Annotated in this window: 45 protein-coding genes, 2 tRNA genes, 1 pseudogene and 1 CRISPR repeat array; of the genes and pseudogenes, 19 read left to right on the top strand and 29 right to left on the bottom strand. The window is 70.2% G+C overall.

What is annotated here, in order from left to right:
* Nucleotides 1-91: 91 nt before the first annotated feature.
* Nucleotides 92-1,152: direct repeats of the CRISPR family, unit length 36 nt; unit sequence CTGATTCCGGTGCTCCCAGCCGGACACCATTGAGGC.
* A gap of 316 nt (nucleotides 1,153-1,468) precedes the next feature.
* The 10 genes from ACT4N7_RS23405 to ACT4N7_RS23360 all read right to left on the bottom strand — a co-directional run bounded on the left by ACT4N7_RS23405 (nucleotide 1,469) and on the right by ACT4N7_RS23360 (nucleotide 6,671).
* Complete coding sequence (locus ACT4N7_RS23405) at nucleotides 1,469-1,861, bottom strand: DUF4192 family protein (protein ID WP_444830978.1); 393 nt, start codon at nucleotides 1,859-1,861, stop codon at nucleotides 1,469-1,471.
* A gap of 121 nt (nucleotides 1,862-1,982) precedes the next feature.
* Complete coding sequence (locus ACT4N7_RS23400) at nucleotides 1,983-2,840, bottom strand: endonuclease/exonuclease/phosphatase family protein (protein ID WP_444830977.1); 858 nt, start codon at nucleotides 2,838-2,840, stop codon at nucleotides 1,983-1,985.
* 325 nt (nucleotides 2,841-3,165) lie between these two features.
* Nucleotides 3,166-3,717: a formylglycine-generating enzyme family protein gene (locus ACT4N7_RS23395; protein ID WP_444830976.1), complete on the bottom strand. Its 552-nt coding sequence runs from the start codon at nucleotides 3,715-3,717 to the stop codon at nucleotides 3,166-3,168.
* Complete coding sequence (locus ACT4N7_RS23390) at nucleotides 3,714-4,496, bottom strand: reverse transcriptase domain-containing protein (protein ID WP_444830975.1); 783 nt, start codon at nucleotides 4,494-4,496, stop codon at nucleotides 3,714-3,716. Before ACT4N7_RS23390 ends, ACT4N7_RS23395 begins: the two co-directional genes overlap by 4 nt.
* 114 nt (nucleotides 4,497-4,610) lie before the next feature.
* Nucleotides 4,611-4,949 carry a hypothetical protein gene (locus ACT4N7_RS23385; RefSeq protein WP_444830974.1) on the bottom strand — a complete coding sequence of 113 codons (339 nt, stop codon included), beginning with the start codon at nucleotides 4,947-4,949 and terminating at the stop codon, nucleotides 4,611-4,613.
* Between the two features lie 160 nt (nucleotides 4,950-5,109).
* Nucleotides 5,110-5,292 carry a hypothetical protein gene (locus ACT4N7_RS23380; protein ID WP_444830973.1) on the bottom strand — a complete coding sequence of 61 codons (183 nt, stop codon included), beginning with the start codon at nucleotides 5,290-5,292 and terminating at the stop codon, nucleotides 5,110-5,112.
* The gene (locus ACT4N7_RS23375) at nucleotides 5,289-5,852 is read right to left on the bottom strand and encodes a helix-turn-helix domain-containing protein (RefSeq protein ID WP_444830972.1); all 564 of its coding nucleotides are present in this window, start codon (nucleotides 5,850-5,852) and stop codon (nucleotides 5,289-5,291) included. Before ACT4N7_RS23375 ends, ACT4N7_RS23380 begins: the two co-directional genes overlap by 4 nt.
* Entirely contained in the window at nucleotides 5,849-6,127 is a 279-nt protein-coding gene (locus ACT4N7_RS23370) for a hypothetical protein (protein WP_444830971.1), read from the bottom strand. Before ACT4N7_RS23370 ends, ACT4N7_RS23375 begins: the two co-directional genes overlap by 4 nt.
* A gap of 17 nt (nucleotides 6,128-6,144) precedes the next feature.
* Nucleotides 6,145-6,483, bottom strand: coding sequence for a hypothetical protein (locus ACT4N7_RS23365; protein WP_444830970.1), 339 nt, complete (start codon nucleotides 6,481-6,483; stop codon nucleotides 6,145-6,147).
* Complete coding sequence (locus ACT4N7_RS23360) at nucleotides 6,480-6,671, bottom strand: hypothetical protein (RefSeq protein ID WP_444830969.1); 192 nt, start codon at nucleotides 6,669-6,671, stop codon at nucleotides 6,480-6,482. Before ACT4N7_RS23360 ends, ACT4N7_RS23365 begins: the two co-directional genes overlap by 4 nt.
* Nucleotides 6,672-7,422: 751 nt before the next feature.
* Between ACT4N7_RS23360 and ACT4N7_RS23355 the strand changes: the two genes are divergently transcribed.
* The 4 genes from ACT4N7_RS23355 to ACT4N7_RS23340 all read left to right on the top strand — a co-directional run bounded on the left by ACT4N7_RS23355 (nucleotide 7,423) and on the right by ACT4N7_RS23340 (nucleotide 9,329).
* Nucleotides 7,423-8,292 (top strand): helix-turn-helix domain-containing protein, encoded by an 870-nt coding sequence (locus ACT4N7_RS23355; RefSeq protein WP_444830968.1) that lies wholly within the window; start codon nucleotides 7,423-7,425, stop codon nucleotides 8,290-8,292.
* A 36-nt stretch (nucleotides 8,293-8,328) separates the two neighbouring features.
* On the top strand, nucleotides 8,329-8,607 hold the full coding sequence (locus ACT4N7_RS23350; RefSeq protein ID WP_444830967.1) for a DUF397 domain-containing protein: 279 nt from the start codon (nucleotides 8,329-8,331) through the stop codon (nucleotides 8,605-8,607).
* A gap of 194 nt (nucleotides 8,608-8,801) precedes the next feature.
* Entirely contained in the window at nucleotides 8,802-9,038 is a 237-nt protein-coding gene (locus ACT4N7_RS23345; RefSeq protein ID WP_444830979.1) for a Scr1 family TA system antitoxin-like transcriptional regulator, read from the top strand.
* A gap of 9 nt (nucleotides 9,039-9,047) precedes the next feature.
* Nucleotides 9,048-9,329 carry a DUF397 domain-containing protein gene (locus tag ACT4N7_RS23340; RefSeq protein WP_444830966.1) on the top strand — a complete coding sequence of 94 codons (282 nt, stop codon included), beginning with the start codon at nucleotides 9,048-9,050 and terminating at the stop codon, nucleotides 9,327-9,329.
* 263 nt (nucleotides 9,330-9,592) lie between these two features.
* On the opposite strand, the gene ACT4N7_RS23335 is transcribed toward ACT4N7_RS23340, so the two are convergent.
* Nucleotides 9,593-10,354, bottom strand: a complete 762-nt coding sequence (locus ACT4N7_RS23335) for a thiopeptide-type bacteriocin biosynthesis protein (RefSeq protein WP_444830965.1) — start codon at nucleotides 10,352-10,354, stop codon at nucleotides 9,593-9,595.
* A gap of 78 nt (nucleotides 10,355-10,432) precedes the next feature.
* On the opposite strand from ACT4N7_RS23335, the gene ACT4N7_RS23330 reads away from it, so the two are divergent.
* Nucleotides 10,433-10,933 (top strand): hypothetical protein, encoded by a 501-nt coding sequence (locus tag ACT4N7_RS23330; protein ID WP_444830964.1) that lies wholly within the window; start codon nucleotides 10,433-10,435, stop codon nucleotides 10,931-10,933.
* A 13-nt stretch (nucleotides 10,934-10,946) separates the two neighbouring features.
* Here the strand turns inward: ACT4N7_RS23330 and ACT4N7_RS23325 are convergent, their stop codons facing one another.
* On the bottom strand, nucleotides 10,947-12,425 hold the full coding sequence (locus ACT4N7_RS23325) for a transcriptional regulator (RefSeq protein WP_444830963.1): 1,479 nt from the start codon (nucleotides 12,423-12,425) through the stop codon (nucleotides 10,947-10,949).
* A gap of 230 nt (nucleotides 12,426-12,655) precedes the next feature.
* Here ACT4N7_RS23325 and ACT4N7_RS23320 point away from each other — a divergent pair, with 230 nt between their 5' ends.
* The 8 genes from ACT4N7_RS23320 to ACT4N7_RS23285 all read left to right on the top strand — a co-directional run bounded on the left by ACT4N7_RS23320 (nucleotide 12,656) and on the right by ACT4N7_RS23285 (nucleotide 21,920).
* Entirely contained in the window at nucleotides 12,656-13,213 is a 558-nt protein-coding gene (locus ACT4N7_RS23320; RefSeq protein WP_444830962.1) for a DUF4254 domain-containing protein, read from the top strand.
* Nucleotides 13,214-13,527: 314 nt separating this feature from the next.
* A complete protein-coding gene (locus tag ACT4N7_RS23315; RefSeq protein ID WP_444830961.1) occupies nucleotides 13,528-13,809 on the top strand; it encodes a hypothetical protein in 282 nt (93 codons plus the stop codon).
* A 42-nt stretch (nucleotides 13,810-13,851) separates the two neighbouring features.
* Nucleotides 13,852-15,093, top strand: coding sequence for a methyltransferase, FxLD system (fxlM, locus tag ACT4N7_RS23310; RefSeq protein WP_444830960.1), 1,242 nt, complete (start codon nucleotides 13,852-13,854; stop codon nucleotides 15,091-15,093).
* Nucleotides 15,094-15,181: 88 nt separating this feature from the next.
* On the top strand, nucleotides 15,182-15,355 hold the full coding sequence (locus ACT4N7_RS23305; RefSeq protein ID WP_444830959.1) for an FxLD family lanthipeptide: 174 nt from the start codon (nucleotides 15,182-15,184) through the stop codon (nucleotides 15,353-15,355).
* A gap of 98 nt (nucleotides 15,356-15,453) precedes the next feature.
* Entirely contained in the window at nucleotides 15,454-18,549 is a 3,096-nt protein-coding gene (locus tag ACT4N7_RS23300; RefSeq protein WP_444830958.1) for a lantibiotic dehydratase, read from the top strand.
* Nucleotides 18,546-19,778: a lanthionine synthetase C family protein gene (locus ACT4N7_RS23295; RefSeq protein ID WP_444830957.1), complete on the top strand. Its 1,233-nt coding sequence runs from the start codon at nucleotides 18,546-18,548 to the stop codon at nucleotides 19,776-19,778. Before ACT4N7_RS23300 ends, ACT4N7_RS23295 begins: the two co-directional genes overlap by 4 nt.
* 26 nt (nucleotides 19,779-19,804) lie before the next feature.
* Nucleotides 19,805-20,629 carry a thiopeptide-type bacteriocin biosynthesis protein gene (locus tag ACT4N7_RS23290; protein ID WP_444830956.1) on the top strand — a complete coding sequence of 275 codons (825 nt, stop codon included), beginning with the start codon at nucleotides 19,805-19,807 and terminating at the stop codon, nucleotides 20,627-20,629.
* A 37-nt stretch (nucleotides 20,630-20,666) separates the two neighbouring features.
* Entirely contained in the window at nucleotides 20,667-21,920 is a 1,254-nt protein-coding gene (locus ACT4N7_RS23285; RefSeq protein WP_444830955.1) for a hypothetical protein, read from the top strand.
* Here the strand turns inward: ACT4N7_RS23285 and ACT4N7_RS23280 are convergent.
* The 7 genes and pseudogenes from ACT4N7_RS23280 to gltX all read right to left on the bottom strand — a co-directional run bounded on the left by ACT4N7_RS23280 (nucleotide 21,844) and on the right by gltX (nucleotide 29,206).
* Nucleotides 21,844-22,707: a lanthionine synthetase C family protein gene (locus ACT4N7_RS23280; protein WP_444830954.1), complete on the bottom strand. Its 864-nt coding sequence runs from the start codon at nucleotides 22,705-22,707 to the stop codon at nucleotides 21,844-21,846. The two genes, ACT4N7_RS23285 and ACT4N7_RS23280, sit on opposite strands and share 77 nt — an antisense overlap.
* A pseudogene (locus tag ACT4N7_RS23275) lies at nucleotides 22,704-25,616 on the bottom strand (thiopeptide-type bacteriocin biosynthesis protein). Before ACT4N7_RS23275 ends, ACT4N7_RS23280 begins: the two are co-directional and overlap by 4 nt.
* 390 nt (nucleotides 25,617-26,006) lie before the next feature.
* Nucleotides 26,007-26,210 (bottom strand): hypothetical protein, encoded by a 204-nt coding sequence (locus ACT4N7_RS23270; RefSeq protein WP_444830953.1) that lies wholly within the window; start codon nucleotides 26,208-26,210, stop codon nucleotides 26,007-26,009.
* 262 nt (nucleotides 26,211-26,472) lie between these two features.
* A tRNA-Glu gene (locus ACT4N7_RS23265) sits at nucleotides 26,473-26,545 on the bottom strand.
* Nucleotides 26,546-26,614: 69 nt separating this feature from the next.
* Nucleotides 26,615-26,686, bottom strand: a tRNA-Gln gene (locus ACT4N7_RS23260).
* Nucleotides 26,687-26,786: 100 nt separating this feature from the next.
* Nucleotides 26,787-27,590 carry an HAD family hydrolase gene (locus tag ACT4N7_RS23255; RefSeq protein WP_444830952.1) on the bottom strand — a complete coding sequence of 268 codons (804 nt, stop codon included), beginning with the start codon at nucleotides 27,588-27,590 and terminating at the stop codon, nucleotides 26,787-26,789.
* A 131-nt stretch (nucleotides 27,591-27,721) separates the two neighbouring features.
* Nucleotides 27,722-29,206 (bottom strand): glutamate--tRNA ligase, encoded by a 1,485-nt coding sequence (gene gltX, locus ACT4N7_RS23250; RefSeq protein ID WP_444830951.1) that lies wholly within the window; start codon nucleotides 29,204-29,206, stop codon nucleotides 27,722-27,724.
* Nucleotides 29,207-29,291: 85 nt separating this feature from the next.
* Here gltX and ACT4N7_RS23245 point away from each other — a divergent pair, with 85 nt between their 5' ends.
* On the top strand, nucleotides 29,292-30,518 hold the full coding sequence (locus ACT4N7_RS23245) for an FAD-dependent oxidoreductase (protein WP_444830950.1): 1,227 nt from the start codon (nucleotides 29,292-29,294) through the stop codon (nucleotides 30,516-30,518).
* Nucleotides 30,519-30,521: 3 nt separating this feature from the next.
* Here ACT4N7_RS23245 and ACT4N7_RS23240 read toward each other — a convergent pair whose 3' ends face one another.
* Nucleotides 30,522-30,818, bottom strand: coding sequence for a hypothetical protein (locus tag ACT4N7_RS23240; RefSeq protein WP_444830949.1), 297 nt, complete (start codon nucleotides 30,816-30,818; stop codon nucleotides 30,522-30,524).
* Between the two features lie 101 nt (nucleotides 30,819-30,919).
* Between ACT4N7_RS23240 and ACT4N7_RS23235 the strand changes: the two genes are divergently transcribed.
* Entirely contained in the window at nucleotides 30,920-31,765 is an 846-nt protein-coding gene (locus tag ACT4N7_RS23235; RefSeq protein ID WP_444830948.1) for a helix-turn-helix domain-containing protein, read from the top strand.
* Nucleotides 31,766-31,778: 13 nt separating this feature from the next.
* Nucleotides 31,779-32,033, top strand: a complete 255-nt coding sequence (locus tag ACT4N7_RS23230; RefSeq protein WP_444830947.1) for a DUF397 domain-containing protein — start codon at nucleotides 31,779-31,781, stop codon at nucleotides 32,031-32,033.
* A gap of 137 nt (nucleotides 32,034-32,170) precedes the next feature.
* Here the strand turns inward: ACT4N7_RS23230 and ACT4N7_RS23225 are convergent, their stop codons facing one another.
* The 6 genes from ACT4N7_RS23225 to ACT4N7_RS23200 all read right to left on the bottom strand — a co-directional run bounded on the left by ACT4N7_RS23225 (nucleotide 32,171) and on the right by ACT4N7_RS23200 (nucleotide 40,105).
* Entirely contained in the window at nucleotides 32,171-32,941 is a 771-nt protein-coding gene (locus ACT4N7_RS23225; protein ID WP_444830946.1) for a fumarylacetoacetate hydrolase family protein, read from the bottom strand.
* Nucleotides 32,942-32,961: 20 nt separating this feature from the next.
* Nucleotides 32,962-33,561, bottom strand: a complete 600-nt coding sequence (locus ACT4N7_RS23220) for a lipoprotein (RefSeq protein WP_444830945.1) — start codon at nucleotides 33,559-33,561, stop codon at nucleotides 32,962-32,964.
* Nucleotides 33,562-33,591: 30 nt separating this feature from the next.
* A complete protein-coding gene (gene cimA, locus ACT4N7_RS23215; RefSeq protein ID WP_444830944.1) occupies nucleotides 33,592-35,256 on the bottom strand; it encodes a citramalate synthase in 1,665 nt (554 codons plus the stop codon).
* 277 nt (nucleotides 35,257-35,533) lie between these two features.
* The gene (locus ACT4N7_RS23210) at nucleotides 35,534-36,571 is read right to left on the bottom strand and encodes a 3-isopropylmalate dehydrogenase (protein ID WP_444830943.1); all 1,038 of its coding nucleotides are present in this window, start codon (nucleotides 36,569-36,571) and stop codon (nucleotides 35,534-35,536) included.
* 217 nt (nucleotides 36,572-36,788) lie between these two features.
* A complete protein-coding gene (serA, locus tag ACT4N7_RS23205) occupies nucleotides 36,789-38,387 on the bottom strand; it encodes a phosphoglycerate dehydrogenase (RefSeq protein WP_444830942.1) in 1,599 nt (532 codons plus the stop codon).
* A 1,442-nt stretch (nucleotides 38,388-39,829) separates the two neighbouring features.
* On the bottom strand, nucleotides 39,830-40,105 hold the full coding sequence (locus ACT4N7_RS23200; RefSeq protein ID WP_444830941.1) for a DUF397 domain-containing protein: 276 nt from the start codon (nucleotides 40,103-40,105) through the stop codon (nucleotides 39,830-39,832).
* Between the two features lie 117 nt (nucleotides 40,106-40,222).
* Here ACT4N7_RS23200 and ACT4N7_RS23195 point away from each other — a divergent pair, with 117 nt between their 5' ends.
* Entirely contained in the window at nucleotides 40,223-40,939 is a 717-nt protein-coding gene (locus ACT4N7_RS23195) for a hypothetical protein (RefSeq protein WP_444830940.1), read from the top strand.
* Between the two features lie 60 nt (nucleotides 40,940-40,999).
* On the opposite strand, the gene ilvC is transcribed toward ACT4N7_RS23195, so the two are convergent.
* From ilvC to ACT4N7_RS23180, 3 genes are read right to left on the bottom strand one after another with little or no spacing between them, the layout of a single operon-like run.
* Complete coding sequence (gene ilvC, locus ACT4N7_RS23190; protein WP_444830939.1) at nucleotides 41,000-42,013, bottom strand: ketol-acid reductoisomerase; 1,014 nt, start codon at nucleotides 42,011-42,013, stop codon at nucleotides 41,000-41,002.
* 34 nt (nucleotides 42,014-42,047) lie between these two features.
* The gene (gene ilvN / locus ACT4N7_RS23185; protein ID WP_444830938.1) at nucleotides 42,048-42,554 is read right to left on the bottom strand and encodes an acetolactate synthase small subunit; all 507 of its coding nucleotides are present in this window, start codon (nucleotides 42,552-42,554) and stop codon (nucleotides 42,048-42,050) included.
* A gap of 2 nt (nucleotides 42,555-42,556) precedes the next feature.
* Nucleotides 42,557-44,407: an acetolactate synthase large subunit gene (locus tag ACT4N7_RS23180; RefSeq protein WP_444830937.1), complete on the bottom strand. Its 1,851-nt coding sequence runs from the start codon at nucleotides 44,405-44,407 to the stop codon at nucleotides 42,557-42,559.
* A 301-nt stretch (nucleotides 44,408-44,708) separates the two neighbouring features.
* Between ACT4N7_RS23180 and ACT4N7_RS23175 the strand changes: the two genes are divergently transcribed.
* Both ACT4N7_RS23175 and ilvD read left to right on the top strand, forming a co-directional pair.
* The gene (locus ACT4N7_RS23175; RefSeq protein ID WP_444830936.1) at nucleotides 44,709-45,128 is read left to right on the top strand and encodes a PH domain-containing protein; all 420 of its coding nucleotides are present in this window, start codon (nucleotides 44,709-44,711) and stop codon (nucleotides 45,126-45,128) included.
* A gap of 88 nt (nucleotides 45,129-45,216) precedes the next feature.
* Nucleotides 45,217-47,061: a dihydroxy-acid dehydratase gene (ilvD, locus tag ACT4N7_RS23170; RefSeq protein WP_444830935.1), complete on the top strand. Its 1,845-nt coding sequence runs from the start codon at nucleotides 45,217-45,219 to the stop codon at nucleotides 47,059-47,061.
* The last annotated feature ends 124 nt before the right edge of the window (nucleotides 47,062-47,185 follow it).

Below are 47,185 nucleotides of genomic sequence, written 5' to 3'. Positions count from 1 at the left end.
CCACCCGCGCCACCCCCACGACGATCACCCTCGCGGACCGCTCGCAACCTCAGGTATCCTCGCAGGTCACAGGGCCCGAAAACCCCGAGCCCTGATTCCGGTGCTCCCAGCCGGACACCATTGAGGCGAATTGGAGCGAGTACTCGTCGATCGTGTCCAACACTGATTCCGGTGCTCCCAGCCGGACACCATTGAGGCTGTCAGCCCGCCGTCGCCGTTCAGCTCCTGGATGGGCGTTCTGATTCCGGTGCTCCCAGCCGGACACCATTGAGGCGAGTACTCGTCGATCGTGTCCAACAGATCCTCGGACACCTGATTCCGGTGCTCCCAGCCGGACACCATTGAGGCCTGGTCGACTGGGATTCGGACGGTGGCCTGCTGCTGGCTGATTCCGGTGCTCCCAGCCGGACACCATTGAGGCACGTCGGACCGTCCGGGGAGTTCGTGTTCCGCGACCGGCTGATTCCGGTGCTCCCAGCCGGACACCATTGAGGCGATCACGACGACGGGCACGCCGCCCTTGGCGAGGTGCCAGCTGATTCCGGTGCTCCCAGCCGGACACCATTGAGGCCGGCATTGCGAGACGGCGAGGTGTACTCCCACCATTGCCTTCTGATTCCGGTGCTCCCAGCCGGACACCATTGAGGCTGGATCTCGGACATGGGATCTCCCTGGGTGTGACCTGATTCCGGTGCTCCCAGCCGGACACCATTGAGGCGTCCGCCGCGACGAAGAGATAGACGCTCCTGGGCTCTGATTCCGGTGCTCCCAGCCGGACACCATTGAGGCGGGCTGCTGTCGCTGGCGGCTTTACCGATGACCTGCTGATTCCGGTGCTCCCAGCCGGACACCATTGAGGCCCTGCATGCATGGGATCGGGTAGCGTGGGTGACACACTGATTCCGGTGCTCCCAGCCGGACACCATTGAGGCCGGGACATTCCCAGGTCGAGCAGTGGGTACCGGGGGCGGCTGATTCCGGTGCTCCCAGCCGGACACCATTGAGGCGCGGGCGTATCACTTCTGTTCCAACTCTATGCCAGCTGATTCCGGTGCTCCCAGCCGGACACCATTGAGGCGTTCTTTCGGAAGAGACAGTAAGACAGCCTGGCCGGCTCTGATTCCGGTGCTCCCAGCCGGACACCATTGAGGCGCCGACTTCGCCCGGAATGCGCGAGGGCCTCCGAGACTGAGGCACCTGGAGGTCGGATCCGCTCGGGCGAGTCCTGAACGCACCCCACCTCGTCGAACGACCGACGACCAATCAACGGGCGGTGGTCAAGGAACCGCATGACGGAACACATGCCAACGCGTGCTAAATGTCGGTGGCGGGTGATGTCAACGGCACTCGAAATCTGGCTCTGTCTCAGATTCGGGCGTTGTTCACCGGGACCGTGGACCACGACCCGCAGGCGCGGGCCCGCGGGGCCGTCGCGTAACGCAGCCACTGCTGTCCCGCCGCAATGGATTCAGCCCACACGGCATGATCGACGCGGACACCCCTGTGCGCCGTACTCGACTCGCAGGACATCGACGAGTGCCCTGTGCGGCAAGGGCTCCCCGCCATCGGCTGCCAGTCCGCCCACGACGAGCAGCGACACCGCCCGGGCTGCCTGGTCGCCGGCGACGGCGGCGAGGTGCCGGAAGAACGGGACTCGCTCGGACGGGTCCGGCAGGTCAGTCCGAACTACCCGACCGAGGATTTCCCGGTTCCCGTCGGCGACAAGCATCAGGGCGACGAGTGAGTCGGCGGGATGGAAACCGAGCAGGTACGGAACGGCGGCGACGACATCACCCTGGTCGGTGAGTCCGATGTGGAGTGGTGCCCCAGGCGACGGGGGCAGGTCGGGTCGGTCGGACATCGGGGATTCCTCCTGTGTGGGTGCACCGAAACGTGACGACCCACCGGGACGGGTCTCTCCCCGCCTACGACCTTCCTTCGCCATGCGCGGCCGTGTCTTGTGCCAACGGACGCGGGGTGGGTTACCAGTGGCCTGCCCGGTCGCGGTCGCTGATGTGCAGCGCTGCGAGGGTGATGACGGCGAGCACGCCGTTGTGGTTGGTGGCGGTGTCGGGGTGGGTGATGAGCCGGTAGGCGGCGATGCAGTTGAGGAAGGGGCGGGACACCCAGATCTGGTCGACGCGCTCGTGTCCTCCGGTGAACGCGAGGAGGTTGTCGTCGCTGGTCGTGTTGTGCAGAGCCTCGGCGACGTCGACGAACCCGGAGCGCTTGATTCGCCAGGCGACGCTGCGGTCGGCGATGGGGTCGAGGCCGAGTTCGGGGTCGGTGAGGATGGTGCGCTGGTTGAGGTTCCAGTCGCCCATGGCGTCGAAGTCGGGTTCGGGGCCGTGGGCGGGCGAGTAGTTGATGTCTCCGGCGATGATGGCGAGCGGGCCGTGGCGGCGGGCCCGGCAGCCGATCAGTGATGCCTCCGCGCGGGCCCAGTCGATGGCGAAGGGGTCCAGGTGCACGGAGGTGACCGCGAGGGGGTAGGGCAGCCCGAGTTCGAACGTCGCGACGCCGAACCCGTGGTGGGTCTTGTGCGCGTACTCGGTCTCCCAGCCGATGTGTGTGCCGAGGGTGGTGGGGTTGTAGAGCACGGCGGTGCGCACGCCGCTGCGTGAGGGGGCCAGGCCGGGACTCGCCAGGCCGAGGCTCGCGGCGATCGCGGCGAACTCGGTGTGGGAGTCGGGCAGCTCCGAGAGGCACACCAGGTCCGGGTGGTGGGCGCGGATGCGTTCGGCGATGACGGGCCAGGCGTCGAGGTTGTTCTTGGTGATGTTCTGGGCGAGCACGGTGATGGTGGCCGGGGTGGCCTGGTCGCCGGGGAAGGGCGCCATCGGGTGGTGTCTCCGTTCGTGGTGAGACCGGTCTCGGGTCCGAGGCCGACGCGGGTGGCGGCGCGATCTGGCTCTCCCGGCCGGCGCCGGCCGGGCCGGGGCCGCGGGAGGTCGGAGCGAGCGCGCGGGCGTGGATGGGGTCGCCACGGCCGTGGCGGTGGTGTTGTTGGCGGTGTGTGTTGCCCGGCGACAGGATCGGGCGGGGCTGGCCACCGTCTACTGTGGATCGGTTTGCGGGACCCGGTGGCGCGAGATCGGCGAGTTGTGTCCTCTTGGGACACGGCTGGGCGGTTCCACCGAGGGGTGGACGCCCGGTGTCGGGATGTCACGGTGGGCGCACTAGGCGGAATCCGATTCCCGGGGACCGCAGGTCGGGGGGTGCGGTGTTGCGGTAGGTGCATCGGGCACATACCGGTGGTGTGGCGTAGGAGCCGCCTCGGATCACCACGCCGTCGCGTATGGCGGCGTCGGCTGTCCATTCCCAGACATTGCCCGCGACGTCGAGCAGTCCTTCGGGGGTGGCCCCGTCGGGGTGGGCGTCGACCGGGGTGACGGTGTCGTGGCCGCTGCCGAGCAGGTTCGCGCGTTCGACGCTGAAGGGTTCATCGCCCCACGGCCATGGTCGCCGTTGTGGGCCGGCGGCCATCCACTGCCACTCCACCGATGTGGGCAGTCGCCCGCCCAGGAGTTCGGCGATCCGCGCGGCGTCGGCGTGGGTCACGTCGGTGACCGGCAGTCCGGGTGCGAGCGGCAGGCCGTCGTCGGGCAGGTGCCCGTAGGTGATGGGGGTTGCGGTCCACAGCAACGCGGGTACCGGTCGCGGGTAGTCGCCGATACGGCAGATGCCCGCGGGGACTTCGATCCATTCCAGACTCATCGGTTCGCCCCGATCAAGAACAGGTCCTCGACGGTGAAGTCCGCGCGGACGCTGCCGGTGGTCTCGGTGGGGTGCAGTCGCTGCGACTGCAGGGCGGCGGTGATGGCGTGGACCGCGTCCTGTGCCTCGGATTCGGTTCCGGCGAGCGCGACGTAGCTGTCGGCGAACCGAACAACCCGAAGGCCCACGATCAGCCGATCCACGTGCGACAGTCGCAGGTCGATCAGCATCGGCGCCAGGCACGACCCCGGGGCCAGCGGGGAGGCCATGGCCGCCAACGCGGTCCGCAGCCGGGCAAGGAACGCGTCGTCGTGGACGTAGTCGGCGAGCCGGCCGATGACTTCCTCGACACCGGTTCCCTCCGATACCGCCGCGACGTCGACGCGGGCTGCCCACCGCGAACCCGCTCGACGGTGGATGTCGGCTTGCCGCAACGCGGTGATCCGCGTGCGGTGCGGGCGGAACCCCGCCACCCAGTCGGGGAAGGCCGGGTCCAGCAGCGGTTCGAGCGCGTTACGCATCGCGCGGTGCACCAACCTGTCCAGGACCGGCGGCACCTGAGCGATCACCGCTTCGCCGGTGCCGCTTCGGATGCGGGTCTCGCGCAGCGGGCCGGGCCGCCAGGTGCCCCCGGCCAACTGTCGCGCCAGCATCGCCAGCAGGTGCGTCGAGTCCAGGCGCACCTGCCGCCAGGTCATGCCGTCCGCGCCCGGCACCGGTTCCCGGCGGGCGCACTGCCGAAACGCTCGGCGCAGCGCCCGCTCGGACAGCAGCGACATCAGCGACCGGTCGGGCGTCGCAGGACACTGTGGTGCGACACCGGACCGGGGCGCTGCCGGTGTGGGTGTCGTGTTCGCCGCTGGTGGTCGTGTCGTCATCACCGATCCTCGGGGTCAAGTGCCTGCAGGTGGCCACTGTGGTGGTGGTGTGGTGGCCGGTCCGCGGACCGGTCGGCCGCCGCGCTCGCGCCGCTGCCGTTCCCACTCGATCGCCAGGCGCGCCAACGTGTCCGGCTCGTCGTGGTCGGTGGGCAGCCACACCCCGGACGGGGGGTGGTCGGGATCGTCGCGGGTGCGTTCCCACCGGGCGGCCCACCCGGACGGCTCGTATCGGCGGAACATCGGCTGGTTGCGCGTGCGTCGTTGGCGGACCGCCAAAATCGCGCCGACCGCGGCCACACCGACCACGAGCACGCCGAGCAGCACCACGCCACCGACTGCCAACGCGGTCACCGATCACGCCCGACCGTCCCGGCGGCGGTGAGGGCGCGGCAGCACGCAATGGCGCCCACGGCGAAACCCGGACCCGACCGCGCCGGAGCCTGGTGCTTGGCGCGGCGGGATGGGCAGGAGGTCGGGCAGGTACAGCCCTGCGGCGGGTTCTCACCGATGGTCACTCGGTGGACCCGGGGCTCGACGTGGGCACTCTCGCCCGCGGGTCGCGGGGTGGGCCGAGGTTGCGCAGGCAATCGAGTACGCGATCCATGACGGCGATGTCGTCGCCGAACTCGCCGACCCAGGGCTGGATCTCGACGGTGGATGGTTCGGTGCGGCGGCGGTGTGGGTCGGGTGTCATGACCGGGATTCCCCTCGTGCGGCCGATGGCGGGCCCGGCGGGTGCAAGGGCCCGGTCACGGGTGTCCTCGCCGCGGACCGCGGCCGGTACTGGTGGAGTCGGCCGGCGAGGTCGGCGGGGGTGATGCCGCACAACGTGGCCAGGGCGTGGAAGGAGGCGGCGTCGAGTCGGGCGGTGCCGGTTGCGGCGGGGTTGTGATCGAGGGTGGCGCGTGCCCAGCGGCGCAGCGGGCCGAGTTCGCCGAAATCGCCCGCGTCGTGATCGCCGGGTTCGTGGCCGGCGAGGGTGCGCAGGTCGATCTCGGTGTCGCTGTGGGTGAACACGCGGGCGAGTAGTCGTGGCGCGGAGACAGCGAGGGCGTCGCAGATCTCGATCAGCCGCTGGACAGTGCATTGCTGGGTGCCGTACTCGTAACCGGCCACACTGGCCCGGCTGATATCGACGGGCAGCCGCTCGGCCAGATCCCGCAGCGTCCACCCGCGTGCTCGACGGGCCCGGCGGAGCTCGGCGCCGAGCAAACGCAGCGTCGCGGGCACGGGGTCGGGGATGGACTCGGTCACCATGTGCCCGTCTGGTCTCGGTCGTGGAATGCCGGTGGCACGGCCCGGCCCGCGACCGGCCGGCCGGGGTGGACGGGTGGGGTGCTGGGGAACACCGCGGCCACATAGGCGATGGCGCATTCGGGGCAGATCAACGCGGCAGGTCGCTGGCAGAACACCTCGGTGGTGGGCAGCCCGCACAGGCCGGCCCGGTCGTGGTCGTAGAGCAGGTGCGCGCGCCCCCGGTAGATCGAGCTGACACCCCACCGCACGCCGTCGTCCACATCGGACTCCACAGTCGTCTCCGCTCCCGCTATCGGCCGGTGGGCCGGCGACGCGACGCGGCGACACCGGGCGGGCGCGCCTCGGGTGCGGGGGTTGGCGGGCCCGCGGTGCGGGTGGTCCAGCGGCGCAGCAGCAGCTGTCCGATCTCGGTCAGCCGCACCGGTATCCACCCGTCAAACGGATCACGCTCGTCGGCCAACTCCACCAAGCGCTCCCGGCGCGCGACGACCAACGCGGTGAACGCGTCCACCGGCAACTCGACGCTGCGGTGGTGCAGCACCCCGGTACGGGTCGTGGCGACAATCTCCCCACGCCGCACCGAACGCAACGCGGGCAACAGCAACGCGGCCGGCAGTGGCGGACTCATCGCGGGCCCCCGTCCTGACTCAAGCCGTCGAGCACGGCCGCCGCGCCGCGGGCCTGGGCGGCCTGCTCCAGCGCGTCGTGCCAATCGCCCAGATCCGACAGGCGGAACACCCGGCTCGCGGGCAAACCCACCACCGCGCGGGCGACCTGCCGCCACTGATCGAGCGAGAGCCGGTCAGGACCGGGCATCATCACACCCCCCGCCACAACCAGGCACCAACAGCGGGCGGGTCCGCGCGGCCCGCGCACGGGCCACCACCGAGGCGTAGGCGGCCCGATCCGACCTGTCCCGCCGCCCACCCCGCACCAACCCGACGAGCCGAACCACAGTCATGCCCCTGCGGCGACCGTCAGCAACCACAACAACGGAACCACGCCCATCACCACCACCTCCGACGTCTGACGCCCCTGGCCGGTTCTTCCACTGTGGACAGTTCAACGAACGTGCGGTCGCCCAGCACGGTGGGGTGATCGAATCGGTGGACCACCAACCGGGCGAGCGTGACAAGCGTGACCACACCGGCCGCGACCCATTCAGTCCACATGGGACACCCTGGTTCGGTTGTCGTGGTGTACCGCCGAGGGCACAGCCGCACCACGACACGACCGCGCGTTGGCCGTGTCGTGGTGCAGCCGCCCGCCGGCGGGGGGCCGGTGGCGACGCGCACGCCCGGCGACCGCGCTGCACGCGCCACTGGTCGCCGGGCCACCACCTGCCGGCGAGTCCCCTCGCCCGGTCCTCCCGCCCCGGGCGGTGTCCGGCCAACCTACGGCGCTAAGATGGCTATGCATCCAGGTACTCCCTCCGGTGCGCGAAACTGGACGACACGAAAGAACGTAGCACTGCATATGCAGAGTTATCTTCAATCGTTCGGGTGAACCTGTTCCTGCTACGGTCCGTGACGCACCTGGCCCGACACCGACGGAGGAGGTCGACTCGATGAGCCGTGGTCCGCTGCCACCGCTGGTCTACAAGATCATTTGTGGTCGCAAGCTGGCGATCCTGCGCGACGGCGCGGGTTATTCGCAGAAGCAGGCCGCCGAGTACTACGGCTGGTCGCAGTCGAAGGTCGCCTACTTCGAGGGTGCGACCAGCTCGACGAGCCCGCCCGACCTGGACAGCCTGCTCGATCTGTACAAAGCCGACGCGGCGACCCGCGAGGACTGTCACCGCTTGGCCGTGCTGGGCAAGAAGAACCCACCCCGCCGCAAGAGCGCGTTGCGCAACCGTTTCGAGGGCGACATGCGCTCCGTAATCGACCTGGAGGGCACAGCAGCAACTCGCTCCGAACACACCAGCATGGTGATTCCCGGGCTGCTGCAGACCGAGGACTACATGCGCTACATCTTCCGCGCCTTCCGTCCTTCACTGACCCGCGACCAGATCGACCAGTACACGGAGAACCGACTGGCACGCCAAGCCGTGCTGGACAACGCCGACCAGAGCTTCTGGTTCGTCGTCCACGAGGCGGCGCTGCGCTCCCTGGAGAACGTCGACGGCGACTCGACGGTCCTGGAGGGCCAGGCCCGTCACATGATGGAGGCGCTCGACCGGCCGAACATCGAGGTGCAGGTCGCGCCGTTCCGGCACGGCTACTACCCGGGCCAGGAGGAGACCTACGTGATCTTCGGGTTCGACTCCGATCCGGCGGTCCAGGTGACGTACGTTGAGAAGTACGACGGCGGCGACCTCCTGCACGACGAGAAGAACCTAACCAGGTTCGCCACGTTCTGGGAACACCAGCGGGTCCATGCTCTGGGGCCGGAGCAGACCCGACCGTTCCTGCGTGCGCTGTCGCGGCCGTCGTAACCGCACACACTGCACGCACCGGAAGGAAGTCCACCGATGAGCGACACCGAGAGCCAGCACACCTCGGGCCACTGGATGTGGCGCAAGTCCAGCTTCAGCAACGGCGGCAACAACAATTGCGTCGAGGTCGGGCACTGGCGCAAGTCCAGCTTCAGTGAAGGCGGCAACAACGCCTGCGTCGAAGTCGCGCACTCGACGCGGGACGTGGGCGTGCGCGACAGCAAGAACAGCGACGGACCGAAGCTGGTCTTCGGTCACCCGCGGTGGCTCACCTTCGTCACCGAACTCTCGGCGACCCACACCGCCGCCAACTGATCGGCCACATTCTGGATCGGAGGTTGGGCGTCCGGGCACACCCGCCGAACGGCGATCGACCGCGATGGGGCGTGCACCTGCGCTGTCGTGATTGGTCGGGTTCGTCGTCGCGTGCCCGGACCTGCCACTCGGCGATGCCCCCCGGCCATCCGGTCTCGCCGCCCCCCTGCTGATCCCCAGCGCCCACGAGTTCTATCCCGGCCACTGTCGTCGAGCATCCCGGATTGCACGGCCAGTTTTTGATCATGGACTTCGCTACGGACCCGACGGTCGTCCATGTCGAGGACAGGACCACGGGCCTGTTTCTGGACGACGAGGACAAGGTCGCGCTCTATAGGCTGACCGCGGAGAAGCTGGCAGATCTCGCGCTGGACGAGCAGGCATCTGTGCGCCTGCTGCGGTCGATCGCGAGCGATCTGGAACGAGAGTGAGGACCGCGGATGACTGAGAACATGTTCGGGCCGTGGCGCAAGAGCAGCCGCAGCGGCAACGAGGGCAACTGCGTGGAGATCGCCTGGCGCAAGAGCAGCTACAGCATGAACGAGGGCAATTGCGTGGAAATTGCCTGGCGCAAGAGCAGCCGCAGCGGGGATGAGAGCAACTGCGTCGAACTCGCCAACATCGGCGCCGTCCGCGACAGCAAGAACCCGGCGGGCGCCACCCTGGGCGTCGACCTGGCCGACCTGCTGACCGCGGCCAAGGCCGGCCGCCTCGACCGCTGACCAAGCGCACCGCGGCCCCCGACACCTCGTCGGGGGCCGCTTTCGTATGCGGAGAAGTCACCTCGTCCACGATGGGTCTCTCGGACCCACACAACTCGCATCAACCTCCAGACCACGCTGGCCGCTGTCGGGTTGCCCTTCATCGACGTTCCTGGCTAGACCGGCTCCGATCGACGCTCACATGTCCAGGACGACCGACTTGGCGGTGTGCGCGAGCAGGGCCTGGGTTTCATGGGTCAGCCCGAGGCGGTTCCAGTGGAAGATCACGTGGTGAGCCAGGACGGCACGCACGCCTCGTCGGAGTGTTCCGGCACTGGCCAGGTGCCCAAGTGCCGTCCGGCTGTGTCGTACGCGGCAGCCCAACCGGCGATGTGGCCCAGAGATCCACCAGCCTGTAACAGCGGACTGGCCGGGCCGCCATCGACGGTCATCGGCCGCTGGAGACCAGGCAGGGCGACTCTAATCTGGTCTGCCGGGCTGGCGGTTGGTAGCGGCCTGTTGTGGGCGACGCGAGCCCAGATGTCGCCCTGTTCGTACCAGTCTTGCCCGGCGGCGCGCATCAGGTTGCTACACAGCAACATCGTCAGCTCACGCCGTCTGTCGCCACGGCTCGGACGGCGGCCGTGGTCACCGGCGAGATGGTGGAGAAGGTGGCGGCTGTCGGCGTGGAAGAGGCGGTGGGCCAGGTCCATGGCCGTGTCGCCGCCGAAGGCGTGGATCTCGGGTTCGTAGATCGTCTCGGTCGTCTCAGCGATGGTTCCGTTGGTGCGCATAGTGTTCAGCGCTTGCCGAACGGTGTGGTCTGCGGCGTGTGCTGCGTGGGGCGCGGGTCGCCAGCGCAGCCGCCAGTGCGGGTTCTTCCGGACGAACCACCAGCAGGTGATGAGGCCGGCGTCCTCGGCAGTGGACATGAGCGGGCCGAGGTGGGTGGTGCCGACGTGTTCGGCGGTGGCGTAGTCGTCGATCCGCACGGTCACCTGCGTCCAACCGGTGTCGGCGGGTCCGGTGTCGATGTCGGCGTCCATGGAGTGTCCGGTGGTGGTTCAGGCGAGCAGCAGGCAGGCGTCCCAGCGGGTGGCCGGGTTGGTGCCGGTGATCGCGGCGTGGAGGGCGAGGGCGGCTCCGGCCCGTCCGTCGAGCAGTTCGGTGCCCGCGTCGGCCAGGTCCAGGTGGGCGAGGAGCCGTTCGGTGAGCGCGGGCAGGTGTGCGGCGAGAGCGGGGTTGATGGCGTCGGCGGCGGCGCGGGCGGTGGTGTGGAGCAGGCCGGGTCCTGGGCGGCAGCTTCACCGACATCGGCGCACCACTGGACAGCAGCGACCGGATCGGCTTTCGAGGACCCGGTCGAGGCGCCCGGTGCTCATCCTGGGGTCGGTTCCAGCACCCTCGCTCTGGACTTCGTCCGTGGGGCTGCTGCCCGTCACGACATCCCGACGGCCTACCTGTTGCTGGATGACCCGGCCGAGGCGGTCACTCAGCGGCTGATCAGCGCCGAGGCCAGGATCCGGCTCGCGGGCGCCCAACTCCACTACAGCCGTTTCGCCGCTGGACTCGGTGCACATGGCCACCGCGCGTCGAGACCTGCCGTATCCCTCGCGGTGCGCTGAGTGGGGTTCACGACTACGGGTGGAGCAGGGTGGCTCGGTGCCGCCATGCGAGGTGGAGGGCGGCTGCGGCTCCTGGGGAGAGTTGGCCGAGTTCGCGCAGTCGCAGCAGGGTGTTGGCCTCGAACGGGAACGCGTGGGCGGGGACGGTGCCCTCGGCGTTGCTGTTGACCGCGTCGCCGAACAGGTCGTCGTAGAGGTCGGGGTCGATGACGGCGACGGTGAGGATGTCCCCGCAGAGGGTGAGAGCGTCGAGGGTGATACCGAGGCACCAGACGCGGATGCGGCCGTCGGCCAGGGCGCTGTCCATGGTGATGAAAGGTTCGAGTTCGTCGTAGTGGATCGGGCGTCCGCTGCCGTCGTATTCGTCGTGGCCGAGGAGTTCTTCGGCGTACTCGCGTTGGATGTTGCGCCAGAGACTGAAGTCGGCGTCGACCGCGGCGGGCACGTAGCTGGAGGGTTGGAAGATTCCCGCTGGGAGCAGGTGGGCCATGCCGCCGCCTCCGGCGACGCGTGCGCCGTCGCGTTGGTGCAGAACGACTCTGGGTGAGTCGCCGCCGCGGATGGTGAGTGTGCCGATGGCGCCCATCATCGGCCTGCGGGACAGGTCTGCGGGGTCGCCGATGAGTTTGCGGAATGCCAGCCGTCGCCAGGACGCCTTGCCGGCAAGTGAGTCTTGGTCGGTGGAGCCGAGGTGGTGCAGGGCGGTTTCGTGGGCGAGGGCTTCGTTGATGTCGATGGAGTCGAAGAACCCCATCTGCCCGAACTGCATCCGCAGGGTCGGGTCGGCCCAGTCCATGCCGAGCAGCCGGAAACAGAGCCGGTTCTCGAACAGCCTCGGCGCGGCGAGGTCCCGCACGGCGTGGTGGTAGCGGCGGTAGCGGGCTTCGGTCGACGCGAGCGGCCGGATGGCGGCGGTTTCCCGCTCGTCTCCGACGATGACCGGCTCGGGCGCGCTGGTGTCCAGTTCGAGCGCGAGGCCGCCGAGCGGGACCGGCTGGTCGGGGATCCATGAGGGGTGGGCGATGACGCCGGTGGCTTCCAGACCCTGTACCTGGTGGTCGGGGTAGAGCTGCTGGGCGAGCACGGCCAGGCCGTGACGGTGGGCGTTGAGCCCGGTCCGAACGTGGCGCCACTGGCGCTGATCAGCCTCGACACGCGGTTCGAGGCGGCCGGGCACGGCGACCAGGGTGAGCAGCTCCTCCGAGCCCCTGGCGGGACCGGGGACGGCCCGGCGCACGCGGCGGAACCCGAGTTCATCGACGGCGACGTCGAAGTACTCGGCCAGCAGCCGACGGTAGAACGGTTGGGGCAGGCCGACTTCGCCGCGTTCCCAGCGGCCGACGGTCTTCTTGGTGATCTGTGGGTGCTTCGCGTGTTTGCGGGCCGCGAGGTCGTTGAGTTCCTGAGCGAGGTCCTGCTGGGCGAGCCCGGCGTCTTCCCGGAGCTGGATCAGGGCCGCATTGGGAATGCGGGCGTCGACACGCTGCGCCATGCGCACACGGTAGACGCTCAACCACGCTCAGTCCCGGAATGTCCCCTGAATGTCCCCTCTCTGGGTTCAGGGTGGGTTCCGGGCGTGGTCGTTTCCGATGGTGCGGGCTGGTGGACTCAGACCATCGCATTTTCACCAGCGTGACGGGCCGCGACCGGTGTCGAGGCCCCGCTCCATAAGAGCACAAAACCGCATCACACACCGAACACGGGACACAGGAGGTCGGCGGCGTGACTACCGCGATCGGGGACAAGGTCGCTGCGGAACCCCTCGACGACCATCCGACACCGCCCAAAGCGAACGTCGTGGTGCGGGCGTTCACCAGCACCCCGGCCGAACACCCGGTGCTCACCCCGGCCGCCGGGCTGGCCACCCACCACTGGCTGCGGGCCGAGGCCCAGCACCTGACCTGCGACCCGCACGCCGACGAACACGTGGTGGCCGCCGCGACCCGCGCGATCAACGCCGCCGACGCCGCCCGCGCGGTGCTGATCGACCGCATCGACGTCTGGGCAGCCACCGATCTGACCGAGCACCGCATCGGGCGCCTGCACACCGAAACCCTCGGGCAGCTCGTGGACCGGGTGGCGTGCGCGTGGATGCGCTGGCACCTGCTCGACAACGCCGACAACGACGCCGGAGCGGTCGCCCGCGCACAGATTCACCTGGCCTGGCACCAACTCGGCGAACTGGCCACCGCCTACGACGACCTCCTCGCCGACCTGCGCACCGGCAGCCGGTGTCTGCCCCGCTACCAAACCCTGGCCGGGCCGGCGGCCGCGACGTGAACGCGCCCGATCGGGTTGCGAGGCATCGTGGCCGTCATCGTTGGTCGCGCAAGACAGCCCGGTCGGCCGCCTGGCGAAGGCGATCGACGACATGAGCGCGCACCTGCCTCCCCCGCGCGAACCCGGGCCGGTCCGCTGTGCTCCACCCAATCCCGGCCCTGCGCCAGATTCTCCGACGCCGCACACCGCACGACGCCGGGATCGTCGTGGACGTGCTGGTACCCCAGGATCTGCATCCACGCCTGTGGCCGCCGACCCCGAGCCCACTCACGGCCGCACTCGCACGCCCGGCTCACCGAGGAGCCCCACGATGGATGAGATCCTGGCCGGCGACGGCGACCCGCGCTGCCTTGGCGGACACCGAGATCATCAGGCTGACCTTGGCGTGGCGAACGCTGCTGGCCGAGCACCGGCCCAACGAGCACGGCCGCTGCCCGCAGTGCTCGGGGTGGCTGCGCCCCCGCCAACATCCCTGCTCGGTCTGGACCACCGCCCACCAACACCTCATCACTGCCGAGGCGACCACAACCCAGGTGACACGCAGGCACGCACCCTCCGCCGGGAGACCGAGCGTGGCCGGTGTGAGCACCTTCTGATCCGGACGATCTCAACCCAAGGAGAGCTGGAAGAGTGATCGTATGAACACACTCCGAGATGACGGTGTCGACCGCGGCACCCCAGACACCGCCGAGTCCGCGCATGCCGATGCGCTCCGCTCGGCGATGGTCGGCGAACTGCGCGACATCGGAGTGATCCGCACCGACCGCGTCGCCGACGCCGTCGGTGCGGTTCCCCGGCACCTGTTCGCACCGGGCGAACCACTGGAGCGGGCCTACGCCACCGTGACCACGCTGCACACCAAGCGGGACGTGCTCGGCGTGGCCACCAGCATGGTGTCCGCGTCCGATATTCAGGCAATGATGTTGGAACAGGCCGAGATTGGGCCTGGTATGCGGGTTCTGGAGATCGGATCGGGCGGCTACAACGCGGCGTTGATCGCCGAACTTGTCGGCGAGGCCGGGGAGGTGACCTCGGTTGACATCGATCCCGACATTGTCGACCGCGCTCGGCGCTACCTCACCGCCGCAGGGTACGACAAGGTCGAGGTGGTGTTGGCCGACGCCGCGCACGGTGTCGCCGATCGCGCCCCGTTCCACCGGATCATCGTGACCACGGGCGCGTGGGACATCCCCGCGACCTGGGTCAACCAGCTCACCGAGCGCGGACGCATCGTTGTTCCGCTGCGGCTACGCGGCCTGACCCGGTCGATCGCGTTCGACCGCGACGGGGATCGTCTGGTGAGCCAGAGCTACCGGCTGTGCGGGTTCGTCCCGATGCAGGGCGAGGGCGCCCACACCGAGTACATGGTGGCGCTGGACGGGGATGAGGTCGGTATCCGGGTCGACCGTGACCAGGACATCGACGCCGACCGGCTGCGGGAGGCGTTGCACGCCCCGCGCGTGCAACGGTGGTCGGGTGTGGTGTTCGACCAGGTCGACGGGATGGACTTCTTCGTCGGCACCACGGCGCCGGTCTTCGGTCTGCTCACGGCGACCAAGGGGCCGATCGAGCGCGGTCTGGTCGGTCCGGCGGCGATCCGGGGTGTGCCGACCACGGTGCGGGGCGGCAGCTTCGCTTACCGGACCAAGCGTCGGATCGAGGGTACCGACGAGTTCGAGACCGGGGTGCTGGCACACGGTCCGGACGCCGACGCTCTCGCGCAGGAGTACGTCGAGTGGCTGCGCGCGTGGGACCGAGACCACCGCCACGGTTCCGGGGCGCGGATCGAGGTGTATCCGGCCGCGACCCCGGAAGCGGAGCTCGGCAAGGGGCTGGTCGTGGACAAGATCCACACCCGAGTTGTCATCTTCTGGCCCTGACCGGGTCGGGAGCTGACCCCGGGGCGACCTGTGCCGCACGGGGAACCCGGGAGTGAGAAACACCATCACCAACAACAAAGGAGGTTCTGTGACCGCACAATTGGATCACCTGGCCCCGCAGGCGGGAACGCCCGCGACGGACTCGGACTGGGATCTCGACATCACCATCGTGGAGGCGGGCGGGGTCGTCGATGACCTGCTGCGGCTGACCGACGACAACTGCGGCCAGACGTGCGAGTCGGCCTGCAACTCCTGCCCGTAGGGCGACATCGCGTCGATCATCTGATTCCGGGACAGGGTCTGTGCCCGGCGGGGCGTTCGCGCCGCCGGGCACAGGCTTTCCGTTGTGGGGAGCAAGGAATGTACCGGTTCGTCGACGCCGCCGTGGTGCGTGCGGCAGCGCAACTGCCCACGGTGCCTGCCCAATGGCCGGACCTGACCGACACCAGCGCCGAGGGCATCACCAGGTGGCGGCTGTGGCTGCGCCAGGTGTGGACGCCCGCCGAGTTCGCGGCGGCCGTCGAGGTCGCCAGCCCCGTCCTGGCCCGCCGCGTGCAGGAGATCTGCGACGGCAAGCCCCGCCCTGACCGGGAGATCCGCCGCGCGGTGCTCTCGACCGCCCGGTATCTGCTGCGTTGCGGCGGCCGGGTGACACTGTTCGGGCTGTTCGCCGGAGTAGCGCCGGTCGCCTTCGGCACCCCGGTGGTGGCGCGCGTCGGCGACGAGCACCGGGTGGCCACGCGAGTCGACACGACCTGGCTCACCACTGTGATCACCCGACTGGAGAACGACCCCGAACTACGGCGGCGTTTGTCGGTCGTGGTGAACAACGTCGCGTTCGTCCGCGACGGGAAACTCGTGATCAGCTACCGGCAAGCCGAGGGGGGCGCCGACAGCACGCCCACGGAGGTGTCGGTCCGCTACCTCGACGCGTTCGGCACCATCATCGCCGCCGCGCGGACCCCGGTCGTGCTGGGCGACCTGGCGAACACCCTGTCGTCGGAATATCCGACCACGTCGGCATCGGTGATCGACCGGGTGCTGGCCGATCTGGTCACGCACGGCATCCTGATCACCAGCCTGCGCTCGCCCACGACCTCGACCGACCCGCTGGCCCACCTCATCGAGGCCCTGGCCGCGGCGGACGTCGACACTGCGGCCGGACCGAGGGACCTGCTGGCCACGCTGCGCGGCATCCACGCCGACCTGAGCACCCACGACCAGGCGACCGCGTTCGCGCTCGACCACAAGCTCCGCGACTCGACGTCAACGACGATGGCGGCGACCGCACGCAGCGACCGCCCTGTCGCGCTCGACCTGCGCTTGGACGCCGACGTGGTGTTGCCGGAGATCGTCGCTCGGGAAACGGAGGCCGCCGCCGCGGTGCTGGTCCGATTGACCCCCGAACCGTTCGGTTCGCCGAGTTGGCAGAGCTACCACGGGCGATTCCTCGAACGATTTGGAGTCGACGGCCTTGTCCCGGTGATCGAGCTGGTCAACGCGGACACCGGCCTGGGCTATCCCGCCGGATACCGGGATTCCCGCCTGCCCCCGCCCGCCGAGCGCCCCCTGTCCGACCGCGACACCGCGCTTCTCGCCCTGGTTCAGAACGCGGTGATGCGTGGGCACCAGGAGATCGTGCTCGACGAGGCGCTGATCGCGGAACTGGCGGTCGACGACCTCGCCTGCGCCACCGTGCAACCGCACACCCAACTCCGGGTCCGTGTTCACGCGTCCACCCTCGACGCCCTTCACCATGGCGACTTCGAGCTGGCTGTCACCGGGGTGTCCCGCGCGGCAGGCGTCTCGGCCGGACGGTTCCTCGACCTGTTCCATCCGGCCGACCGCGACCGGATCTCGAAGGCATACCAAGGACTTCCCACCATCACCGAGGACGCGCTGCTGGTGCAGGCGTCGGCGGCGCCGCTGTATCCGCGCGCCGAGAACGTGGCCCGCAACCCCGCGGTGCTGCCGAATGTGCTCTCCCTCGCCGAACACCCGGCCCAGCACCCGGGCACACAGCAGGTCCTGCTCGGCGACCTCGCGGTTACCGCTGATGCGCGGCGGCTATACCTGGTGTCGCGCTCGCGGAGGCGCGCGGTGGAACCGGTGCTGTTCAGCGCCGTGGAGTTCGCCAAGCAGAGCCACCCGCTGCTGCGGTTCCTGTGCGAGGTCAGCACCGCCCGCACCGCGGCATGCACCGCGTTCTCCTGGGGAGCAGCAGCCCGACTGCCGTTCCTGCCCCGGCTGCGCTACCGGCGCACCATCCTGTCCCCGGCCCGCTGGCTACTCACCTCCACCGACCTGCCCGGCCCCGATGCCTCGCGGCGGGACTGGGCGGACAGTCTGGGCAACTGGCAGCGCAGCTACCGGGTGCCGGACGAGGTCTACGTCGGCGAGAGCGATCGCCGCCTGCGCCTGGACCTGGCCGAACCTGCCCACCAGCACCTGCTGCGCGCCGAACTCGACCGCGCCGGGCAGGTCCCGGTGCGCGAAGCACCCGATGCCGGCGCGTTCGACTGGATCGACGGACGCGCCCACGAAATCGTCATCCCACTCGCCGCCACCACTGAACCCGTCCCACGGCGGGAGTGGCCGCGCCAGGTGATCAGCAGGGAGCACGGGCACCTCCCCGCCGCCGGGGGCTGGCTCTACGTGAAGCTCTACGGGCACCCGGATCGGCACAACACCATCCTCACCAGCCACCTGCCCGCCCTGCTGTCCACACTGGACGACCAGTCGCTGTGTTGGTTTCTGCGCTACCACGACCCGGACCCGCATCTGCGGCTGCGGATTCAGATCGACCCTGGCAGCGACTTCGGGCATGTCGCCACCAGGGTCGGCGCCTGGACGGCCGGACTCCGCGAGAAGGGCCTGATCGGGCAGGTCCACTGGGACACCTACTACCCGGAAACCGGGCGCTTCGGCCACGGCGCGGCCATGACCGCGGCGGAGACCGTGTTCGCCGCCGACTCCGCCGCCGCCATCGCCCAACTCGCCGCAGCCAGTCACCCTGACGGCCCACATCAGGACGCGCTCGTCGCCGCGAGCATGGTCGACCTCGCCATCGGCGTCACCGGCGACGTCGGTGCGGGGCTGGCATGGTTGATCGACCACGTTCGAGTGCCCTCCGTCCCCGCCCCCGCTCGTCAGGTGCACGACGAGGCGATCCGGCTGGCCAACCCACACGAGCAGGCCGCCCTGCGGGCGCTGCCCGGGGGAGACCGCGTCGCGGCCACCTGGACGCGACGCCGTACGGCGTTGACCGTCTACCGGGCCGCGCTCACCGCGCACGGCATCGCCGCGGACACCGTCCTGGCGGACCTGTTGCACCTGCACCACGTGCGCATGGCCGGGGTCTCCCCGGATCACGAACGCGTCTGCGGGCGCCTGGCCCGCACCGCGGCCCTGAGCTGGACCAGGCGAATCACCAGTCGAACCGAGGCAGCCTCATGAGCCACCCCAACCCACAGGCACTCGCCGCCGCCACTGCCATCGCCACACAGTTGGCCGACCCCGACACCGTCTATGGGATGGGCGGCGTCGGCCGCCGCCGACCTCAGTCACTGGCCGGTGGCGCGGCGGGCATCGCGCTGCTGCACATCGAACGCGCCCGCACCGGCCACGGCGACCCGGCCACCGCGCACGCCTGGCTCACCGTCGCCGCACGCGACGCCCTGAGCGCCGGGGGCAACGCCAGCCTGTACTTCGGGACACCTGCCCTGGCGTTCGTCACCCACGCGGCCGCAGCGCGGCCTGGCCAGTACGCGCGGGCGCTGGCCGACCTCGACACCAGCGTCATCGCGCTGACCCGCCGCCGACTCGACACCGCCCACGCCCGCATCGAGCACGGTGAGCGGCCCGCCCTGGCCGAGTTCGACCTCATCCGCGGCCTCGCCGGGCTCGGCGCGCATCACCTGCGACGCCACCCCGAGCACGAGATCACCAGGGCTGTCCTGGCCTATCTCGTGCGGCTGACCGAACCACCCCTCGGCCGCACCGACGGCCTGCCTGGCTGGTGGACCGACGTCTCCCCCAACGGAGCGCCATCGCCCGACTTCCCCGGCGGGCACAGCAACCAAGGGATGTCTCACGGCATATGCGGCCCGCTCACCGTGCTCGCCCTCGGACTTCAGCGCGGGATCACGGTGAACGGCCAGATGGAGGCCATCGGGCGAATATGCACTTGGCTGGACACCTGGGCGCAGGACCGTCCGGGCGGCCGGTGGTGGCCGGGATACATCACCCTCGACCAGGCTCTCCAGGGACACATCGAGCAGTCCAACCAGCGGGCCTCCTGGTGCTACGGCACTCCCGGTGTGGCCCGAGCCCAGCAACTCGCCGGCCTCGCCACCAGCGACACCACCCGACAACACGGCGCCGAGGCGGCGATGCTCGCCTGCCTACGCGACCCGGCCCAACTCGACCGCCTCACCGACCCCGGTCTCTGCCACGGCACCTCCGGGATGCTCCAGACCGCGTGCCGCATGGCCGCCGACGCCCCCACACCGGATCTCGCGGGCGAACTCCCGAACCTGACCGCCCGGTTGCTCACCCAGCTCAGCACGGCCCCGGACGACCCGGAACTCCTCGACGGCCGCACCGGCATCGCCCTGGCCCTGCACACCGCCGCAACCGGCGCCGTCCCGCTCACGAGTTGGGACGCCTTCCTGCTCATGGCCTGAAGCGACCCGATCGTATCGAGAAGAGAGTGACCGTGAACCCGTTGTGGCGGCAGGTGTTCATCCACTTCGACCCCTGGGGCACCGCCGAACGCGTCGCGGCCACCGGCCTCGCCCCGGTGCTGTCCGACGCCGAGTCAACCGGGCTGATCACAGCCTGGTTCTTCGTCCGGAAGTCCCCCTGCTGGCGGGTCCGGTTCCAGACCGCGGACGAGGCCACCGCGCTGGAGGCGACAACCGTCATCCACCAGCGACTCGACGCCCTGCAGCAGGCCGGGCATATCGCGCGGTGGGTCGAGACGATCTACGAACCCGAGACGTACGCGTTCGGCGGCATCGAGGCGATGGACACCGCCCACACCCTGTTCCACCAGGACAGCCGCCACATCCTCAACCACCTCACCAGCGACCACGTGGCCGCACAGCCCGGCGGCGGTGACAAGCGTCGCGAACTGTCGATCCTGCTGTGTTCGGCCCTGCTGCGCGGTGCCGGGCAGGACTGGCACGAACAAGGCGACGTCTGGGCCCGCGTCGGCGAGCACCGGTCCCTGCCACCGGACACCCCGGCGGATCGCCTCCGCGCGATGGAACCGGGCCTGCGGCGGCTGATGAGTGTGGACACCGCGACCCTGATCAGCGACGGCGGGTCGCTGGCCTTCCTCGCCGACTGGGACGCCGCGTTCACCAGCGCGGGCACAACCCTCGGAGGCCTGGCCCGCAACGGGATCCTGCGGCGGGGGCTGCGCGCGGTGCTCGCCCAGCACGTGATCTTCGCGTGGAACCGCATCGGACTTCCCCACGCCACCCAGAGCCTGCTCGCACACACCGCGAAAGCCGTCGTCCTCGACCAGTAGACCAGCAGCACGACGATCAAGGGGGAGGAACAGCGCCGTGGACGCACCCGGTCACGAGGTTCCGCGCGGGCGGGTCGCGGAGTGGTTTCCGCTCGTGCCCCGCCCACGGCCACCCTGCCGCGACCTCGCGCAGCGCGTCAACGAGATTCGCGACCTGGCGCACGCGGCATCCCACGGCACACACGAGGACCGCATCGGCTCGGCCGCCGAAGCGCACAACAAGGCCGCGCTCATCCTCAGCGACTGCGACCTGCCCGACCTCGCCCACCAGTTGTGTTGGCGGCAGTTCGACATCTTCAACGCTGCCAGACCGTTGACAGCCAGGACCGGGAAATTCGCCCTGCAACCAATTGTCAATCTGGGCAGGCTCCTCATCCGCACCGGCCACGGTGGCCGCGCCTACCAGGTCTTCCGCACCATCTACGACGCGATGCGAACCCCCGGCACCACGACGATCGACGGCAGGACCATCGACATCAGCGGTTTCGTCGAGGGCGACGAGCAGCGCCGGGAACTGCGCAAGTTCCTGTGGGCGGTGCTCCTGGCCGACGGCACCAGGGCACTCACCACCACAGGCCGATGGGACGACGCGCTGCGGCACGTCGAACAGCACAAGGGCATCGGCACAAGGATGCTCGACGGCCGCCAGGTCGCGGTCCTTGCCCGCTGCGCCACCGGCGACGTCGACGGCGCCATCGACCTCCTCGACTCCAGCGCCACGCCCGAACCCTGGGAGAAAGCCGTCGCCGCGTACCTGCGCCTGCGCACCGACCACCGACCAACCGGCTCCGCCGTCGCCGCGATGGTGAACCACTACCTCCAACTCGACCCGGCACCACAGCACGCGGTGTTCCGCACCCGACTCGGGCTGTGCGTACTCGACCTCGCCAGCGCCGACAACAGCAGTGAAGCACCGGCCATCGCCACCAGAGTCATGCGGGAGACAGTCGACTCCGATGACGCCTACCTGGCCTGGGATGTGCTGTCCCACAACATATCCCGCCTGGTGCTGACCGAAGCCCACCGGCGCACGCTTGCCGCGACCCTCAAGTCATCCAGACTCCGCCACGCAACCATGCCAACCAACCTCATCGACGACCTCAACGAGGCTGTCACGACCAGCGAGGCGCACCTCACGCAGATGCTCGAATCGCCAAGGGCGACCACGGAACCCCGTGGCGGCGCGAGGTGCACCGGAAACGCGGCGGAGCCTTCTAGGTGCCGTAGCACCAGGACGGCTGCCCCGGCCCGGTGCCGCTGGGGTGTCCGCGGTCGATGTCGTCGGGGGTGATGATGCGGGGCCACCACGGCCCGGCCTCGCCGTGTTGTGTCCAGGTGTCGAGCCAGGTTTGGATGCGGTTGATCGCGTCGGTGTGCCCGGCGACGGCCAGGCCGTTGAGCTTGGCCATAGCGAGCAGGGCCAGCGGTCCGGCGATGCCGTGGGCGAGACCGAAGTTGCCGTGGCCTTTCGGATAGTTCGGGGATGGGCGGCCGGTGGGGGCCAGGCCGGTCCACCAGCCGGGTAACTCGCCGCTGGTGGGGAGGGGTTCGGTGAGCCGGACGAGATAGTCCAGGACGGCAACGGTGACCTCGTGGTCCAGGTCGACGTGCAGGTGGTAGGCGCCGAGGCCGGTGAGGCCGCGGATCAGGTCGAACTCGGCGAGGGCGGGGCGTTCGCGGCGGTCGATGCGCGCGTGCGCCTGGTCCAGGCGGGCGCGGGTCAGTGCGGTGGTGGCCGCATGGAGGTTGGTGCGGGCCCGTTGGTAGGTGTCGGTGCCGTGGGCGGCGACATGGATGGCGTGGGCCAGTGCGGGGACGCCGTAGAACAGGCTGGATTGTGGTCCGGCGTCGACGCCGTCGGCGGTCGCGGCGGTGAGCCAGGCGTGTGCGGTGGCGGGGTCGCCGTGGCCGGTGCGGGCGCGTTCGGCGTGGAGCAGGGCGATGCCTGCGGCGCCGTTGGCCAGCGACTGGGGCACCGGCCGATGCTGGTTGCGCTCGGTGGACACCGTGGCCGGGTCGGCAAGATCCCGCACGAACTGGTCGACGATGTCCTCAGTGGCTCGCAGTCGAGTGGTCATCGGGTTCCTCGGGTTCGGGCGGTCCAGCTCAGGGCGGCGGCGCGGGTGAGGCGGTGGCAGACGCGTTCGGTGTCGGGGTTGATTCCGTTGGCGCGTAGGCAATGCAGGTGCAGCAGCGACCCAAGCACCGTCTCCGGGGCGATCCCGGCCGCGGTGAGGGCGTCCCGGTAGGCGGCCAGCGTGGCGCGTCGGGCCTGCCAGGCGCTGGTCAGCCCGGTGCTGCCGGGCAGGGCGCGGATCGCGGCCCAGTCGTCGGTGGGGTCGGCGAGGCGGGTGGCCTGGGTGTGGACGGGCCGGTCAGGTGCCGGTGCGGGTTCGGTGGTGATGTGGTCGGACAGCCAGCGCATCCCGGCGGCGGTGTCGCCGAGGAGGGACACGGCGATGTCGACCAGACTCGCGGCGGTCAGCGCGGACGGGTCAGCCCCGTTCACCAGAGTCCGGTGTTCGCGCTGGGCGAGGGCGGCCGTGGAGTCGGCGGCGAAGACCCTCTCGGCGACGGCCATGGCGGCGTCCGGGCCGAAGCGGCCGGTCTCGGGCTGGTAGGTGTCCAGTTGCAGGATGCTGATCAGGCCGAGCCCGCGCAGACCGGCGGCCTACTCCCCGACCCTGCGGGCGGCCGGGCCGAAGTCGTCGGCGTGGGCCAGCGGCAGCCGCAGCCGCAGATGGTGGTCGGGGTCGCGGTAGGGCAGGAACCACCACGACGGCATGGTGTCCCATGTGGACAGCAGGTCGGGGAGGTGGCCGAGGACGGCAGTGTGCCGGTCGGGGTGGGCGTAGAGCTTGGCGAATAGCCACTGCCCCGCGCCAGGCAGGTGCCCGTGGTCCCGCTTGACCGGGTGCACCAGTGTGGTGCGCGCGGGCGAGGGCGCGCTTGTGGTGGCGAGCGGGACGACGATCTCGTGGGCGTAGCCGCCGATCCAGCCGAGCGCGCCGGTGTCGGGGGCTTCGTGGAGGGTGGCGCGGCCTCGCCGGTCGATGTGGTCGCGCAGGAGCCGCAGGTGGGCGGGTTCGGTGAGGTCAAGGGGCAGGCGCTGGTCGGTACTGCCGAGGAACACCCTGTCCGGGATCATCGCACGCTCGCGCCAGCATGCGACGCCGTCGACCCAGGCAGGCCAGGCCGCGTCCGGGCCGGAAAGTTCGGCGGCGGTGACGATCCAGCGGGCTGGGGCCAGAATCGCGCGGCCGTGGCGCAGGCGAGGCAGAAACGGCATGCGGGTCGCGGCCGGTCCCCAGGCGAACGCGGTGCAGACCGCGGTCCTGGCGGTCGGGAGTTCGGCGAGGAACCGGGCGAGCGGGTGGGTGAGGTTGGTGAACTCGACCGCGCTGAACAGTGCGGGCTCGACCGGGCGCTGCCGTGACTGTGACCACAGGACCAGACAGTGCGGCTCGCCGATCACGGCAAGGTCGTCCAGATACAGCCGCAGGTCCGCGGGTGCGTGGTGTTCGCTGATCGGCAGCGTGTGCGGCAGCAGGGCGGGGTGGCGGGCGACGTTCTCGGTCGCCGCGAATAGCGGCGGGCAGGACAACTGGGCGCTTAGCGCCTCGGCTCTGACGGTGGGGAGTCCGGCGTAGACGCCGGTCATGCGCCGCTGGTCTGCTGGGTCGAGCAGGTTCAGGACGCGGCCGGTGGTGGCCCCGGCCCCGCGGAACACCCCGGCGACGACCAGGGTGAACTCGCCTCGGTCGATAGCGGCCGGGGTGGCCGCGTGCAGGCGGAACGCCAACTCGGTGTGCGGCTGCATTGTCGCCGTCGCCCGCCCCTCGGTCTCCAGGTCGGCCAGCAGGGCCTCGTCGAGGGTGACCTCGAAGGTGCGGGCCAGCGCGGCCTGCTGTGCCACGGCGATCAGACGGGTGTCCCGCTCGGCCAGTCCGGTGGTGGGGCGCTGCAGCAGGGAGTCCCTGTATCCGGCAGGGAAACCGAGTCCGGTGTCCGGGTTGACGAGGTCCAGGACGGGGATCGCGGCGCCGACACCGTGGCGCTCCAGGAAGCGAGAGTGGTAGTCGCGCCAGATCGGTGAACCGAGCGGGTGCGGGGTCAGCCGGGACAACGCGGCGGCCGCCCGTTCGGCCTCCCTCACGACCACCGGGGCCAAGGTCAGGTCCAGGTCGCAACGCAGGTCGACCATCAACGGCCGGTCGACCGCCGCGACCGCCGTCATCGCGGCAGTCACGGTCTCGCGCTCACCAGTCGCAGAAGCGGCAGTGTGGCGTTCGAGCAGGGCGGCGACCGCGCGCAGGTCGCGCACGATCGCCCCGGCCTGCGGGAATTGGTCGGCGCCGACCATGTCGAGTTGATCGAGCAGGTGAGCCAGCGGGTCGGGGGCGGTCATGGGCGGGCGCAGGCTGCTGATCAGCACCCCTTCGGCGATCAGGTGCGCCAGCATCCGGTCGATCGCCGGGCGCGGCGTTCCGGGGAACTCGGCGGACAGCTTGTCGACCAGGTCCGCGACCGGGACCGGCGCTCGGGCGGCGTCGAGGATGAGGGCGATCGCCGGGGTGTGGCGCAGGGACACCCCGGCAGGCTGGGTGCCGGTTGTGGTTCCGGGCGCTTGGCGCAACCCAGTGATCAGGCGTCCGTCGCGCTGCCAGCACACGATGGTGACCGCGACAGACAGGCGCTGCCGCAGCGTGTCGCACGCCTCCAGCCGGGTGATCACAGCGGTGAGCCACCCGCCATCGACCCGCGCGACCGCGATCGTGTCCGGGTCCAACGCGATGTCGCGCCGTTGGTGGGTCTTGGTGTCCTTCTCCCAGACCGACCGCCCGTCCTGCGCCAGGGCCTGGCGAATGGTCAGCGTCCACTCGCGCCCGTGTTCCGGGCAGTCGTGGGGCCGGTCGGCCTTGTGCAGAACGCGCACGTGTTTCCACCGAAAGGCCAATACCTCGCCCCGCCTGGCGTCGGTGGTCATGGCCAGCCAGATCAGCGCGCCGAATCCCTGCCGCCACGCCTCCAGCACGATCCGGGCCGCCTCCTGCGATGACGGTGGGTCCGGGTCCGCGGGCGGCTTGGCCGTCGCGAGGGGATTGACCGTGATCCACTCCCATTCCCTGGCCGACTCGAACGCGGCGCTCATCAGGTAGTGAATCTTGCGGATCGTCCACGCGGCCAACGGTCTGCACACATGTTTCTCGCACCTGCCGGCACACCGATGTGCCCGGCTCGTGCAATGCTTCACCGCGGGCGGACCGCTGCAGTGGTCGCGGCAGCGCCGAAGCTCCGCGTAGAAGTCGGCCAATGCCTTGCTCTTGAACTCGCCGCCCTTGAGATGGCCGATGAACGGCTCGATGTGTTTGCGGGCTTAGCCCTCCAACGTGGCCTTGTTCCGCAATCCCATCTCGGCCACCTTCAGGTGCTCGCCGATCAGCACCATGACAGTGGCGTTGGTCTTGGGCTGCCGATCCTCGGCCACCAGCCGCAGGAACTTGCCGCGTACTTCCTCCGCGCGCTCGGCGGCAGCCGGACCAGCGGGCACCTCGGTCCGGTAGAGATCCCGGCCGGTCAACACATCCACCCGGGAGTAGACCCGAACCCGCAACGACCCACTCGGCAGTGTCGGAATGTTCCCCGTGGACGCGAGCGCCCAGGAGGGTTCCCCCCTGCTCCCCCCATGGAACCACGGTACGCCGGGTCCACCATGGCACGAACCATGTCACGCGTCCTCTCCCCTGATCGGCCGGGAGAGGATGTCGAGTATGAGCGGGGACCGACGAAAATGGCGGCCTACCAGCGGATGTGCATCCGCGTAATAGACCGCCACCTGCTTGTAGCCCCGACGGGATTCGAACCCGCGCTACCGCCTTGAGAGGGCGGCGTCCTAGGCCTCTAGACGACGGGGCCAGGAACTTCGTTGTGTTCAGTTATCTTTCTTGACAGAGAGCCTATCAGGCGTCCGATGGACTCTCTGCGCTGGGGTACCAGGACTCGAACCTAGACTAACTGAACCAGAATCAGTCGTGCTGCCAATTACACCATACCCCAATGGCAATGGAGATCAGGCGGTCCAGAACTGGCCGAACCGGCTGTGTCTCTCGCCGGGGAAGATGTTAGACCACACCCCCGCCAGGGGAGAAATCGGCCCCTACGCGCGCGGTGCTGGCACGCCGGACGCGCTGGTCAAGGTCGGTGTGCGGAACTCGGAGACCAGGAGTTCTGGCAGGTCGGCGAGGGTTTCCAGGACGTGCACATCGGCGGGTGCGACATCGTCCGCGCCGGTCCGGTCCAGCCAGACACCGTGCAGGCCCGCGTCGCGGGCGCCGACGGCGTCGAGGTCGAGGCGGTCGCCGATGTGCAGGGTGTGCGCCGGTGTGACATCGAGCTCGGCGCAGGCCGCGTGGAAGATCACCGGGTCGGGCTTGGCCGCGCCCAGTTCACCTGCGCTGACCACGGAGTCGAAGAATCGGGACAGGCCCAGGCCGGCGAGCCGGGCGCGCTGGTGGGGGCCGGAGGCGTTGGTCACCGCGGCGATCTTGAAACCGGCCGCGCGCAGCCAGTCCAGGCACGGCAGGGCGTCGGCGAACAGGCGCCAGGCGCCGGTCATCCGCGCCAGCCTGCGATCTTCCAGCACGGCAACGGCCTCGTCGTCGAGCAGGGTGCCGAGGTCGGCGAGGAACGCCTTGGTGCGGGCGTGGCGCATGGTGTCGTGGTCGAGTTCACCGGACACAGCGCGCGCGCTGTACTCGTCGGTGACCCGCTGCCAGGCGGGCCACAGGTCGTCGCGGCCGATCAATTCGGCGAGGGCCATTCGGGCGGAGCCGGTGAAATCGATCACGGTGTCGTCGACGTCGAGGCAGACCGCGTGAATTGTCGGCGGCCGGTGGACCTCGGTCAGCTCCGCGCCTGCGGGCGGGACGGGTAAGCCAATTGGCGCGAGCATTGAAGTCATCCAGCGAGGCTAGGTCGCCGACGGGGCCCGCCGATTCGTCTGGCTAGGTGAACTTCGGCTTCTGACACGGTCAAGCACGAACAATCCGCGACAAGGCCGAATAAGGCTTATCGCGGATTGCCGTGCAGCCGTTACGCCAGTGCGCCGCGCAGCCTGCCGAGGGTGCGGTCGCGACCGAGCAGCTCCATCGACTCGTAGAGCGGCGGGGACACCGTGCGACCGGACACGGCCACGCGGACCGGGGCGAAAGCCTTGCGCGGCTTGAGGCCGAGGCCGTCGATCAGCGCGGCCTTGAGCGCCGCCTCGATCGCGGGCGTCGTCCACTCCGGCAGTGCGGTGAGCGCCTCGATGCTGGCGTCGAGGACCGGCTTGGCGTCGGGACCCAGCGCCTTGGCGGCGGACTCCTCCTCCGGGGCGAACTCGTCCTCGGCGACGAACAGGAAGCGCACCATCGCGGCGGCGTCGGACAGCACGATCAGCCGCTCCCGCACCAACGGCGCGATCGCGTCCAACGTGGCTAGTTGCGCGGCATCGGGCTCGGCCGGGAATACGCCCGCGGAAATCAGATAAGGCACGACCCGGCGCACGAATTCGGCGGTGTCCAGCGCGCGCAGGTGTTCGGCGTTGATGGCTTCGGCCTTTTTCAGGTCGAAGCGCGCGGGATTGGAGCTGACCTTGCCGATGTCGAACGCCTCGACCATCTCCGCCATGGTGAAGATGTCGCGGTCGTCGGCGATGGACCAGCCGAGCAGCGCGAGGTAGTTGAGCATTCCCTCGGGCACGAATCCGCGGTCGCGATAGGCGAAAAGGTCCGCCTGCGGGTCGCGTTTGGACAGTTTCTTGTTGCCTTCGCCGCGCACCAGTGGCATGTGCCCGAAGTGGGGGGTGAATTCCGCGACCCCGACCCGCTGCAACGCCTCGTAGAGCGCGATCTGGCGCGGCGTGGACGGCAGCAGGTCTTCCCCGCGCAGCACGTGGGTGATCCGCATGAGCGCGTCGTCGACCGGGTTGACCAGGGTGTAGAGCGGCTGACCGTTGGCGCGCACCAGAACCGGGTCGGGCACGCTGCCCGCCGGGAACGAGATGTCGCCGCGGACCAGGTCGGTGAAGCCGATCGCGCGGTCGGGCATCCGCAGCCGCAGCACCGGTTCGCGGCCCTGCGCGCGCAGTTCGGCGCGCTGGTCGGCGGTGCGGTCGCGGTCGGCGTTGTCGTAGCCGAGTTTCGGGTCCTGCCCGGCGGCCTTGCGGCGCTGCTCGACCTCTTCGTTGCTGGAGAAGGACTCGTAGAGTTCGCCCGCCTCGGTGAGCTTGCGCACCACCTCGGCGTAGCGGTCGCCGCGCAGGCTCTGCCGGTACGGGCCGAAGTCGCCGCCGACCTCGGGGCCCTCGTCCCAGTCGAGGCCGAGCCAGCGCAGCGCGTCGAGGAGTGCGGTGTAGCTCTCCTCGGAGTCGCGGGCGGCGTCGGTGTCCTCGATGCGGAAGACGAGTTTGCCGCCGCTGTGCCGGGCGAAAGCCCAGTTGAACAGGGCGGTGCGGATGAGCCCGACATGCGGGGTGCCGGTCGGTGACGGGCAGAAGCGGGCTCGGACTGGGGTACCTGCGGGTGGCGTGCTCATAGCCCGATGAGGGTATCGCCCTTGACCGCCGGGGTTCCCGGGTGCATGGTGGAGTTATTCAACTACCGTTGAAATAGGAGGGGTCATGGGCCACACCACGGTGTGCGTCGTCGGCGGCGGTCCGGCGGGGATGGTGCTGGGGCTGCTGCTGTCGCGGGCCGGGATCGAGGTCACGGTGCTGGAGAAGCACGACGACTTCCTGCGCGACTTCCGCGGCGACACCGTGCACCCGCCGACCCTCGACCTGCTCGACGACCTCGGCCTCGGCCCGGCGTTCGCCGCGCTGCCGCAGAGCCGGATCGAGCAGGTCATGGTCCCGTTCCGCGGCGGCGCGGCGCGGGTGGCCGACCTGACGTTGTTGTCGGGCCGCAACAACTTCATCGCGATGGTGCCACAGTGGGACTTCCTCGACCTGCTGGCCGACGCGGCGGCCAAGGAGCCGACGTTCAGCCTGCGGATGCGCACCGAGGCGACCGGACTGGTGCGCGAGCGCGGGCTGGTCACCGGCGTCACCTACAAGACGAAGGACGGCGAGACGGGCCGGATCGCGGCCGACCTGACCGTGGCCTGTGACGGACGCGCGTCGGTGCTGCGCGCGGCGGCCGGACTCACGCCGAAGTCCTACCCGACGCCGATGGACGTGTGGTGGTTCCGGCTGCCGCGCGCGGACGGGGATCCGCGCGGGATCGTCGGCCTGATCAGCAAAGCCCGCGCCGCGATCCTCATCGACCGCGGCGACTACTGGCAGTGCGCGACGCTCATCCGCAAGGGCTCGGATGCCGCCGCCCGCCGCACGCCGATCGGGGACATGGTGCGCAACCTGGTCGAGGTCGCCCCCTGGCTCGCCGACCGGGTCGATTCGGTGGCGTCGTGGGACGACGTGAAGGTGCTCGACGTCAAGCTGGATCGCTTGCGCCGCTGGCACATCGACGGCCTGCTGTGCCTGGGCGACGCCGCGCACGCGATGTCGCCGGTTGGCGGGGTCGGCATCAACCTCGCCGTGCAGGACGCCGTCGCCGCCGCAAGCCTGTTGGCCACACCGTTGCTGCGCGGCACTCTGTCCACAAGGGACCTCGCGGCCATACGCAGGCGGCGACTGCTGCCGACGGTCGTGGTGCAGACCATGCAACGCGTTCTGCACGCTCGTGCGCTCAAACCCGCGCTGGAGGGCCGCATCGAGATCGCGGGCGCGAGTCGCCCACCGCTGCCGCTGCGGCTGGTGTCGAGGGTTCGGTGGCTGCGGCCGATTCCGGCCCGCGTCATCGGCCGTGGTGTCCGCACCGAACGCACCCCGGACTTCGCCCGCCGCTGACTGTCACCCAGTCTCGACCGGGACGGCGTCGGGGCCGGTGAGCCAGACCAAGTGGGCATCGCCCAGTCGGTTGTGCGTGCTGAGCAACTGGTCGGCCGAACCGGAGATGAACGTCGAGCCGTCCGGGTCCCACATGATCGCTTTGGCGGGCTCGTCGAACTCCATGCCCCAGCCCAGGAACACGCCGTCGTCATCGGCGCCGAATCGGTAGCTGTAGAGCCCGTACAACGCGAACAACCTGGGCGCCGCGTGCAGCGCGGCTTCGTGCAGGGACTCCATGGTGCGCTCGTCGGACGTCATTGTGCCTCCTTGGTTGCCACCAACCTAGCGCGAAACGTTTAGCGGCACGAGTCACACGATTGAGTGATGCGGTATCGCCTCGGGTGCGAGAGGATCACCGCATGGCTGTCAGGAACGACCCCTCCGCGCTGCGCTGGCTGATCGGCGTGGAACTGGCGAACATGCGCAAACAGGCGACCCTCGCACCGCAACAGGTGCTCGACGCCACGGGCATCTCCAAGTCGAAGTTGAGCAGTATGGAGAACGGGCGCTACCAACAGCACCCAGACGACCTGGCCAAACTGCTCGCGCTCTACGGCGCCCCATCCCGCGACTTCGACCGAATCAGTTCACTCGCGGGCAGTGCCACCGGCCGAACGTGGTGGGCGCCGTGGTCGCACGTCGTGCCGGACTGGGTGAAGACATTCGTCGGTCTGGAAGGGCTGGCCGAGGCGGAGTTCGTGTTCGAGCCGATGGTGCTGCCCGGACTGCTCCAGACCGAGGACTACGCACAAGCGATCACGGAAGCGACGGGCTTCGTCCGCCGCGACCACAGCGAGCGGTTCGTCTCGTTCCGGCAGGCACGAGCGAAACGACTCACGGACGACGATCCGCCAATCCTGCGCGCGGTGATCGGCGAGGCCGCACTACGCCTCAACGTGGGCACATCCGGGGTGCGCCAGGCGCAGTACCGACACATGCTGAGCCTGGCCAAGCTTCCCAACGTCACGATTCAGGTGCTGCGCCCGGAAGACGGCCCGCATACTGCGGGAAACGGTCAATTCTACGTGCTCGACTTTGCTCAAGCCCAGTCCATCGCTTACGCCGAGCACTTGGACGGCGCGGTATACGTACAAGACCAGGACGACGTGCACACCTATAAACTGGCCGTGGAGAACCTGCAGTCGGTCGCGCTCGCACCGGCCAAGTCCCTCGCGCTGATCAGATCACTGGCTGGCGCGGGCTAGCCAGGAGGCCACCATGTCCGCCCCCGACCTGCGCACCGCCCGGTGGATCAAGAGCAGCTTCAGCACCAACAACGGAGTCTGCGTCGAACTCGCCTTCCTTGCGGCGGGCACGCGGTGGATCAAGAGCAGCCACAGCACCAACAATGGCGACTGCATCGAGCTGGCCATCGTCGCCAATCGGGTGGCGGCGCGGGACTCCAAGAACTCAGACGGGCCGGTGTTGGCCTTCCCGACGGAGTCCTTCCACACCCTGCTGCGCCGGGTCTGACCGCAGCCATCCACAAGGCGCACAACCATCCACAGGTTCAGCCGCCCCCTACCCCCACCCCCACACCACCGATAGACTGGCGCAGGGCCGATCCCCCAGTGGATGGGTGGGGGTTGTAGTTGGGGGGCGCAATCGGTTCAGCGGTTGGCGATCGGGTTGGTCAGGGTGCCGAGGCCCTCGATCGACACCGACACCGTCTGGCCCGCCGTCATCGGGGCGACGCCCGCCGGGGTGCCGGTCAGGATGACGTCGCCCGGGAGCAGGGTCATCACCCGGGAGATCCACTCCACCAGTTTCGGGATGTCGTGCAGGAGCAGTGAAGTGCGCGAATCCTGCTGCACCGCACCGTCCAAAGTGGTCTGGATGGCGAGGTCGGCCGGGTCTAGCGAGGTGTCGATCCACGGGCCCAGCGGGCAGAAGGTGTCGTGGCCCTTGGCGCGGGTCCACTGGCCATCGGCCTGTTGCTGGTCGCGCGCGGTGACGTCGTTGGCGATGGTGTAGCCGAGAATCACGTCCTTCGCCCGCGCGGCCGGGACATCGCGGCACGGCATCCCGACGACCGCGGCCAGTTCGCCCTCGAAGTCCACTCTGGACGAATCGGCGGGCAGCTTGATCACCGCGCTCGGGCCGATGATCGTGGTGGACGGCTTCATGAAGATGACCGGGTTCGCGGGCGCCTCCCCGCCCATCTCCTTGACGTGGTCGGCGTAGTTCTTGCCTACACACACGACCTTCGTCGGCAGGATCGGGGCGAGCAGCCGGGTGTCGGCCAGCGGCCAGCGGCGGCCGGTGAACGTCGGGTTGCCGAACGGGTGCTCGGCGATCTCCGCCGCGACCTGGTCGGCACCGTCGCCCTCGACGGAGACGAACGCGACGCCGTCGGGGTGGGCAATTCGAGCGATACGCACAGGCCCACCCTAAACAACGCTCACCGCTCGACCGCCGTGAGGCTCTCCTTGGCGAGCAGGTAGCCGGGCAGCACTTTCGCGTACTCGGCCGGGCTCTCCGCCCCGACCGACACGACGATCGTGCGCAGCGGCGTCGCGAGCGCGAACGCCCTGCCGCGCTGCGCGTCCGACTTCGCGTACGTCAACTCGACACCGGAACCCTTGCCCACCGGCGAGTCCCGGTACTGCGGGTCGGAGATGACGCCCTCGCCCTGCAGGAACCGCTCCAGCGCGCCGCGCGGCGAACTACCCGAGTCACTGCCGATCCAGACTCGGACCTGGCCCGCGGCAGAGGTGATCGCGCAGGCGGACTCAAGCCCGTCGCGCGGGTCGGCGGCAGGGAGCTGGGGCTGCCAGCCTTCGGCAATGTCGAAGGCGAACGGCATCGGACAGGACTGCGGCGTGCCGACGCGCCGCGCACCCACCGCGGCTCGCACGTCCGCATTCCACACATCCGGTGCGGGCGCCGCGCTGGTCGGCGGGTCGGACGAGCCACTGGCCGCCGGTGGGCCGTTGCCCGCACACGCGGTCACCGCGGCCGCCACCAGCACGATCCCGGCGAACTCCCGAATCCGACGCACCCGACGGCCTCCCTCGACGCCTGCACCGGCCTACGGTCGCAGGCCGCCGGTGGGCACCCCGGACCGGACCCGCATGGCCTTGTGCGCCAGCGCATCGCACAGGGCGAGCCAGCTCGCCTCGACGATGTTGCCGTGCACACCGACCGTGGTCCATTCGAGCTCGTGGTCCGTGGACTGCACCAACACCCTGGTGACGGCATCGGTGCCGTGTTCGGTTGCACGCGGACCGCCACCGGAAGTCAGAATCCTGACCTTGTAGTCGGTCAGCTCGACCTCGTCGAGCCACGGCAGGTGCGGCACCAGCGCCCGGCGCAGCGCCGCGTCCAGCGCGTGCACGGGGCCGTTGCCCTCCGCCGTGGCGATCACCCGTTGACCCGCGACGTGCACCTTCACCGTCGCCTCCGACACCACCTCGCCGTCGAGCCGGTGGTCGAGGATGACCCGATACGACTCCAGCTCGAACGGCGTGCGGATGTCCGCGGGCTCGGCGTCGGCGATCTCGCCGCGCAGCAACAGCTCCAGCGACGCGTCGGCCGCCTCGAACGACCAGCCGCGCGCCTCCAGCTCCTTCACCTTGCGCAGCGCGCTGTTGACCGCGTCGGGCCTGCCGGCCAGGTCCACGCCCAGCTCATGTCCCTTGAGCTCCAGGCTGGCCCGGCCGGCCATCTCGGTGACCAGCACCCGCATGCCGTTGCCGACGATCGTCGGGTCGATGTGGTTGTACAGCACCGGATCGACCTTGATCGCGCTCGCGTGCAGGCCCGCCTTGTGGGCGAAGGCCGACAACCCGACGTATGCCTTGTGGGTGTCGGGGGCGATGTTCGCGATCTCGGCAAGGGCATGGGAGACGCGGGTCAGCTCGGTCATGGCGTCGGCGGGTAGCACCGGCATGCCGAGCTTGGTCACGAGATTCCCGAGCACGGCGAACAGGTCGGCGTTGCCCGCCCGTTCGCCGTAACCGTTGGCGGTGCACTGGACGTGGCTCGCGCCCGCCTGCACCGCCGCGATGGTGTTGGCCACCGCGCAGGAAGTGTCGTCCTGACAGTGGATGCCCACCCGGAAACCGGTGCGGGCGACGACCTCGCCGACGGTGTCGGCCAGGCCGAGCGGCAACTGCCCGCCGTTGGTGTCGCAGAGGACGAGGACGTCCGCGCCCGCCTCCGCGGCGGCCCCGAGCACCCGCAGCGCGCAGTCGGGGTCGAAGGCGTACCCGTCGAAGAAGTGCTCGGCGTCGAGGAACACCCGCCTGCCCTCGGCGACGAGGAACGCCACCGTGTCGCGGACCATCTCCGCGGCCTCGGCCACGTCGGTGCGCAGCGCCAACTCGATGTGCCTGCGGTCGGACTTCGCCACCAACGTCACCACCGACGCCTGGGCGTCCAGCAGTGCCCTGACCTGCGGGTCCCGCGCCGCCGTGGTGCCCGCGCGGCGCGTCGACCCGAACGCGACCAGGACGGCATGCTTGAGCCGCAACTCACTCGCCGCGCGGGCGAAGAACTCGGTGTCCTTGGGCATCGCGCCCGGCCAGCCGCCCTCGATGAACCCCACGCCGAGCCCGTCGAGCAGCCGCGCCACGGCCAGCTTGTCGGCCACCGAGTACGAGATGCCCTCCCGCTGGGCGCCGTCGCGCAGGGTGGTGTCGTAGACGTGGAAGGAGTCGCCGAGCGGCGTGCCTGCGGGCGTCGTGCGGGTCACGGGAATGCTCCTCGTCGGGTCCGGTCGCGGCCGGGAAAGGTGCCTGGGAATACAAAAAAGACCCCCCGCTGGGCTGCGAGAGGTCTGCGCGCTGGGAGTGGGAAACAGCTACCCAGCGCGCTCATCAATAATGATCACGGCGAAAACGGCCATGCCAGGGATCGTGCCACAGTGGACTTCGGCATACCAACTCACGGACAGAACCTCCCAACTGGCGGGAAACGGCGAAGGCCACCTCCCTGTGGGGAGGTGGCCTTCGCCCTGGTTGTGCCGACCGCTAGCCCGTCTTGACGTTCGACGAGACCAGGGCCGCCAGGCGGTCCCCGACTGCGAACGTGCCGCCCGGGGACTGGTGGTCGCGGGTCGCCAGGTCGAACGCGACCGACGCCTCGATCCGCCGGGCAGGCTCCGATTCGCCGAGGTGGTCGAGCAGCAGCGCCACCGACAGCACGGCCGCCGTCGGGTCCGCCGCGCCCTGCCCAGCGATGTCCGGCGCGCTGCCGTGCACCGGCTCGAACATGCTCGGGTTGCGCCGCGTGATGTCCAGGTTGCCGCTGGCCGCGAGCCCGATGCCGCCGGTCACCGCGGCCGCGAGGTCGGTCAGGATGTCGCCGAAGAGGTTGTCGGTGACGATGACGTCGAACCGGCTCGGGTCGGTGACCATGTGGATCGTGGTGGCGTCCACGTGCTGGTAGGCGACCGTGACCTCGGGGTGCTGCAGCGACACCTCCTCGACCACGCGCGACCACAGCGAACCGGCGTGGGTGAGGACGTTCGTCTTGTGCACCAGGGTGAGGTGCCTGCGCGGCCGAGCCGACGCGCGCCTGAAGGCGTCGCGGACGACCCGCTCGACGCCGTAGGAGGTGTTGACGCTCACCTCGGTGGCGATCTCGTGCGGAGTGTCCTTTCGCAACAGTCCGCCATTGCCTGCGTAGAGCCCTTCCGTGCCCTCGCGGACCACGATCATGTCGATCTCGCCGGGCTCGCTGAGCGGACTCTTCACCCCCGGGTAGAGCCGGGCCGGGCGCAGGTTGACGTGGTGGTCGAGCTCGAACCGCAGCCGCAGCAGCAGGCCGCGCTCCAGGATGCCGCTGGGCACCGACGGGTCGCCGACCGCGCCGAGCAGGATGGCGTCGTGGCCCCGCAGTTCGCCGAGCACCGACTCCGGCAGCAGCTCCCCCGTCGCGTGCCACCTCGCCGCGCCGAGGTCGTAGCGGGTGATCTCCGCGGTCGGAGCGACCTCGCCGAGCACCTTCAGTGCCTCAGCGATGACTTCCGGCCCGATCCCGTCACCTGGGATCACCGCGAGCCGCATGCACACACCTCCCGGAGTATCGGCCCGAACTGACTAGGGCCTGGTAGACGAACGAAGGCTACCGGGAACTCGCCCGGTAGCCGCATCTCACCACCCCTCTGGGTGGTCTTGACCCCGCCTGCGGCCGCGAAAGTACCCGAACGGTGCCCGGATCGGTTGTCGACCAACCGTTCCGGGCACCATGGCCCGGCGGGAGCGCGTCCCAGTCCGTGGACGCTCAGCCGAAGTCGATCGAGCGCACGATCGCGGCGCCGACCGCCGCGCCGATGGACTCCAGCACCGACTGGTCCACCGCGCGGCCGACCCGCAGCAGCATGACCGCGTCGGTGCCCTCGGTGGTCTGGCTGATCTGCGCGGCGTCGATGTTGACCCCCGCCTCGCCGAGCAGCGTGCCGACCGTGCCCATGACGCCGGGGCGGTCCGGGTACTCCAGCAGCAGCACGTCGCCCTCGGCGCGCAGGTCGAAGTGCCTGCCGTTGACCTCGACGATCTTCTGGACCTGGGCCAGGCCGGACAGCGTGCCGCTGACGGTCATCGAGTCGCCGTCGGGGTAGACCGCGCGCAGCGTCACCAGGCTGCGGTGGTTGGCGCTTTCGGACTCCTTGGTCAGCTCGACCGTGACCCCGAGGTCCTCGGCGAGCCGCGGCGCGTTCACGAACGTCACCTGGTCCTCGACGAGGCCCGCGAAAACCCCGCGCAGCGCGGCCAGCGGCAGGATCGAGACGTCCTCAGTGGACAGTTCACCGCGGACGAGCACGGTGATCGAGGTAGGCGCCTTGCGGCTCAGCGCGGACAGCACCGTGCCCAGCTTCTGGGTGAGCGGCAGGTATGGGCGGACTTCCTCGCCGACAACGCCGCCGGAGGCCACGTTGACCGCGTCCGGCACGAACTCGCCGCGCAGGGCGAGCAGCACGGAGCGGGCCACGTCGGTGCCCGCGCGGTCCTGCGCCTCGCTGGTGGACGCGCCGAGGTGCGGGGTCACCACGATGCCGGGCACACCGAACAACGGGCTCGACGTGGTGGGCTCGGTGATGAACACGTCGACGCCCGCGCCGCGCACCTGGCCCGACCGGACCGCGTCGGCCAGCGCCTGCTCGTCGACGAGGCCGCCGCGCGCGGCGTTGACGATGATGACGCCCTTCTTGGTCTTGGCGAGCGCCTCGGCGTTGAACAGGCCCTTGGTCTCGGGGGTCTTGGGCAGGTGGACCGAGATCACGTCGGCGCGGCCGAGCAGCTCGTCGAGGTCCACCAGCTCGATGCCCAACTGCGCGGCGCGCGCGGCCGACGCGTACGGGTCGTAGGCGATGAGCGTGGTGCCGAACGCGGCGAGCCGCTGGGCGAAGAGCTGGCCGATCTTGCCGAGTCCGACCACGCCGACCGTCTTGCCCTGCAGCTCCACACCCGAGAACGCGCTGCGCTTCCACTGCCCGCCCTGCAGCGTGGCGTGCGCGTCGGGCACCTGGCGGGCCACGGCCAGCAGCAGCGCCACCGCGTGCTCGGCCGCCGAGACGATGTTCGACGTCGGCGCGTTCACCACCAGCACACCCCGGTCGGTGGCGGCGGGCACCTCGACGTTGTCGAGCCCCACACCCGCGCGGGCGACGACCTTGAGCCTGTCGCTTGCCTTGAGCACCTCGGCATCGACCTGCGTCGCCGACCGCACGAGCAGCGCGTCGGCGTCGACAACGGCGGCGAGCAGGGCGGGCCGGTCGGTGCCGTCGACGTGGCGGACCTCGATCTCGTCGCCGAACACCTCCAGCACGGACGGCGCGAGCTTCTCGGCGATGAGGACGACGGGACGGCTCGAAGTGGACACGCTGCGACTCCAGGGTCAGGACGCTGGGTGGCGGTTACCGCGCTGTAACCGGGTCGCGAAGAGTCTATGACTGCCACTGAACCGTTCAACCCAGGGGTGAGACAGGTGACATGTCAGGTTTCGGTCAGCTCATTCGCCGATCACCGGCGGCGCGGTGAACTCGTCGTTGCCGAACATCTCGTCGTCGTCCCCCTCGACGAGGTAGGACGGCCTGCGCCGCTCGGGCTCCTTGGGCACGACGAACTCTTCGGGGGCAGGGCGGATCGGGACGGGGGTGACGCCGGTCGAGTAGCCGCCGGAACCGGTGGGGCCGAAGCCGCCGGGCCCGAACCCGGCGGCGGGGAGCGGCGCCTGGACTCGCGGTGGCCGCAGGGCGGGTGGCTGGTGTTGCGGCCCGGTGAGGTGTGGGGGCCCGGTCGGGTGTGGCTGACCGGAGGGGTTTGGGGAGCCGGAGGGGTTTGGAGGGCCGGACGGCTGTCGGCCGGGGGTGGCCGCATGCCGCTCGGGTGCGAGTGGCTGCGGCAGTCCGCCAGGGTGCTGTGGTCCGGTCACGTGCTGGCCGGGCGGCTGCCGCTGCGGTGCGACCGGGTGCCGGTCGGGTGGGTTCGGCCCCTGCGGTGCGCCCGCGCCGGGTCGCGGACTCGACGGGGCACCTGGGGGTGCGCCTGCCGGTCGCGACGGAGCCGGGTCGGTTGTCGCGGGTGGCCTGGGCAGGTTGCCGGTGTGGGGTGGCTGCCCGTGGCCTGGCATCGACTGCGCGGCCTGGTGGGGCGCTGGGCCTGGCGGAGCGGGGAGCGGCGTGCGCTGCGAGTCCGTGGCGCCTGCCGGTCCCGACATCGGGGTGCGCTGGGGGAAGGCAGGCGGCTGAGGGCGTCCCGCAGGCGCCTGCATCCCGCCCGAGGGCTGGTGTCCGACGGTCTCCGAGTGGACCTGCGACCGCGACCCGGCCGAAGGCTGGTGCGGAGGACGCCCGGCGGACTCCGGCTGCACACGACTGGCAGCCGACGCCTGCCGCACCTGACTCGCGGACTGTGGCCCCGGGGGACCCGACCCGGCCGAACTCTGCTGCCGGGGGTGCCCGGCGGACTCCGGCTGCGGCGCGCCCGAAGGCGGGGCGGCGGCTGGATGGTGCGGTGCCCGCATGGCAGCGGACGACCGCGGGTGACCGGTCGCAGGTGGATCCGGCATCCGGGGCCGCTGCACGAATGGGCCACCAGCCTGCGCAGGCGGTCGTGCCTGCGCGGCGGGCGGCGGCTGCCCCGGCGGAGTCCACGCTGCGCGAGCCTGCTCCGCCGGGGTTTCCAGAGTCCCGGACACGGTGCCGTCAGCGGACCGCCGCAAGGGCGGGTCCCAGTGGGGAGCCGACTCGGGCTCGATCCACGCCGGTTCACCCGATCCGGCGAGGTCTTCCCGGTCGGTCCCGGACGGCCCGTCCGGGCCGGTCACCACGGCTCGTCGAACTCGCCCGCCTTGGCGCCCTCGACGAAGGCGTCCCACTCGGACTCGGTGAAGACGAGCACGGTGTCGTCCGGGCCGGTGTACTTGGAGTTGCGCATGGCGATGTAGGTCTTGCCGTCGGTGTGCGGGACGAACGCGATCTCGACGTACTCGCCGTCGGGGTCGGCGTCGGGCTCGGCGGCGCGCTGCCACTCGGCCTTGGTCAGGTCGAGGTTGCCACGAACCTCGGCCTTGTCGTCGTAGATGGGGGCGCTTTCCATCACGTCTCCTTGCGTGTCCGATATTTCGACGACCAGGTATACCGCAGGCTACCGGCGACGACACACGCACCGTGTCGCTACGGCCGTCGAACGATCGCGCTGCGTAGCGTATGGGTCGTGAGTTCGTATTACCTGCGCTATCTGCGCGGCGAGCACGAGGCCGTCTGGGACGACCTGCGTGCGCTCGGCCCCATTCCCGGCCACCTCGCCGAGGACGCGGGCGCGGTGGCGGACGAGACGATGATCCGGGTCGCGCAGCATGTGGCGCGGATCGCGGCGGCGCTGCCCGAACTGGGCTGGGTGTCCGCCGACCGCCTCGTCGCCGCGCATCAGCCGCCGACCGACGCGGACGACACCCTGGTCGACCTGCTCGTGGACAAGATCGGGGCGTTGCCCGCGGCGCTGGAGGCGTGTCTGCGTCGGGTGGGCGAGGTGTGGTTCGCGGGCGACTGCCCGGCCCTGTACCTGACCTACCACCAGCAGCCCGCGCCGCGGTCGATGCCGCCGGGCCCGGAGTTCCCCGACCCGCTGTGCCTGGGCAACGCCTACTACCTCGGCTACGAGTGGGAGCAGTGTGCGGACCCGGCCCACTTCGCGTTCGCGCTGGCGCCGGACGAACTGCACAAGGCGAACATCAGCGGCGCCACGCACGACATCGACCTGCCCGACGCCGTCGCCGACCCGGTGCTGCACGGCGTCGCGGGCAGACCCGGGGTGACGCTGGTCGGGTACCTGCGGGAATCCGTTGCGTGGGGCGGGTTTCCGGGCTATTCGTTCGCCCCGGACCTCGCCCCGGAGGCGCTCATCACGCTGCGCACCAGGCCGGACTTCTGAGCCGCACGGCGGAGTGGCCCGCGGCGGCGAACGCCACGGGCCACCCCTATCGGACAAGTCTCAGGCCGTCTCGGTGATCGGCCGGTCGACCCACGACATCAGGCCGCGCAGCTTCTTGCCGGTCTCCTCGATCGGGTGCTTCGCGCCCTCTTCCTGGAGCCTGCGGTAGTTCTGGCGGCCGTTCTCGTCCTCGGCGACCCATTCGCGGGCGAACGTGCCGTCCTGGATCTCGCCGAGGATCTTCTGCATCTCCGCCTTGACCGCGGGCGTGATGACGCGCGGGCCGCGGGTGAGGTCGCCGTACTCGGCGGTGTCGGACACCGAGTAGCGCTGCCGCGCGATGCCGCCCTCGTACATCAGGTCGACGATGAGCTTGAGCTCGTGCAGCACCTCGAAGTAGGCGATCTCCGGGGCGTAGCCCGCCTCGGTCAGCACCTCGAAACCGGTCTGCACCAACGCGGACGCGCCGCCGCAGAGCACGGCCTGCTCGCCGAACAGGTCGGTCTCGGTCTCCTCGGTGAACGTGGTCTTGATGACCCCGGCGCGGGCGCCGCCGATGGCCGCCGCGTAGGACAGCGCGAGCGCCTGGGCGCCGCCGGTGGCGTCCTGCTCGACGGCGATGAGCGCGGGCACGCCCTTGCCGTCGACGAACTGGCGGCGCACGAGGTGGCCGGGTCCCTTGGGGGCGACCATGGCGACGTCGATGTTCGCGGGCGGCTTGATCAGGTCGTAGCGGATGTTGAAGCCGTGCCCGAAGAACAGCGCGTCGCCGTCGGCGAGGTTCGGCTCGATGTCGTCGGTGTAGATGAAGCGCTGCTTGGTGTCCGGCGCGAGCAGCATGATCAGGTCGGCCTCCGCCGACGCCGCCGCCGGGGTGAGCACGCGCAGGCCCTGCTCCTCGGCCTTGGCGCGGGACTTGGAGCCCTCCGGGAGTCCTATTCGGACGTCCACACCGGAATCGCGCAGGCTCAGCGCGTGCGCGTGGCCCTGGCTGCCGTAACCGATGACCGCCACCTTGCGTCCCTGGATGATGCTCAGGTCGGCGTCGGCGTCGTAGAAGATCTCGACGGACATGGTGCTCTGTACTTCCTTCCTCGGAAACTGTGGGTTAACGAACTGCCGTCGCGGTGATGGAGCGGGGTCCGCGGCCGATGGCGACCATGCCGGACTGCACCATCTCGCGCACGCCGAAGGGCTCCAGCATCCGCAGCAGCGCCTCGATCTTGTCCGCGGTGCCGGTGGCCTCGATGGTCAGCGCCTCCGGCGAGACGTCGACCACCTTGGCGCGGAACAGTTGCACCGTCTCCAGCACCTGGCTGCGCACGGTGGCGTCGGCGCGCACCTTGACCAGCAGCAGTTCGCGCTGCACCGCGATCGCCGGGTCCAGCTCGACGATCTTGATGACGTTGATGAGCTTGTTGAGCTGCTTGGTGACCTGCTCCAGCGGCAACTCGTCCACGGCGACCACGATCGTCATCCTGGACACGTCCGGGTTCTCCGTCGGGCCGACGGCGAGGGACTCGATGTTGAAGCTGCGCCGGGAGAACAGCCCGGCGACGCGGGCCAGCACACCCGGCTTGTTCTCGACCAGCACGCTCAGCGTGTGTTTGCTCATGATCATTCCTCGTCGAACAGCGGGCGGATGCCGCGCGCGGCCATGATGTGGTCGTTGCCCGTGCCCGCCGCGACCATCGGCCACACCTGGGCGTCCTTGCCCACCACGAAGTCCACGACGACCGGGCGGTCGTTGATCTCCATGGCGCGGTGGATGGTCGAGTCGACGTCTTCCCTGGTCTCGCAGCGCAATCCCGCGCAGCCCAGCGCCTCGGCGAGCAGGGTGAAGTCGGGGATGCGGTGCTTGTGCGTACCAAGGTCGGTCTGGGAGTAGCGGCCCGAGTAGAACAGGTTCTGCCACTGGCGGACCATGCCGAGGTTGCCGTTGTTGATGACCGCGACCTTGATGGGCGCGCCCTCGATGGCACAGGTGGCCAGTTCCTGGTTCGTCATCTGGAAACAGCCGTCGCCGTCGATGGCCCAGACGACGGTGTCGGGCTTGCCGAACTTGGCGCCCATCGCGGCGGGCACGGCGTAGCCCATGGTGCCGAGGCCGCCGGAGTTGAGCCAGGTGCCCGGCTTCTCGTAGCGGATGTGCTGCGCGGCCCACATCTGGTGCTGGCCGACGCCCGCGGTGTAGATGGCGTCGGGGCCCGCGATGGCGCCGATGCGCTCGATCACGTACTGCGGCGCCAGCGTCCCGTCCGACGGCCACTCGTAGCCCAGCGGGAACGTCTCGCGCCAGGTGTCGAGGGTGGCCCACCACGGCTTGAGGTCGGCGACCCCCTGAGCGCGCTCGGTCCGCACCGCGGCGATCAGTTCGACCAGGATCTCCTTGCAGTCGCCCACGATCGGCACGTCCGCGCGGCGGTTCTTGGATATCTCGGCCGGGTCGATGTCGGCGTGCACGATGGCCGCGTCGGGCGCGAACGAGCTGAGCTGGCCGGTGACCCGGTCGTCGAACCGGGCGCCGAGGGCGACCAGCAGGTCGGCGCGCTGCATCGCGCCGACGGCGGGCACGGTGCCGTGCATGCCGGGCATGCCCAGGTGCTGCGGGTGCGAGTCGGGAAACGCGCCGCGCGCCATCAGCGTGGTGACGACCGGGATGCCGGTCAGCTCGGCCAGTTCGCGCAGCTCGGCCGAGGCGTGCGCCTTGATGACGCCGCCGCCGACGTAAAGCACGGGCCGCTTGGCCGCGCAGATCAGCTTCGCGGCCTCGCGAACCTGCTTGCCGTGCGGGCGCGTGGTCGGCCGGTAGCCGGGCAGCCGCAGCTCGGGCGGCCAGGAGAACGACGTCATCTCCTGCAGGACGTCCTTGGGGATGTCGACGAGCACCGGGCCGGGGCGGCCGGTCTTGGCGAGGTGGAACGCCTCGGCGATCGTGCGCGGGATGTCGACCGCGTCGATGACCAGGAAGTTGTGCTTGGTGATCGGCAGCGTGATGCCGCAGATGTCGGCTTCCTGGAACGCGTCGGTGCCGATCAGCGCGCGGCTCTGCTGGCCGGTGATGGCGACGACGGGCACCGAGTCCATGTTGGCGTCGGCGAGCGGGGTGACCAGGTTGGTCGCGCCCGGGCCGGAGGTGGCCATGCACACGCCGACCTTGCCGGTGGCCTGCGCGTATCCGGTGGCGGCGTGGCCCGCGCCCTGCTCGTGGCGCACCAGCACGTGGCGCAGCTTGGTCGAGTCGAGCAGCGGGTCGTAGGCGGGCAGGATGGTGCCGCCGGGAATGCCGAAGACCACCTCGACGCCTACCGCCTCCAGCGACCGGACGAGCGACTGCGCACCGGTCACCCGGACGGGAATGCCGGACGGCGGGGTCGGCTTGGGGCGGCCAGGCTGTGCGGTCACAGCCGCAGACGCCTGCCCAGAGTTCGCTGCGGCCGTGGTCGGCCGCGATGTTGCGCTGGTCATCGGTTCTGCCTCGTGGGTGTCTCGTGGACTGGGTGTCGGGGTTCGGAATTTGAGCCCTGGGCACGAAAAAACCCCCGCCGACCGACAAAGGCCGTACGAGGGTCGCGCGTTCGATTGCTGGCGAGTCTTCCGTCAGCGTCGAACGCGCGTGGGAAGTACGAGAATCAGGTGTGCGGGCACGCGGCTGACGTTAGTGCGTTCGGGGTAGAGCGTCAACTCTGCGGGACGGCGTTCCCGGATAGTGGACACCGTCGGCGGCCCCGGGCGCCGGGCCGATGCCGCCGGGGTGCACCATCTAAGGGTGTCAGAGCACCAGGTTCCGTCCCGACTCGTGTTCCGAATTCCGGCCATCGCGGCGCTCGCCGCGCTGCTGTTCGCGGTCGGCGCGACGCCGGTGGCGTTCGCCGCGCCGGGGCTGGCGGCGATCTACCTCGTGCCACTCGCGGCCGTGGTGTGGGTGCTGCGGGTGCGCACCACCGCCGACGCCGACGGCCTCCGGGTGCGCCAGGTGTTCACCAGCCGCGCGTTGCCGTGGTCCGCGCTCAAGAGCCTGCGGTTGACCAAGCGCGCGGGCGTGCGCGCGGTGCTCGACGACGACACCGAGGTCGCGCTGCCGTCCGTGCGGGTGCGCCACCTGCCCGCGCTGGCGCTGGTCAGCGGCGGTCGACTGGACGACCCCACCGCGGCGCCTACCGAGGACGAGGCCCCCGCGGCGGAGTAGCCTGGCGGGCACCGCTCCCCGCTTGTCCGGCGCCCACCCGGCGTCGCAGCCGCCAGATTCGCGATACGAGAACGACATTGGAGGAGCCGTGCCCGCGCTGCGCTCCCGCACCACGACCCACGGCCGCAACGCCGCCGGAGCCCGCGCGCTCTGGCGCGCCACCGGCATGACCGACTCGGACTTCGGCAAGCCCATCGTGGCGATCGCCAACTCCTACACCCAGTTCGTGCCCGGCCACGTGCACCTGCGCGACCTCGGCGACATCGTGGCCGACGCGATCCGCGTGGCGGGCGGGGTGCCCAGGGAGTTCCACACGATCGCCGTGGACGACGGCATCGCGATGGGCCACAGCGGGATGCTCTATTCGCTGCCCTCGCGGGAGATCATCGCCGACGCGGTCGAGTACATGGTCAACGCCCACCAGGCCGACGCGCTGGTCTGCATCTCCAACTGCGACAAGATCACCCCCGGCATGCTCAACGCGGCGCTGCGGCTCAACGTCCCGGTCGTGTTCGTCTCGGGTGGACCGATGGAGGCGGGCAAGGCGGTCGTCGTCGGCGGAGTCGCGCAGGCGCCGACCGACCTGATCACCGCGATCTCGGCGTCGGCCAGCCCGGAGGTGGACGACGAGGGGCTCACCGAGGTCGAACGGTCCGCCTGCCCCACCTGCGGTTCGTGCTCGGGCATGTTCACCGCGAACTCGATGAACTGCCTCACCGAGGCACTCGGCCTCGCCTTGCCCGGCAACGGTTCCACGCTGGCCACGCACACCGCGCGACGCGACCTGTTCACCCGCGCGGGCACGACGGTCGTGGAGCTGTGCCGCCGCTGGTACGAGAACGACGACGAGTCCGCGCTGCCGCGCTCGATCGCCAACCGCAAGGCGTTCGAGAACGCGATGGCGCTGGACATGGCGATGGGCGGGTCCACCAACACGGTGCTGCACATCCTCGCCGCCGCACGGGAAGGCGAGATCGACTTCACCCTGGCCGACATCGACGCCATCTCCCGGCGGGTCCCGTGCCTGGCCAAGGTGTCGCCGAACTCCGACTACCACATGGAAGACGTGCACCGCGCGGGCGGAATCCCCGCCATCCTGGGCGAGCTGTACCGGGGTGGGCTGCTCAACACCGACGTGCACTCGGTACACAGTCCGTCGCTGGCGCAGTGGCTGTCCGAATGGGACATTCGCGCCGAGGCACCGTCGGCGGCCGCGGTCGAGCTGTTCCACGCCGCGCCGGGCGGAGTCCGCACCACGCAGGCGTTCTCCACCTCGAACCGATGGTCCTCATTGGACACCGACGCGGCGACGGGCTGCATCCACGACGTCGCCAACGCCCACACCGTCGACGGCGGATTGGCCGTGCTGTACGGGAATCTGGCCGAGGCGGGTGCGGTGATCAAGTCCGCGGGCATCGAGGAGGACCTGTTCACCTTCCAGGGCCCGGCGCGCGTGGTGGAGAGCCAGGAGCAGGCCGTGTCGGTCATCCTGGGCAAGCAGATCCAGCCGGGCGACGTGCTCGTGGTGCGCTACGAGGGGCCCGCGGGCGGCCCCGGCATGCAGGAGATGCTGCACCCGACGGCGTTCCTCAAGGGCTCGGGCCTTGGCAAGAAGTGCGCGCTGGTCACCGACGGCCGGTTCTCCGGCGGGTCGTCGGGGCTGGCCATCGGGCACGTCTCCCCGGAGGCCGCGGGCGGCGGCACCATCGGCCTGGTCCACGACGGCGACCAGATCCGCATCGACGTGCACGAGCGCACGATGGAACTGTTGGTGAGCCAGGAGATCCTGGCCGAGCGCCGGGCGAAGATGGACGCCGGTGAGCGGCCGTGGCAGCCGGTCGACCGGGTGCGCCCGGTGACGGCCGCGCTGCGCGCGTATGCCCGGATGGCCACGGACGCGTCCACCGGCGCCGTCCGCGATCCGTCCCGCTAGACATGCGTCGAGGGTCGCGGTGGGGCTGGGCGCACGCCGCCCCCCGCGGTTGCGCGGCGAGCGGCCCACCCACCCCGGGGGCCCGGCCCCGCCCCCCGCCCGCCCCCCGGCCCCCCACCCCGAC

It is taken from the genome of Actinokineospora sp. (genome assembly GCF_052390155.1).
GTDB lineage: Bacteria > Actinomycetota > Actinomycetes > Mycobacteriales > Pseudonocardiaceae > Actinokineospora.
Note: the sequence above shows the minus strand (reverse complement) of the source record. Positions and strands in the feature narration are given on the sequence as shown.

Bases quoted from the DNA above. Each gene is read 5' to 3' on its own strand.
- ACT4N7_RS23405 (WP_444830978.1), bottom strand. From the start codon at position 1,861: ATGTCCGACCGACCCGACCTGCCCCCGTCGCCTGGGGCACCACTCCAC.
- ACT4N7_RS23400 (WP_444830977.1), bottom strand. From the start codon at position 2,840: ATGGCGCCCTTCCCCGGCGACCAGGCCACCCCGGCCACCATCACCGTG.
- ACT4N7_RS23395 (WP_444830976.1), bottom strand. From the start codon at position 3,717: ATGAGTCTGGAATGGATCGAAGTCCCCGCGGGCATCTGCCGTATCGGC.
- ACT4N7_RS23390 (WP_444830975.1), bottom strand. From the start codon at position 4,496: ATGTCGCTGCTGTCCGAGCGGGCGCTGCGCCGAGCGTTTCGGCAGTGC.
- ACT4N7_RS23380 (WP_444830973.1), bottom strand. From the start codon at position 5,292: ATGACACCCGACCCACACCGCCGCCGCACCGAACCATCCACCGTCGAG.
- ACT4N7_RS23365 (WP_444830970.1), bottom strand. From the start codon at position 6,483: ATGAGTCCGCCACTGCCGGCCGCGTTGCTGTTGCCCGCGTTGCGTTCG.
- ACT4N7_RS23360 (WP_444830969.1), bottom strand. From the start codon at position 6,671: ATGCCCGGTCCTGACCGGCTCTCGCTCGATCAGTGGCGGCAGGTCGCC.
- ACT4N7_RS23355 (WP_444830968.1), top strand. From the start codon at position 7,423: ATGAGCCGTGGTCCGCTGCCACCGCTGGTCTACAAGATCATTTGTGGT.
- ACT4N7_RS23350 (WP_444830967.1), top strand. From the start codon at position 8,329: ATGAGCGACACCGAGAGCCAGCACACCTCGGGCCACTGGATGTGGCGC.
- ACT4N7_RS23340 (WP_444830966.1), top strand. From the start codon at position 9,048: ATGACTGAGAACATGTTCGGGCCGTGGCGCAAGAGCAGCCGCAGCGGC.
- ACT4N7_RS23335 (WP_444830965.1), bottom strand. From the start codon at position 10,354: ATGGACGCCGACATCGACACCGGACCCGCCGACACCGGTTGGACGCAG.
- ACT4N7_RS23325 (WP_444830963.1), bottom strand. From the start codon at position 12,425: ATGGCGCAGCGTGTCGACGCCCGCATTCCCAATGCGGCCCTGATCCAG.
- ACT4N7_RS23315 (WP_444830961.1), top strand. From the start codon at position 13,528: ATGAGATCCTGGCCGGCGACGGCGACCCGCGCTGCCTTGGCGGACACC.
- fxlM (WP_444830960.1), top strand. From the start codon at position 13,852: ATGAACACACTCCGAGATGACGGTGTCGACCGCGGCACCCCAGACACC.
- ACT4N7_RS23300 (WP_444830958.1), top strand. From the start codon at position 15,454: ATGTACCGGTTCGTCGACGCCGCCGTGGTGCGTGCGGCAGCGCAACTG.
- ACT4N7_RS23295 (WP_444830957.1), top strand. From the start codon at position 18,546: ATGAGCCACCCCAACCCACAGGCACTCGCCGCCGCCACTGCCATCGCC.
- ACT4N7_RS23280 (WP_444830954.1), bottom strand. From the start codon at position 22,707: ATGACCACTCGACTGCGAGCCACTGAGGACATCGTCGACCAGTTCGTG.
- ACT4N7_RS23255 (WP_444830952.1), bottom strand. From the start codon at position 27,590: ATGACTTCAATGCTCGCGCCAATTGGCTTACCCGTCCCGCCCGCAGGC.
- gltX (WP_444830951.1), bottom strand. From the start codon at position 29,206: ATGAGCACGCCACCCGCAGGTACCCCAGTCCGAGCCCGCTTCTGCCCG.
- ACT4N7_RS23245 (WP_444830950.1), top strand. From the start codon at position 29,292: ATGGGCCACACCACGGTGTGCGTCGTCGGCGGCGGTCCGGCGGGGATG.
- ACT4N7_RS23240 (WP_444830949.1), bottom strand. From the start codon at position 30,818: ATGACGTCCGACGAGCGCACCATGGAGTCCCTGCACGAAGCCGCGCTG.
- ACT4N7_RS23235 (WP_444830948.1), top strand. From the start codon at position 30,920: ATGGCTGTCAGGAACGACCCCTCCGCGCTGCGCTGGCTGATCGGCGTG.
- ACT4N7_RS23230 (WP_444830947.1), top strand. From the start codon at position 31,779: ATGTCCGCCCCCGACCTGCGCACCGCCCGGTGGATCAAGAGCAGCTTC.
- ACT4N7_RS23210 (WP_444830943.1), bottom strand. From the start codon at position 36,571: ATGCGGCTCGCGGTGATCCCAGGTGACGGGATCGGGCCGGAAGTCATC.
- ACT4N7_RS23200 (WP_444830941.1), bottom strand. From the start codon at position 40,105: ATGGAAAGCGCCCCCATCTACGACGACAAGGCCGAGGTTCGTGGCAAC.
- ilvC (WP_444830939.1), bottom strand. From the start codon at position 42,013: ATGTCCGTCGAGATCTTCTACGACGCCGACGCCGACCTGAGCATCATC.
- ilvN (WP_444830938.1), bottom strand. From the start codon at position 42,554: ATGAGCAAACACACGCTGAGCGTGCTGGTCGAGAACAAGCCGGGTGTG.
- ACT4N7_RS23180 (WP_444830937.1), bottom strand. From the start codon at position 44,407: ATGACCAGCGCAACATCGCGGCCGACCACGGCCGCAGCGAACTCTGGG.